The sequence below is a fragment of the Runella defluvii genome, assembly GCF_014195535.1.
Taxonomy (GTDB): domain Bacteria; phylum Bacteroidota; class Bacteroidia; order Cytophagales; family Spirosomataceae; genus Runella; species Runella defluvii.
The window spans coordinates 574,235-631,905 of sequence record NZ_JACIBY010000002.1 but is presented as its reverse complement, the minus strand read 5'-3'; the positions used below and the strand labels follow the sequence as shown (position 1 = coordinate 631,905).

54 protein-coding genes (2 of these 54 running past the window's edge) are annotated in these 57,671 nt (G+C 44.6%); 20 read left to right on the top strand and 34 right to left on the bottom strand.

All coding sequences use genetic code 11. The annotated features are described in order from the left end of the window. On the top strand, positions 1-106 hold the 3' portion of the coding sequence (locus FHS57_RS07475; protein WP_183972231.1) for a YraN family protein. Its footprint begins 248 nt before the window's first position; 106 of the gene's 354 nt are visible here — the last part of the coding sequence; its start codon lies beyond the left edge, outside the window; it ends in the stop codon at positions 104-106. Here FHS57_RS07475 and FHS57_RS07470 read toward each other — a convergent pair. The 4 genes from FHS57_RS07470 to FHS57_RS07455 are packed head-to-tail and all read right to left on the bottom strand — an operon-like array spanning position 100 to position 4,160. Beyond that, the gene (locus tag FHS57_RS07470) at positions 100-522 is read right to left on the bottom strand and encodes a barstar family protein (protein WP_183972230.1); all 423 of its coding nucleotides are present in this window, start codon (positions 520-522) and stop codon (positions 100-102) included. The two genes, FHS57_RS07475 and FHS57_RS07470, sit on opposite strands and share 7 nt — an antisense overlap. A gap of 2 nt (positions 523-524) precedes the next feature. Further along, a complete protein-coding gene (locus FHS57_RS07465; protein WP_183972229.1) occupies positions 525-1,436 on the bottom strand; it encodes a hypothetical protein in 912 nt (303 codons plus the stop codon). Between the two features lie 55 nt (positions 1,437-1,491). Continuing rightward, positions 1,492-2,709: an NADP-dependent isocitrate dehydrogenase gene (locus FHS57_RS07460; RefSeq protein ID WP_183972228.1), complete on the bottom strand. Its 1,218-nt coding sequence runs from the start codon at positions 2,707-2,709 to the stop codon at positions 1,492-1,494. Positions 2,710-2,765: 56 nt separating this feature from the next. Beyond that, entirely contained in the window at positions 2,766-4,160 is a 1,395-nt protein-coding gene (locus tag FHS57_RS07455) for a hypothetical protein (protein ID WP_183972227.1), read from the bottom strand. A 109-nt stretch (positions 4,161-4,269) separates the two neighbouring features. On the opposite strand from FHS57_RS07455, the gene FHS57_RS07450 reads away from it, so the two are divergent. Together FHS57_RS07450 and FHS57_RS07445 are read left to right on the top strand one after the other, a co-directional pair. Continuing rightward, positions 4,270-4,479, top strand: a complete 210-nt coding sequence (locus tag FHS57_RS07450) for a hypothetical protein (protein ID WP_183972226.1) — start codon at positions 4,270-4,272, stop codon at positions 4,477-4,479. A gap of 41 nt (positions 4,480-4,520) precedes the next feature. After that, positions 4,521-5,300, top strand: coding sequence for a TIGR00266 family protein (locus FHS57_RS07445; RefSeq protein ID WP_183972225.1), 780 nt, complete (start codon positions 4,521-4,523; stop codon positions 5,298-5,300). A gap of 76 nt (positions 5,301-5,376) precedes the next feature. Here FHS57_RS07445 and FHS57_RS07440 read toward each other — a convergent pair whose 3' ends face one another. Next, complete coding sequence (locus FHS57_RS07440) at positions 5,377-7,554, bottom strand: M28 family peptidase (protein ID WP_183972224.1); 2,178 nt, start codon at positions 7,552-7,554, stop codon at positions 5,377-5,379. Between the two features lie 166 nt (positions 7,555-7,720). On the opposite strand from FHS57_RS07440, the gene FHS57_RS07435 reads away from it, so the two are divergent. The 3 genes from FHS57_RS07435 to FHS57_RS07425 all read left to right on the top strand — a co-directional run bounded on the left by FHS57_RS07435 (position 7,721) and on the right by FHS57_RS07425 (position 12,055). Further along, positions 7,721-8,170: a hypothetical protein gene (locus FHS57_RS07435; protein WP_183972223.1), complete on the top strand. Its 450-nt coding sequence runs from the start codon at positions 7,721-7,723 to the stop codon at positions 8,168-8,170. A gap of 227 nt (positions 8,171-8,397) precedes the next feature. Beyond that, positions 8,398-11,262 (top strand): outer membrane beta-barrel protein, encoded by a 2,865-nt coding sequence (locus FHS57_RS07430; protein ID WP_183972222.1) that lies wholly within the window; start codon positions 8,398-8,400, stop codon positions 11,260-11,262. 40 nt (positions 11,263-11,302) lie between these two features. Further along, the gene (locus tag FHS57_RS07425; protein WP_122932428.1) at positions 11,303-12,055 is read left to right on the top strand and encodes a GLPGLI family protein; all 753 of its coding nucleotides are present in this window, start codon (positions 11,303-11,305) and stop codon (positions 12,053-12,055) included. A gap of 231 nt (positions 12,056-12,286) precedes the next feature. On the opposite strand, the gene FHS57_RS07420 is transcribed toward FHS57_RS07425, so the two are convergent. The 6 genes from FHS57_RS07420 to FHS57_RS07395 form a co-directional block, all read right to left on the bottom strand. Further along, a complete protein-coding gene (locus FHS57_RS07420; RefSeq protein WP_183972221.1) occupies positions 12,287-12,970 on the bottom strand; it encodes an OmpH/Skp family outer membrane protein in 684 nt (227 codons plus the stop codon). A 6-nt stretch (positions 12,971-12,976) separates the two neighbouring features. After that, a complete protein-coding gene (locus tag FHS57_RS07415) occupies positions 12,977-13,603 on the bottom strand; it encodes an OmpH/Skp family outer membrane protein (protein WP_122932426.1) in 627 nt (208 codons plus the stop codon). A 68-nt stretch (positions 13,604-13,671) separates the two neighbouring features. Beyond that, entirely contained in the window at positions 13,672-16,314 is a 2,643-nt protein-coding gene (gene bamA, locus FHS57_RS07410; protein ID WP_183972220.1) for an outer membrane protein assembly factor BamA, read from the bottom strand. A gap of 47 nt (positions 16,315-16,361) precedes the next feature. After that, positions 16,362-17,111 (bottom strand): undecaprenyl pyrophosphate synthase, encoded by a 750-nt coding sequence (uppS, locus tag FHS57_RS07405; RefSeq protein WP_183972219.1) that lies wholly within the window; start codon positions 17,109-17,111, stop codon positions 16,362-16,364. Positions 17,112-17,178: 67 nt separating this feature from the next. Continuing rightward, complete coding sequence (locus FHS57_RS07400; protein WP_183972218.1) at positions 17,179-18,564, bottom strand: MATE family efflux transporter; 1,386 nt, start codon at positions 18,562-18,564, stop codon at positions 17,179-17,181. A gap of 6 nt (positions 18,565-18,570) precedes the next feature. Beyond that, on the bottom strand, positions 18,571-19,530 hold the full coding sequence (locus FHS57_RS07395; protein WP_229601276.1) for a WD40 repeat domain-containing protein: 960 nt from the start codon (positions 19,528-19,530) through the stop codon (positions 18,571-18,573). A gap of 2 nt (positions 19,531-19,532) precedes the next feature. Here FHS57_RS07395 and FHS57_RS07390 point away from each other — a divergent pair, with 2 nt between their 5' ends. Continuing rightward, the gene (locus tag FHS57_RS07390; RefSeq protein WP_183972217.1) at positions 19,533-20,174 is read left to right on the top strand and encodes a 4'-phosphopantetheinyl transferase family protein; all 642 of its coding nucleotides are present in this window, start codon (positions 19,533-19,535) and stop codon (positions 20,172-20,174) included. Between the two features lie 12 nt (positions 20,175-20,186). Here the strand turns inward: FHS57_RS07390 and FHS57_RS07385 are convergent, their stop codons facing one another. After that, the gene (locus tag FHS57_RS07385) at positions 20,187-21,035 is read right to left on the bottom strand and encodes a transglutaminase-like domain-containing protein (RefSeq protein ID WP_183972216.1); all 849 of its coding nucleotides are present in this window, start codon (positions 21,033-21,035) and stop codon (positions 20,187-20,189) included. Between the two features lie 93 nt (positions 21,036-21,128). Between FHS57_RS07385 and galE the strand changes: the two genes are divergently transcribed. Together galE and rfbB are read left to right on the top strand one after the other, a co-directional pair. Beyond that, positions 21,129-22,157 (top strand): UDP-glucose 4-epimerase GalE, encoded by a 1,029-nt coding sequence (gene galE / locus FHS57_RS07380; protein WP_183972215.1) that lies wholly within the window; start codon positions 21,129-21,131, stop codon positions 22,155-22,157. Positions 22,158-22,171: 14 nt separating this feature from the next. Continuing rightward, entirely contained in the window at positions 22,172-23,227 is a 1,056-nt protein-coding gene (rfbB, locus tag FHS57_RS07375; protein WP_183972214.1) for a dTDP-glucose 4,6-dehydratase, read from the top strand. A 41-nt stretch (positions 23,228-23,268) separates the two neighbouring features. On the opposite strand, the gene FHS57_RS07370 is transcribed toward rfbB, so the two are convergent. Beyond that, positions 23,269-24,138 (bottom strand): YitT family protein, encoded by an 870-nt coding sequence (locus FHS57_RS07370; protein WP_183972270.1) that lies wholly within the window; start codon positions 24,136-24,138, stop codon positions 23,269-23,271. A 145-nt stretch (positions 24,139-24,283) separates the two neighbouring features. Between FHS57_RS07370 and FHS57_RS07365 the strand changes: the two genes are divergently transcribed. Next, positions 24,284-24,868: a 1-acyl-sn-glycerol-3-phosphate acyltransferase gene (locus FHS57_RS07365; RefSeq protein ID WP_183972213.1), complete on the top strand. Its 585-nt coding sequence runs from the start codon at positions 24,284-24,286 to the stop codon at positions 24,866-24,868. 31 nt (positions 24,869-24,899) lie between these two features. On the opposite strand, the gene wecB is transcribed toward FHS57_RS07365, so the two are convergent. The 4 genes from wecB to FHS57_RS07345 all read right to left on the bottom strand — a co-directional run bounded on the left by wecB (position 24,900) and on the right by FHS57_RS07345 (position 28,439). Beyond that, positions 24,900-26,018 carry a non-hydrolyzing UDP-N-acetylglucosamine 2-epimerase gene (gene wecB / locus FHS57_RS07360; RefSeq protein ID WP_221225563.1) on the bottom strand — a complete coding sequence of 373 codons (1,119 nt, stop codon included), beginning with the start codon at positions 26,016-26,018 and terminating at the stop codon, positions 24,900-24,902. Then, complete coding sequence (locus FHS57_RS07355; protein WP_183972212.1) at positions 26,015-26,350, bottom strand: arsenate reductase; 336 nt, start codon at positions 26,348-26,350, stop codon at positions 26,015-26,017. The genes wecB and FHS57_RS07355 overlap by 4 nt, the downstream gene beginning before the upstream one ends. 66 nt (positions 26,351-26,416) lie before the next feature. Beyond that, positions 26,417-27,433: a BsuBI/PstI family type II restriction endonuclease gene (locus tag FHS57_RS07350; RefSeq protein WP_183972211.1), complete on the bottom strand. Its 1,017-nt coding sequence runs from the start codon at positions 27,431-27,433 to the stop codon at positions 26,417-26,419. Next, on the bottom strand, positions 27,417-28,439 hold the full coding sequence (locus FHS57_RS07345; RefSeq protein ID WP_183972210.1) for a DNA cytosine methyltransferase: 1,023 nt from the start codon (positions 28,437-28,439) through the stop codon (positions 27,417-27,419). The genes FHS57_RS07350 and FHS57_RS07345 overlap by 17 nt, the downstream gene beginning before the upstream one ends. A gap of 102 nt (positions 28,440-28,541) precedes the next feature. Here FHS57_RS07345 and FHS57_RS07340 point away from each other — a divergent pair, with 102 nt between their 5' ends. Beyond that, on the top strand, positions 28,542-28,997 hold the full coding sequence (locus FHS57_RS07340) for an SRPBCC family protein (RefSeq protein WP_183972209.1): 456 nt from the start codon (positions 28,542-28,544) through the stop codon (positions 28,995-28,997). Here the strand turns inward: FHS57_RS07340 and FHS57_RS07335 are convergent. Both FHS57_RS07335 and tatC read right to left on the bottom strand, forming a co-directional pair. Further along, on the bottom strand, positions 28,977-29,723 hold the full coding sequence (locus FHS57_RS07335) for an ABC transporter ATP-binding protein (protein ID WP_028524031.1): 747 nt from the start codon (positions 29,721-29,723) through the stop codon (positions 28,977-28,979). The two genes, FHS57_RS07340 and FHS57_RS07335, sit on opposite strands and share 21 nt — an antisense overlap. A gap of 17 nt (positions 29,724-29,740) precedes the next feature. After that, positions 29,741-30,643: a twin-arginine translocase subunit TatC gene (gene tatC / locus FHS57_RS07330; protein WP_183972208.1), complete on the bottom strand. Its 903-nt coding sequence runs from the start codon at positions 30,641-30,643 to the stop codon at positions 29,741-29,743. 191 nt (positions 30,644-30,834) lie between these two features. On the opposite strand from tatC, the gene FHS57_RS07325 reads away from it, so the two are divergent. Both FHS57_RS07325 and FHS57_RS07320 read left to right on the top strand, forming a co-directional pair. After that, a complete protein-coding gene (locus tag FHS57_RS07325; protein WP_183972207.1) occupies positions 30,835-31,260 on the top strand; it encodes a hypothetical protein in 426 nt (141 codons plus the stop codon). Next, positions 31,226-31,987 carry a phosphoglycerol geranylgeranyltransferase gene (locus FHS57_RS07320; RefSeq protein WP_183972206.1) on the top strand — a complete coding sequence of 254 codons (762 nt, stop codon included), beginning with the start codon at positions 31,226-31,228 and terminating at the stop codon, positions 31,985-31,987. Before FHS57_RS07325 ends, FHS57_RS07320 begins: the two co-directional genes overlap by 35 nt. A 150-nt stretch (positions 31,988-32,137) precedes the next feature. Here FHS57_RS07320 and FHS57_RS07315 read toward each other — a convergent pair whose 3' ends face one another. The 9 genes from FHS57_RS07315 to FHS57_RS07275 all read right to left on the bottom strand — a co-directional run bounded on the left by FHS57_RS07315 (position 32,138) and on the right by FHS57_RS07275 (position 42,204). Then, positions 32,138-33,301 (bottom strand): aldose epimerase family protein, encoded by a 1,164-nt coding sequence (locus FHS57_RS07315; RefSeq protein ID WP_183972205.1) that lies wholly within the window; start codon positions 33,299-33,301, stop codon positions 32,138-32,140. Positions 33,302-33,407: 106 nt separating this feature from the next. Further along, complete coding sequence (locus FHS57_RS07310; protein WP_183972204.1) at positions 33,408-34,697, bottom strand: hypothetical protein; 1,290 nt, start codon at positions 34,695-34,697, stop codon at positions 33,408-33,410. 136 nt (positions 34,698-34,833) lie between these two features. Next, a complete protein-coding gene (locus FHS57_RS07305; protein WP_183972203.1) occupies positions 34,834-35,538 on the bottom strand; it encodes an L-ribulose-5-phosphate 4-epimerase in 705 nt (234 codons plus the stop codon). Positions 35,539-35,570: 32 nt separating this feature from the next. After that, positions 35,571-37,055, bottom strand: coding sequence for an L-arabinose isomerase (gene araA / locus FHS57_RS07300; protein WP_183972202.1), 1,485 nt, complete (start codon positions 37,053-37,055; stop codon positions 35,571-35,573). A gap of 106 nt (positions 37,056-37,161) precedes the next feature. Then, positions 37,162-38,808 (bottom strand): ribulokinase, encoded by a 1,647-nt coding sequence (locus FHS57_RS07295; RefSeq protein WP_183972201.1) that lies wholly within the window; start codon positions 38,806-38,808, stop codon positions 37,162-37,164. A gap of 36 nt (positions 38,809-38,844) precedes the next feature. Beyond that, positions 38,845-39,543 carry an NUDIX hydrolase gene (locus FHS57_RS07290; RefSeq protein ID WP_183972200.1) on the bottom strand — a complete coding sequence of 233 codons (699 nt, stop codon included), beginning with the start codon at positions 39,541-39,543 and terminating at the stop codon, positions 38,845-38,847. 155 nt (positions 39,544-39,698) lie between these two features. Further along, positions 39,699-40,604 (bottom strand): patatin-like phospholipase family protein, encoded by a 906-nt coding sequence (locus tag FHS57_RS07285; RefSeq protein WP_183972199.1) that lies wholly within the window; start codon positions 40,602-40,604, stop codon positions 39,699-39,701. Positions 40,605-40,613: 9 nt separating this feature from the next. Beyond that, positions 40,614-41,381, bottom strand: a complete 768-nt coding sequence (locus FHS57_RS07280) for a hypothetical protein (protein WP_183972198.1) — start codon at positions 41,379-41,381, stop codon at positions 40,614-40,616. 127 nt (positions 41,382-41,508) lie between these two features. After that, complete coding sequence (locus tag FHS57_RS07275) at positions 41,509-42,204, bottom strand: hypothetical protein (RefSeq protein ID WP_183972197.1); 696 nt, start codon at positions 42,202-42,204, stop codon at positions 41,509-41,511. 167 nt (positions 42,205-42,371) lie between these two features. Here FHS57_RS07275 and gcvT point away from each other — a divergent pair, with 167 nt between their 5' ends. Continuing rightward, on the top strand, positions 42,372-43,472 hold the full coding sequence (gene gcvT, locus FHS57_RS07270) for a glycine cleavage system aminomethyltransferase GcvT (protein ID WP_183972196.1): 1,101 nt from the start codon (positions 42,372-42,374) through the stop codon (positions 43,470-43,472). Positions 43,473-43,482: 10 nt separating this feature from the next. Then, entirely contained in the window at positions 43,483-44,190 is a 708-nt protein-coding gene (locus FHS57_RS07265; RefSeq protein WP_183972195.1) for a 2-phosphosulfolactate phosphatase, read from the top strand. A gap of 110 nt (positions 44,191-44,300) precedes the next feature. Here the strand turns inward: FHS57_RS07265 and thiL are convergent, their stop codons facing one another. Continuing rightward, positions 44,301-45,332, bottom strand: a complete 1,032-nt coding sequence (gene thiL, locus FHS57_RS07260) for a thiamine-phosphate kinase (protein ID WP_183972194.1) — start codon at positions 45,330-45,332, stop codon at positions 44,301-44,303. A 165-nt stretch (positions 45,333-45,497) separates the two neighbouring features. On the opposite strand from thiL, the gene msrA reads away from it, so the two are divergent. After that, positions 45,498-46,151: a peptide-methionine (S)-S-oxide reductase MsrA gene (gene msrA, locus FHS57_RS07255; protein ID WP_183972193.1), complete on the top strand. Its 654-nt coding sequence runs from the start codon at positions 45,498-45,500 to the stop codon at positions 46,149-46,151. A gap of 88 nt (positions 46,152-46,239) precedes the next feature. On the opposite strand, the gene FHS57_RS07250 is transcribed toward msrA, so the two are convergent. Then, the gene (locus FHS57_RS07250) at positions 46,240-48,645 is read right to left on the bottom strand and encodes an ABC transporter permease (protein WP_229601275.1); all 2,406 of its coding nucleotides are present in this window, start codon (positions 48,643-48,645) and stop codon (positions 46,240-46,242) included. Positions 48,646-48,721: 76 nt separating this feature from the next. Beyond that, on the bottom strand, positions 48,722-50,146 hold the full coding sequence (locus tag FHS57_RS07245; protein ID WP_183972192.1) for a serine hydrolase domain-containing protein: 1,425 nt from the start codon (positions 50,144-50,146) through the stop codon (positions 48,722-48,724). A 415-nt stretch (positions 50,147-50,561) separates the two neighbouring features. Between FHS57_RS07245 and FHS57_RS07240 the strand changes: the two genes are divergently transcribed. Next, entirely contained in the window at positions 50,562-51,398 is an 837-nt protein-coding gene (locus tag FHS57_RS07240) for a TlpA disulfide reductase family protein (RefSeq protein ID WP_183972191.1), read from the top strand. Beyond that, positions 51,355-51,597, top strand: a complete 243-nt coding sequence (locus tag FHS57_RS32140) for a TlpA family protein disulfide reductase (RefSeq protein WP_183972190.1) — start codon at positions 51,355-51,357, stop codon at positions 51,595-51,597. Before FHS57_RS07240 ends, FHS57_RS32140 begins: the two co-directional genes overlap by 44 nt. 52 nt (positions 51,598-51,649) lie before the next feature. Here FHS57_RS32140 and FHS57_RS07230 read toward each other — a convergent pair whose 3' ends face one another. The 3 genes from FHS57_RS07230 to FHS57_RS07220 form a co-directional block, all read right to left on the bottom strand. Continuing rightward, positions 51,650-52,384: a transglutaminase-like domain-containing protein gene (locus tag FHS57_RS07230; protein WP_229601274.1), complete on the bottom strand. Its 735-nt coding sequence runs from the start codon at positions 52,382-52,384 to the stop codon at positions 51,650-51,652. A gap of 210 nt (positions 52,385-52,594) precedes the next feature. Continuing rightward, positions 52,595-53,356, bottom strand: coding sequence for a ThuA domain-containing protein (locus FHS57_RS07225; protein WP_183972188.1), 762 nt, complete (start codon positions 53,354-53,356; stop codon positions 52,595-52,597). Positions 53,357-53,435: 79 nt separating this feature from the next. Then, positions 53,436-53,894: a sterol desaturase family protein gene (locus FHS57_RS07220; protein ID WP_183972187.1), complete on the bottom strand. Its 459-nt coding sequence runs from the start codon at positions 53,892-53,894 to the stop codon at positions 53,436-53,438. 88 nt (positions 53,895-53,982) lie between these two features. Here FHS57_RS07220 and FHS57_RS07215 point away from each other — a divergent pair, with 88 nt between their 5' ends. Next, positions 53,983-55,704, top strand: a complete 1,722-nt coding sequence (locus FHS57_RS07215) for a M3 family oligoendopeptidase (RefSeq protein WP_183972186.1) — start codon at positions 53,983-53,985, stop codon at positions 55,702-55,704. 189 nt (positions 55,705-55,893) lie between these two features. Next, on the top strand, positions 55,894-57,671 hold the 5' portion of the coding sequence (locus FHS57_RS07210) for an ABC transporter permease (RefSeq protein WP_183972185.1). It continues 643 nt past the right edge of the window; the window shows 1,778 of its 2,421 coding nt (coding positions 1-1,778); it begins with the start codon at positions 55,894-55,896; its stop codon lies beyond the right edge, outside the window.

The following is a 57,671-nucleotide window of genomic DNA, read 5'->3' as shown; positions in this document are numbered from 1 at the left end:
CATTTTTGACCGCGATTGGCACGGCGACATTCGTTTTGATGTCGTTTCGGTCATTATTAATTCAGGTACTGTGAAGGTTCACCACATCGAAGATGCGTTTTATTGAACCACGTACGCAATGCCTTCTTCGTCGAGAAGAGAGATGATGCGTTCGCTGGTTTGGAAAACGATTTTGACGTTTTTAGGAGCCATGTCATCGTCCACCCATTTCCAGTCTTCGGCAGTGGCATCGAGTAGGTTGAGAAGTTCAAATAGTTTTTTGGGTTTTTCCTGCGCTAAAAAGCCGTCTGAGTTTTTGACAAAAATGGCTACGTCCGACGCCGAAATCCATTCCAAATCGTTCAAAAAATCGTCGAGCGATTCCAAATCATGTTCAAAGTCTTCGGGAAAGCCAAGTCCCTTTTCGATGGCTTGGTAAAAAGCAGTGAGGGTCGGGGTTTTTGCCCCGTCAATAATAGCTACGCGATAAGCAGAAAAACTACTGCCGAGCATAGGCGTGGATAGAAGAATAAAATTGGCCATGATTAAGATTGTTTGGCTTTTGTTCGTCCTTTTTGAAGGAGTTCAATGCGTTTGTTACGGTAGGTTTGGTCGGCAATATCCCGCAAAGTGTTGAGCGAATCCGCCGTGTTTCTCGACGATACCCCACCATAAATCACCCCGTCAATCGACCGTAAGGCTTCGGCCAATTGTTCATCGGGTAAGTTATCCATAATCTCCTTGGTGGTGTAAGTCACGTAAGGTTTACGTTCGAGGCGTTGCAAGTAAATTTTCCAGAGGACCACCACTTTTTCGGCATTTTCGATGCCTTTGGGGCCGTTGATGTCGCGGGTAAGGCGCGTAAAGCTTCGTTTAAATTCCCGATTTCTCAAAAACATTTGATACAACTCCCATTGGCGGGTCAGGGCTTCGCCAAAGAGCAAATAAACGCCCGTGCCAATCAAACTAATGAGTAATCCTATGAGTACCAAATACGGGTAGTTGGTTTGGCTTTTTAACGCCACCACCAATGTATCAGCCTGTAAGTGAAGCGAATCGGGGATGTTTCCTTTGATGAGTTCACGCAATTTAATAGCATCGACTTCGGAATAAATGGCCGTACAGTCGCGGCCTTCTTTTACCCAAACTGGCACCGAAAGCGATTGGTTTTCGACGAGTTCAAACGAAAGAAGGGTATAGACGGCGCTGTCCAAACTTCCTTTGGCGTTGGTTTCGGTCGGGAAATAGTCGAGCTTGATGACCTCAAAGGGGCGAAAAGCAGTGCTGGTATCGGGGAAAAAAACCTCAACCCGAGGCGAATGTCGAAAACTTAGTGCGTACTTAAAAGGCTTTCCTACCTCAATGCTATCGGTCAAAAAGTGGCCGTTGGGGCGTTGTTGAGGATAAACGGTAGAAAGCGAGCAGAAGAAGAAAAGAAGTAAACCTAAGCGACGCACTGGTAGAAAAAGAAATTCCCCTCTCCCAGTATTGAGAGAGGGGAAGAAGAACAATTTATTTCGCTATTTTAGCCTGTAAGTTGGCATCAATAGCATCCAAAAACTCTTCAGTATAGAGGTAGTGCTCTCCGTGGTTTACTTTGTTACCATAGATACACACTGCCAAATCTTTTGTCATTTTTCCGCTTTCAACCGTCTCGATACACACGGCTTCGAGTGCGTTACAGAAATCAACGAGTGGTTGGTTGCCGTCCAATTTACCGCGGAAAGCCAAACCACGCGTCCATGCAAAGATAGAAGCGATTGGGTTGGTCGAAGTACGGTTTCCTTTTTGGTGCTCGCGGTAGTGGCGAGTTACTGTTCCGTGGGCAGCTTCAGCTTCCATCACTTGACCGTCTGGCGTCAAAAGAACAGAAGTCATCAAGCCCAATGAACCAAAGCCTTGTGCTACAGTATCCGATTGAACGTCTCCGTCGTAGTTTTTACATGCCCACACGAAGTTACCGTTCCATTTCAAAGCCGACGCCACCATGTCATCAATCAGACGGTGCTCGTAGTGAACGCCTTTGTCTTTGAATTCGGTTTCGTAGATTTCTTGGAAAATATCTTTGAAGCGGCCGTCGTATTTCTTCAAAATGGTGTTTTTTGTCGAAAGATACACAGGCCATCCTTTTTGCAAACCTACTTGGAGACAAGCACGGGCAAATCCACGGATTGATTCGTCGGTGTTGTACATTGCCATGGCTACACCATCGCTTTTGAAGTTGTAAACTTCGTGTTCGATAACCGTTCCGTCTTCACCTTCAAACTTGATAGTCAACTTTCCTTTACCTTTCGTAACGAAGTCAGTAGCGCGGTATTGGTCACCAAACGCGTGACGTCCAACGATGATTGGCGCATCCCAGTTAGTTACTAAACGAGGTACGTTTTGGCAAACGATTGGCTCACGGAATACAGTACCATCCAAGATGTTACGGATAGTTCCGTTAGGTGATTTCCACATTTGCTTCAAACCAAACTCTTCTACACGTTGCTCGTCAGGAGTGATAGTAGCACATTTGATACCCACGCCGTATTGACGAATGGCATTTGCGGCGTCAACCGTTACTTGGTCATTTGTTTCGTCACGGTATTCGATGCCAAGGTCGTAGTATTTAATATCAACGTCTAAGTATGGCAGGATAAGTTTATCTTTGATAAAACGCCAGATGATTCGGGTCATTTCATCGCCGTCAAGTTCGACGACAGGGTTAGCCACTTTTATTTTTTCCATGTGCGCAACTTAAAATTGGGGGATGATGAGTTAAACAAAGATGCAAATATAACCAACTATGTTGAGTAACCCTTACGCATTTGCCACCAATTTATGGTGATTATCAATAATGCAGGCGCGGCGTTGAACAAAACAAACTGTGACAGTACCGTCAGACTGAGTAGCAAGGTGGCCGCAAAAAGCGTAGAAAGGTAGAAATAAGCCGCCGCAAGGGGAGGGTTAGTGAAACGGTACTTTTGAAAAAGGCGGTCGAGCCAGCGATAAATAATGCCAATTAGAAAATGCCCGATGGCGACAAGTAGTATCCCACCGTTGAGGTACAGCTCGCCTGCAACGGGAATGACCTTGTCTTGTGCTTGAAGGTTGTTTATGACGGAATTGTACAAAAAAGGGCCACTTTCTTCGCGAAATGCTTTGCCCACTATGGGAACGGGTTCGAGCAGTGAAGCAACAAGCGTGAAAGGCGGATTCTCGACCGATAGCAAAGGTGATAACTGGTAAGGACTGCCAAGGTAAAGCTGTGAAGCGTATTCGAGGTAGTTGTTGTTGGCGTCGGTGTAATGGTCAAATAACAGCACGACTTGTTCGGTGTCGAGCGACGGTTGTACCCGTAAATGCCCGTAAAACAGCACCAAAAAGATAAGACCAATGCCCAAAGCCTTAAATAACCATTTGCGTTTGGGTTGAAAATAGACAAGAATAACGCCCAGAAAGGCGAGAACAGGAAAGGCCATATTGGCCCGATTACTACTAAAGGTGAGGGTAAAAGCCAGCAATAGAAAAACGAGGTGCTCAAACCATTTTAAACGCCGTGACTGGCGAATGCTGTAGCTGTACCAAAGCAATACAATTCCCCAAAAACCAAATCGCTGACCAATATTAGCCAGTACGCCAATAAAATTTCCTTTGAGGTTTTCGATGGCCTCATGGGTGGTGTAGGTAAACAATGCCCCCGTCCAGTAGCTAGAAAACGAACCATAAAACAAGAGAATAGAAATAAGACCAATGGCGAGGTAAAAACAACCATAACGCGCTGGGTACGAAAACGGACGCCATAAGACTTGGGAAGGCAAAAGCGGACTGTAGTGCCAACCTAAGGCAAAAAATAGGAAAGAGGCCAGGATAATGCAGCATTCGAGGGCGATGGATGAAACAGTTTCGCTGAAAGAAATGTGGTTGCCGACCCACAGAATTTCAGTGGGAATGATCACCAATTTGCACAGCCAAATAAAAAGAACGCCATTTTTTGGGGTCATCAATGGGGCATCATCATCGAGGCTGGGAAATGTCACAAGCGTACATTTCCAACCCAAAATTAACAGAAAGAGAAGAGCAGAGGTGCAAGGATGAAAGATAGGGTTGTGTAAACACGCAATACCTATCAAAACTACCACAAACAGTGCCCACCAGCCTGCTGCGAGTAACGGACGACGCACAAATAGCATAAGCAAACCATTGAGCCTGCGTTTTTGACCATAAATCGGAAAAAAGTCACCGTTTAGTCAAAGCCTATTGCGAATAGGGGAATCGGTTTCTAACTTCGTGAAAAATTCAACCACAATGAGCAAGAAAAAAGCAACCCCGCCCGAAGGGACCGAGAAACCTCGGGTTCATAAAGACCTCGATGGCTTCGACATTCGTATCAATTCATTTGGGGAAATTACGTCAACAATTGACATTGATAAAATCAATCAGTTTTTGAATAAACACGTGGACGATAAAAAATTACGTCACCGCGACGACCTCAATGAAGGCGCCGACACCGAGTAATGTACGTAGAAATTCCAAATAACCTTAACAAACAGTAAACCATGTATTCTCACGAAATTGACTACAAAATCATTGGCGAAGACATCCAAATCGTCGAAATTGAGTTAGACCCGAACGAAACGGTGATTGCAGAAGCAGGCTCGATGCTTTTTATGGAAGACGGCATTCAGTTTGAAACCAAGATGGGCGACGGCACAAATCCCAACCAAAGCATCATGGGCAAAATCTTCCAAGCAGGTTCGCGCTTACTTACTGGAGAGTCGTTGTTTATGACGCACTTCACCAACCGTGGTTATGGCAAGCGGAAAGTAGCTTTTGCGGCACCCTATCCTGGCACTGTCATGCCTATCGACTTGAGAAATACCTACGGCAATACGTTGATTGTTCAAAAAGATGGCTTCTTGTGTGCTGCCATGGGTACAAAGTTGAGCATTCACTTCAACCAGCGTTTGGGAAGTGGTTTGTTTGGGGGAGAAGGTTTCATTCTTCAAAAATTACAGGGCGACGGCTTGGCGTTTGTACACGCAGGTGGGGTTGTGATTGAGCGCCAACTCAACAATGAGACCCTTCGTGTGGATACGGGTTGCGTTGTGGCATTTGAGCCTTCTGTGAATTTCAGCGTTCAGCGCTCGGGTAGTCTCAAATCAATGGTATTTGGGGGAGAAGGTATTTTCTTGGCAACCCTTCAAGGAACAGGAAAATGCTGGATTCAGTCAATGCCAATCTCAAAATTAGTCGATCGCCTTTCTATCTATGGCCCACAAGCCCGCAAAGAAAGTGGCTCGGTTTTGGGAGGATTGGGGAATTTGTTTGAGGATTAATAATGAATGTGGAGGTTGTGAGCGTGTGTGGAGGTTGCTCACAACCTCCACATTCATGTTCTTTTGTATTCTAGTCCTAATTCTTCCCTCCGCCCAAAGAGCCGCTTGCACCACCTAATTGTTGGTTGATGGCCACAATTTTGGTGTTGAGCGTATCAATCGCTTTCGCGTGGCGGGCTTCCAAATCAGGCAAATTGGCCGTTGACTTCAACGATGCTTCGTACTGGAAAGCGGGCAACATCCAAGACGCATACCCACTGTAAGGATCAGACGAGGCATATAACGAACGGTACCACGAGCCATACGCCATGCCTTTAGGATCAATAAAGGCTTTTTCCAAATCCCGTAATTCTTTGTTGATAGCCGTCACTTTGGCTTTGTCGATTTGGTCGGCGGCCAAAAGCGTTTTGATGCGGCTTTCGTAGTTTTGAGCGTTTTGCTTGAGCGTTTCTACTTGCGCCAACAACTTATCCAGTGAATAAGTAGGAGCGTAAGCTTTGATGGCTTTCTCGGCGGTTTTGAGGTGCGTCGCCAAGTCGGTAGCATAACGCGAAACGTCGTAAGGCAAAATGTCGGCATTAGCCAAACGCAACGACATCGTTCCTACTACTTGTTCTACCATTGGCCCCATTTTATAGGTAGAGTCCACAAATTTATTGTAGAAAAATAAGTCATCATACTGAGAATGGTACAAAGTTGGCCCGCCTACGCCCGCGCTCAACGACGGGATACCTGCGTGCATATAAAACGCAATGTGGTCGGAACCGCCGCCTAGGTTGCCAATGCTGGGTTCGCTATCGGCCAATACAGGAGCCGAGCCACCCACATTGGTCGTGCTACCACGGCGTCCGCCTTTTTGGGCCATCCAATGTTCGTAAACAGTTTTGTTAGAATCGGGGTATTCTACGGCCTGAGAAGCCTCAATAAGTAGTTTTTTGAGCGAAGGGGAAGCACTTCCTCCGAAAATTTTTCCCGATACCGCTGCGTCGTAGTTCATATAGGCAACTGCTTTGGCACTCAGTTCGTCGCGCATTTGCTCTACCCATTCTGCTGAGCCAATGACGCCGTGTTCTTCGGCATCCCAGTGACAAATCTTAATGGTACGTTTTGGCTTTTGGGGCATTTTACCCAACGACTCGGCCAGGGTCAAAAGCATGGCAGTACCGCTGTTGGGGTCGGTGGAGCCAAAAGACCAAGCATCGTAGTGACAACCCGCAATGATCCACTCGTCGGGAAACTCGCTACCTGTAAGAGTCCCAACTACTTCATAAATTCGGACAAACTCTTTGTCTTGTTTTACCTTGAGCCGCACTTTGAGTTCTGGGCCACCCTCTAAGCGATACGCCAGCGGCAAACCACCCTGCCAGCCCGTAGGGACACCTTTGCCCGTCATTCTTTTGAGAATTTCAACGGCCGAACCCCAAGGCAATGGCGTCACGGGGATTTTATGGAAAGCCGCGTCTTTGGGGTCAAGGCGCTTTACTTTCTTAGGGCCATCGAGTGGGAGGGCGGGTTCAAAAGGAGTAAGTGGGTCGCCTGTGTAATCGACGGTCAACAACGACCCCCGTTGGATGGTGTTATCGTTCGATTGTGAACCTTCGGGAAACGTAATGCCTTTGGTATAGCCATTATCAGCAGGATCGGTATAAATAATGACGCCCGCTGCACCCGCTGCTTCGGCGTGCTTGGCTTTGTAGCCGCGGAAGTTGCCACCGTAACGCGCCAGTACAATTTTTCCTTTGACCGAAACGCCCATGGTTTTCAACTGTTCAAAATCTTCTTTGCGGCCATAGTTGGCATACACAACTTCGGTTGTTACGTCGCCAGAGCCCGAATACGAGTTCCAGCCAGGTGTAAGGCGAGGGTCGCTCGAATACTTGTCTTCTTTTACAATATACTCGCGATTGTTGAGTGGAAGGCGGACGGGCTCTACCACTTCTACCAGACTTTCACCTGGGCTTTTTGATAAATAAATATCGTGCGGAAAAATTTCCACTTGCAAGCCAGCCTTGCGCATAATGTCGGCGATGTAGTCGCGGACTTTTTCATTTTCAGGAGTACCTGCCAAGTGTGGTACACTGGTCAGTTTTTGTAAGTGGGTTTTAAAACGTTCTGCCGATTGCTTAGTACGGTACTCTTGTTCGATTTTTTCTTGTTTCGACTGATTAGATGCCGAAAAACCCGAGATGTTTTTTTGCGCAAAGGAGAGTGTGGAGGCACAGAGTAGCCCGCCAATGAGGAAAGTTTTTTGCATGGAAATGTTTGGTTGATGATGGTAAAAAAAGCCCGTAGCAAGTTACTAAAATCTTTTAAAAATGCTGTTAACAATCATTAACCAAGGCATTATAAACCTTTGCCCTTTTTAGCGTTCTAAGAGTAAAATAACGAAAAATAACCGTTCACATAAACCAATAAAAGCCATGAAAAAGTTAGTGTTTGCCGCAGCCATGATTTTAGTTTCTATCGGTGCCAATGCACAATGGGGAAACAACAACAACCGCGACCGCCGTTATGACGACCGCTATGACAACCGCCGCGATGACCGTGGATATGACAATCGGGGAGGAAGGGGAAATTTGGGCGACCGTATTGATGATTTTCAACGCGAAGCTCGCCAACGAATTGCGGATGGTATAGCGAAAGGGCTAATTACTTCACGCGAAGCGAAAGGATTATTAAGAGACGTAGAACGTATCGAACGTAAAGAACAAATTTTCTGGCGCGACCGTGTGCTTGACCCACGCGAACGCCGAGAATTAGTGGACGACTTATACGCACTTAATCGTGAGATTACCCACGAAAAGCGAGACAATGAACGCTCAACCTACGACGACTACGGTCGAAACGGGCAGCGTAACAGAGGATGGTGATTACATAACAGCGGGTCGAAATTTCGACCCGCTGTTTTTTTTTGCGCTAAGCGTAACCTTTTCACTAAGGCCGAGTACACGTTAGCTGAGGCTCCTCCATTAGATTTAACAAACTTTAATATAAAATTTTCTTTGTATTGTTAGGTAATAAACTAATCGGATAGTACGTTTGTAGTGTAATAGCCATTTTCTAACCATTTTTAAACACATTTATAACCTAAACAGCCATGAAGAAACTTCTCCTCGGGGCACTTATGTGCCTTAGTGCGTTGTTTGCGTGCGCCCAAACTCCCACACGTTTCCAAATCCAAGGTATCACTGCTGATACGTCCTCAGGACCGCTAGGTTCGGCAACAGTCATGTTGTTGCAGCGAAAAGACTCGTCTTTGGTCAATTTTACACGCTCCAATGACAAAGGTGCGTTCGTGCTTCGTAACGTCAAAAAAGGTGATTATTTGCTCAAAATTTCATTTGTAGGGTATATCCCATTTCAAAAAGACATTGTGTTTAGTGATAAAGAGCTCATTGACCTTGGTACTTTAGAAATGAAAGCCATCACCAAAGAATTGTTTGAAGTCGTAGTCAAAACCGCCCGCGCGCCACTCAGTATCAAAGGAGATACGATTGAGTACAACGCCGCTTCGTTTAAAGTCCCGCCTGGGTCAACGGTAGAAGATTTACTTCGAAAATTACCAGGGGTTCAGATTGACCAAGACGGAAACATCGTAGCCCAAGGCCAGCAAGTACGGAAAGTGACCGTCGATGGCAAGCGTTTCTTCGGAGATGATCCTAAAATGGCTACTAAGAACCTTCCTGCGGAAGCGATTACAAAAGTTCAGATTTTTAACGATAAGTCGGAACAAGCAAAGGTGACAGGTGTAGATGACGGTAAAAAAGAGAAAACGGTTAACCTTGAATTAAAAGATGGATTCAAAAAAGGTGGTTTTGGAAAGGTCACCGCTGGCTTAGGTGCCGACGGCAACAATTCGAGAGGAGCGCGCGGGGAAATCAAAGGAAACTACAATAAGTTTGATGATAAAAACCAGTTTTCGCTTATTGGCCTCACCAACAATACGAACCAAACGGGGATGTCGTGGGACGACTACCAAGATTTTAGAGGAAGTGGTTCGTTTAATAGCTGGAACGATAACGGCGACTTTGGCTTTGGTGGCGGCGGTGGACGCTTCTTCGTGATTGGTGGAGATGACGACGGCGGACTCAACATTCCCGTTGGTGGAGGAAGAGGACAAGGTTATTCCAACAACGTTGCCGCGGGTATTAACTACAATTACAACGGCAAAAAAACCAAAGTAAATTCGAGTTATTACTACAACTCAACCCGCCAAGTATTGGATGCGCTTCGTAGCCGTGAAAATTTCTTGACCAACGGTTCGTTCAAATCACAAGAAGAAAGCAGTCAAATTAACTTCATCGGAAACCACCGTTTGTCTTTCCGTTATGAACAAATGATTGACTCGACCAACACCATTATTTTTACCAACAACAGCCGCCTCAATGGTGGCAACACCAGCCTCAATAGTCTTCAGCAGTATTTCCAAGCAGGTAACTTTAAGTCGAACGAAACGACCATTAAAAACGCTACGGACGTTGACAAAATGGAAACCGCTAATACACTTATTTATCGGTGGAAGGCTAAAAATAAAAAAGGACGGAACTTCGCAGCCAGTGGTTCGTACGGGTATGTTCAAAACGACGGAATTGCGGATCAAAATTCATTGAACTTGTTTTATTCGGCCAACTCAGCCAATGATGTAATTCGGAGAGCGCTTGATTTGACCAACAATACCAATAGCCAAGTAAATGAGCTAAAATCAAGCTTGTTGTTTGTGGAGCCTGTATCGAAACGCGTATTTTGGGAGAGCTTCATAAACTTGAGCCGCCGTGGCAACTTTGTTGATCGCGATGCCTTTGATTTGGCCCAAGAAAGTGGTAGAAGAATCCCCGTTGATACCTTGAGTAGCTATTTCAAAAATGACATTACTTACGCGAGGATTGGTTCGGCAGTACGCTATTCGTACAAAGGATTTAACATTTCGGGTGGAATGGCCGTGCAGCGATTTGGATTGGATGGTAAATTTGCGTTGGGTCAAAATCCAACCTCTTTTATCAACGTTAATCGCACATTTGTGGCGTGGATACCTAACGTCTCGGTGAATTATGACCTCAAAAACAACCGTTACCTCTGGTCAGGCTACGATGTAAGTGTGAATCAGCCAAATGTTCGTGACTTACAGCCAGTTATCGACAATAGCAATCCGTTGTACATCCGTCAAGGAAACCCCGATTTGCTTCCTTCAGTTAACCACAGCGTTAATTTTGGGTACAATATGTTTAACCCAGCAAGCTTTACCAACTTGGGCCTAAACTTGTTTTATTCGTACAATGTCAATCAAATTATTTACAATCAGCAAGTTGACCCAAGAACGTTGGTGACGGTTACTACACCTACCAACATTTCGGGTGGACAAAGCATTGGGGCGTGGATGAACTTTGGCTTCCCGTTGAAGAAAACGAAAAGTAACTTGAGCGTAAATGCGAATCCTAATTTTAGCCGTAACCTGACTTATATCAATGGGGTTCTTAACGAAACCAACAACGACAGCTACCGTTTTGGAATGCGTTTGGACTTAACGCCTAGCGACAACTTTACGTTTTTTGCCAATGCTAACTGGGGCGTTACCAACTCTCGTTTCTCGGTAAATACGGCGCAAAACATGAAAATCATCAACCATACCTATGGTGGTACGATGAACATCAAATTACCAAAAGATTTCTTCATTAACTCAAATCTTGATTATCGTATTTATGTCAACAACCGTTTCAACCTTGACCAACGTTTGCCGATTATGAATGCGTCGATTTATAAGATTTTGGGCAAAGCAAAGAAAGCAGAACTTCGCTTGTCGGTGTATGATGTGTTTAACAAAAACTTGGGTATCAGTCAGTTTGCCAACCAAAACTTTGTATCACAAGAAAAAGTGCAGACCTTGGCTCGCTACGGAATGCTTACCTTTACGTACAACATGCGCGGTATGAACACGACCCTCAAACGCCGTGGAGGTTTCTTCTAGTCAATCGTTAATCCAACCAAACAAGATAATCGCTATAAACATGAAAAATAGATTGAACTTTTTGATAGTGGGTCTGTTGTGGATAGCCAACAGTGTGTATGCCCAATCGACCGAAGGGATGGTCACGTACGAACACAAAAGCTACTGGACAAAAATCAACGCTCGGTTGACCTTTTTGAGCAAAGAAGAAAAAGACCGTATGAAATTGACGTGGGGAAATGAGGATGGGTACGGCGTAAAAATGAAATTGTATTTTGACGAAAAGCAAAGTCTTTATACGTATTTCAGTGACCAAGGCCAAAGCGAAGATGGCCAATGGTCGTGGCGGCAAGACGATTACCTGATTCACCGTAACTTTGATGCTAATAAGCTCATTGAACACCACGAAATGTTGGGAAAAACGTACCTGATGGAAGATTCTTTGGTAACTTACAATTGGCGGGTACAAAACCAAATCAAAGACGTTGCGGGTTACATTTGTATGAAAGCAGAGACGTTTGACCCTGTTAAAAATCAAAAAATTACGGCATGGTTTGCGCAGGACATTCCTGTGGCAGCGGGGCCTGAACGTTATTTTGGTTTGCCAGGCTTGATTTTGGAACTAGATATCAACGACGGAGACGTAGTGGTGTCGGCCCAGAAAGTGGAGCTTAAAAACGTGCAAAAAGAGCTTGCTTTGCCCAAAATGAAAGGCAAGAAAATCAAAGTGGCCGACTACAATCAAATGATTCAAAAGCACATTGCGGAAAGCATGAAAGCGCAACGAAACCCTTTCTGGTCGATGCGATATTGATTGAGGAGGGCTGCTTAGAAACCCAACTGGGTGAATGTACAAGCCAATACAAACAAAAAAAAACGGGGTATGAACTACTCCGTTTTTTTGTTTTTTAATAGTAGTTGAGCATGAATTTTAGTGCATTAGTAATTTATATCGCTTCGGCGAAGCGCAACCTTTGTAGAGTAGCCCAAATAAAAAAGGGAACCGCATCGTGCGGTTCCCTTTTTTGTACCAGACAGAAATGTCTTAGTTTTTCTTTGCTGGATTTGCAGGCGTTTGAGTCGCTGGCTTGGTTGCAGGCTGCGTAGCAGGGGTAGTTGCACCACCTGTTTTTTGCTGCAATTGCTGAACAGCTGCTTCTGCTGCGGCTTTTTGTTGTTTTTCAACTTCCGCTGGGTCAACACCCAATTTTTTCAAAATCAAGTTGCTAACGTTCAATTCTTCCGAACCTGCAAACAAGATGATAGGAGTTGTGTTAGCACCTGCATCCATGTTGAAGATATACGTGTAGCCGTTTTCTTTACCAACAGCGTCGATCGCTCCTTGGATTTTCACCATCACAGGCTGAAGCAATTGTTGTTGCTTTTTCTGCAATGACTCTTGTGAAGAGCGTTGGAAATCTTGGAAGTCCGTTTGAAGGCGGTTCAATTCTTTTTCTTTATCTGCACGAATGATTTCAGACCACTTTGCAGCGTTTTGTTGATAAGCCTTGTATTTGTCTTCGAACTCTTTCGATTTCTCCTGCATCGCTTTTTCAATTTGCTGTTGCTGAATCGTAAGCTCGTTCTCAATTTTCTTATAGTCAGGTAACAACGTCATCACGTAGTCCACGTTGGTCCAACCGATTTTGTTCGTAGCCTGTTGTGCTTTGCTTTCAAAACTCACTAAAGCAATAATCGCAAGGAAGGCTACAGTCAATGTACGTTTCATTTTTATCTACTGTTTTGGTTTGGTTACTTTATTAGCTGGGGTATTTGTTGCTGGTGTTTTTGTTGTTGGCGTATTAACGCTATTAGTCGCTGGTTTAGTATTTTTTTCTTTTTCTTCGGTACCTAAACCAAGCTCTTCGATAACATAATCAGTATAGTCATGTACTGGATTGGAATAAATAATGACAAAATCGCTTGATTTGTCAAGTAGTATATCCAACCTCCGCTGACGACACACGCGTTCTACTGCTTTATAAACCTGATCGGTGATGGGTTTGATGATTTCTTTTTTCTTTTGAAACAACATCCCTTCAAATCCAAAAATTTTGTTGTTATAATCTTTGGCTTCGCGCTCTTTATCAGCGATTTCTTGCTGACGTTTGCGTTTCATTTCGTCGGTCAAAAGTACTTCTTCTGCCTGATAAAGCCGCTGTAGGCGGTCTATTTCGGTATATTTATCTTGAATTTCTTTTGCCCAACGTTCCGAAAACTTATCAAGCTCAGTTTGTGCTTTTTGGTATTCAGGCATTTTGCTCGTCACATACTCCATATCCATATACCCCCATTTTTGGGCTGATAATGAGTAGGTTACCAAGACGAATTGCAAAATTAGTAAAAGCCCACGGGTTTTCATTGTAGATGCTTGGATTTTGTTGATGGAGTAGGCTATAATTTACCTACTCCATTCGGTCTATGTCTTTTCTAACGAATTTGTTGTCCAATCGTGAAGTGGAATTGTGGTCCACTGCGTTTTGTTTGCCCAGGTAGTGGGTCAAATCCATACGCCCAATCAATACCAATCAAACCGAAGGCTGGCATGAAAATACGCGCCCCAACCCCCGCCGAACGTTTCAAATCAAACGGGTTGTAGTCTTTGTATTTCTTTTGAGGTTGATCGGTACCCCAGTTGTTTCCTGCTTCTGCAAACACCAAACCAAAGATGGTCGCTGATGGGTTAAGCGAAAGAGGATAACGTAATTCCATCACGTACTTGCTATAGGCAACCCCTCCAAGACTACTTACACTGCTTGTGGTTGTACTGGTACTTTGCGAAGCATCAACGGTACTAAGTCGGTTGTAGATAGGTACAAGCGAGCGGTCGGTGTAGCCTCTCAAACCGATGATGTCTTGGGCCAAAGCAAACATACCATAACCCGCCAATCCCGAGCCTCCGAGTACAAAGCGTTCAAATGGACTGATGGATAAGTTTTGGTTGTATCTACCCAAGAAACCAAGGTGAGCGCGGGTACTTAATACCAGCTTGCCTGCCACGGTTTGGTACCATGTCGCATCAAACATCCACTTGTGGTACTCTACCCATTTGTACTGTGCTTCTTTTGTCGAGAAAGACGTGTTTCCAGTGATGGCAGAATAAGGTGGCGTAAAAGTGCCACTCAATGAGAACGACGACCCTCCACGCGGGAATTGAGGGTTATCAATCGTATTCCGCGACAATGTTAAGTTCAAAGTTACGTTGTTGGAAACCCCATTTGGATAGCCAATGCCAAACAAGTCAAGGCTGTCCATTCTATATCTTTGGTATGAAAGTGCGGTACTTAATACGAAATAACGATCAGGTATTTTGAGGCGTTTACCAAGCGAGACAGTAACCCCTGTGTTTTTGTAAGAGCCCAAAAACTTTAAGCCGCTTGTTGAACGAGTATAAAGGTTAGAATAGTCAACCGTACGATATACCGTGTGACTCAAGTTAATTCCAAAGTTGACAGGTTTTTTACCTCCCAACCAAGGTTCTGAGAAACTAAGCGTATATGTCTGAAACTGACGACCACTTGCCTGGAAACGTACCGAAAGCTTTTGCCCGTCGCCCGATGGAAGTGGTTTCCATGCTTTGAGGTTTGTGATGTTTTTGGTAGAGAAGTTGTTGAATACAAGTCCTAACGTACCCACAAATCCGATGTATCCACCCCAACCACCAGAAAGCTCAATTTGGTCACTTGGCTTTTCTTCTACGGTATATTCAATATCCACTGTCCCGTCTTCTGGGTGAGGAATGGGGTTAATTCCAATTTTTTCAGCATCAAAATACCCTAACTGAGACAACTGACGTTGGGTGTTGATGATTTCCGTTTTGCTAAATTTCTGGCCTGGCAACGTAAACAATTCGCGCAATACCACGTGGTCGCTGGTCTTGGTGTTACCATTCAAAATAATCTTGTTGATGGTCGCTTGTTTTCCTTCAAAAATGCGCATTTCAAGGTCGATAGAATCCCCTTCAACGGCTTTTTCGATGGCGCGGCAGTTGTAGTACAAATAACCGTCGTCCATGTACAGCGAGCTTACGTCTTGGCCTGGGTTGGCTTCAAGGCGTTTCTGGATTTCTTCAGGGTTATAAATATCTCCTTTTTTAAGGCCAAATACCTTGCTGAGTTGTTCGGTCGTACGAAGGTAGTTCCCTTGCCAAGTAATATCACGGATGTAGTAGCGCGGCCCTTCTTCGATGTTCAACACTACATCAATGGTTTTTTCTCCTGGATTGTGAATAATGGAATCGGAGATAATGGTCGCATCACGGAACCCATTTTTGTTATAGAGTTCGATGATTTTTTCTTTGTCTTCTTCGTATTTCTTAGGAATGAATTTTGAAGGCGTAAAAAGGCGACCAAAACGCATTTGTTTTGTTCCCTTCAACTTATTGCGGAGTTTTCCCTCCAATATCTCTTGACGGCCATTAAACACAATTTGACGAATCTTCACCTTTGCGCCTTTGGTGACGAGGATTTTGAGGGTTGCATTTCCGCGAGTAGAGTCTGAAATTTGATTGATTCTGACTTTCACGTTCATGAAGCCTTTGTCAATAAAATAGCGTTTTACGGCCAATTGGGTGTTCTTAATCATCGTGTTAGAGATGATACGCCCTTTAGGAAGCTTGATTTTATCATTAAGAGACTCTTTTTCTCCCTTCCGAATGCCGTCAAATTCGACTTTGAAAAGACGCGATTGCTCCTTAATGCGAATCTCTAACCAGATTTGTTCGCCTTCGATTTTACGAGCTAAAATTTCGACATCTTCCAAAATCTTTTGATCCATCAATTTTTTAATGGCTCCATTGATGGCATCGCCAGGAACTTTGATTTTGTCGCCTACTCTCAATCCCGACATTGAAATCATGGAGTTAGGATCCAAAAATTGGTTGCCAGTTACAATAATTTCGGCAACGACATAGTCTTTAGGTTCCGCATAGTTGATAGCTTCGTCTTTCGGAGCAGACGTAGTCGCAGGGGTGTTTCGTCCAAGGCCCAGCTGCTGCGCATGAAGGCATACGGTGGTCATGACGAAAACACCAAAAAAGCTAACGAGACGGATAAGTTGGTTGAATTTTTTCATAGATACACTGTTCTTTCCCATTTTCTACTAACGGCAAAAGAAGGGGTTTATTTCGCTTCGGTCACAATCTGTTCACTGGTTTTACCAAAACGTCTTTCTCGTTGTTGAAACGACAAAATGGCCTCATGTAAATGCTCTCGGCGGAAGTCTGGCCAAAAGACCTCGTCGTAGAAGTAAAGCTCGGCATAAGCCAACTGCCACAGCAAGAAATTACTGATGCGGTGGTCGCCTCCTGTGCGTAGCATCAGGTCAACATCGGGGCGGGGATAGGTCGAGAGCGTTTGGTTAAGTAAGTCTTCGGTAATGTCTTCTGACTTCAACGAACCGTCTTTCACTTGCTGCGCTAAACGTTGGGTGGCTTGGATAATATCCCATTTGCCACTATATCCTAAGGCCAATATTAGATTAAGACCTGTGTTATGCTTCGTTTTTTCTATAGCTTGCGATAGCTCTTTTTGGCAAGATTTAGGCAAACTTGCCGTGTCGCCAATGGTGTCAAGCCTGACGTTATTTTTTTGCAATGTGGGAAGCTCATCGCCGATTGTATGTACCAATAGTTCCATCAAGGCCCTTACTTCGGCTTCAGGTCGCCCCCAGTTTTCGGTCGAAAACGCATACAATGTCAGGTACTTAATGCCCAGCTCAGCGCAGCCTTCGGTGGCTTCGCGTACGGCTTTAATAGCGTTTCTGTGCCCAAACACCCGCATGGCACCGCGCTGCTTGGCCCAGCGGCCGTTGCCATCCATCACGATGGCGATATGTTGAGGAAGTCTAGTACGGTCTATCTGTTCTTTCATTCGCACTTAAAAATGGCCTGCAAAGTTAGAGGAAATTATCAGGTAATCAAAAGGATAAACCTTGAGGCTATACCTTCTTGGTTTTCCACTTTCCGCGTCTAAAAAGGAGAATCCCCACCACAGCAAGCATTGACTCGCTGAATGCAACGGAAATATACACGCCGTTGGGGCCTAAATCGAGGTATTTTGCTAAGAAATAAGCAAGGGGGATTTCGATAGCCCAAAAGCAAACCAAGTTCATGAGAGTTGGGGTCAGGGTATCGCCTGCGCCGTTGAACGACTGGCTGATAACCATCCCATAAGCAAAAAATAAATACCCAAAACAAATGATTCGTAGGCAGTTGACGCCCGTGGATACCGTGGTGGGGTCGTCGTTGAACCAGCTAATAATGTTGGCCGAAAAGACAAAAAATATGACAGCAACGACGGCCAAAAACACAAAGTTGAAGAAGGCTGCTCGCCAAACTGAGGTTTCGGCGCGTTCGGGCTTGTTTGCGCCAAGGTTTTGTCCTACCAAAGTGGCAGCGGCATTGGCCATGCCCCACGAAGGTAAAATGGTAAACACAATAACGCGAATGGCGATGGTATAACCTGCCACAATTTGAGGGCCAAAGTCTGACAAAATACGGGTCAGGAATACCCAACTGGCAGAAGCAATAAGGAATTGGCCCGTACCACCCGCCGAAACACTGATAAGGTTACGAATAATGGTGAAATCGGCTTTGAGTTGTGATGAAAGTACTTTGACAACCCCATTGCCCTTGGTCAAAGCATATAACTGGTACAGAACCCCAAGACTGCGGCCTATGGTGGTGGCCATGGCTGAGCCCGCTACTCCAAATGCAGGAACAGGCCCCCAACCAAAGATAAAAAGTGGGCAAAGAAGCATATTGACGCCGTTGGCAATCCAAAGCGAGCGCATTGCTACGGCGGCATCTCCGCCTCCCCGTAAAACGCCGCTAAGGGTGTAAAGCAAAATAATAGCGGGGCTACTGGCAAAGATAATTCGGGTGAAATTGGCCCCTGAGGCGATGAGGTTTTCGCTGCCACCCATGGCACGTAGGATGGTCTCTGCCCCAAAAAAACCACCAAGCCCAATCGTGATACCTAACACAACTGACACCAAAATAACCTGCGCTGCGGCATGGCCTGCTTCGGCGTGTTGTTTCTCTCCGATACGTCGCGACACGATGGCGGTTGCAGCCGTACTAAGGCCAATGGCCACGGAGTAAACAAGCGTTAAGACAGATTCGGTAAGTCCTACCGTCGCAACGGCGTCGGTGTTGACTTTAGATACAAAGAAAATATCGACAACCGCAAAGAGCGATTCCATGACCATTTCTAAAATCATGGGTACGGATAGTAGAAAAATGGCGCGATTGATACTGCCCGAAGTATATTCGTGCTCTTCGCCTTTGAGGGCTTGTAAAAATAAATCAAAAAATTTACGCATGGCTGTTTAGTTGGTCTTTATGTCCCAGACCGAAATTCGACGGTCGTCGCTGGCTGAAATGAGTTGATTGTGAAAGGACGTCCAAAGGAGTTTATTGATGGAAGTACCGTGACCTGCATGTCGAGCACGGTCAATCACCTTGAGAAGTCGGAAAGTGGTCGCGTCCCATAGCTTGATTGATTTGTCCATGCTACACGAGGCAAACAACCGTTGGTCGGGGCTGTAAGTAAGGTGATTGATGGCGAAAAGGTGAGCGACAATGTCTTGATGAAGTGCGTATCCATTGGCTACGTCCCAGATTTTCAAGTGCGCATCGCGGCTTCCCGATAACAAATAGCGGCCGTCGGGCGAGAAGCAAACTGAGAAAACAGAATTGCTATGGGCTTCCCACGTGTGTCGTAAGTCTAGCTCGTCGATACCAAACACGCGGATGTAGTTATCGCTATAACCGATGGCTATTTCGCGGGTAAGGGCATTAATGGAGATACACCGCGCTGACTGCTGACTGGCTTTGATATGTTTACGAACGGCAAATGCTTGACGGTCCATTACGATAACAACGCCGTCTGAAAGAGCCAAAAACGCTTGGTTTTCAAAAAAAACAATGTCAAAAATGGCGGCTGTGGTCAGTTGTGCCGAAGCGACAACGCGTTTTTCGAGCGGGTCAATGACCTGAATTCCTTCGTAGTTTTGTCCTACCCACAGTTGGTTTTGGGTAGTGTCAAATGCCAAAGCATAGACAGATGCAGGCACTTGAGCGACAACATCGCCCCAATCAGGACGGGTTAGGTCCCACTTGACAATCATGCCATCGCCACCGGCTGAATAAAAGTACTTATCTTCTGCCGAAGGTTGAAGCGCATATACGCAGTCGCGGTGACCAGAAAATGTGTCTATTTTAGTTACTTGAAGCATAAAATTCCAAACGCCCGTATTTTTGTGCAAAGTTACACCAAAAGATTGCATCTATGCCTATCGTTCGCCAGTGGACTGTTTTTGAGGAATGTTTGCTCCTGATTTGGGAGATTTTTGAGCCTATCGAAGAATTGCAAGAAGGACTTGTGGCCACGGCCGAAGAATGGGCCGAATATGAGACCATCTCGCATCCACAAAAACGATTGGAATGGATAACTGGCAGACGAGCGATGCAGTCGATTGTAGAAGCCAGTGGGCGTATTTATACAGGGATGCAGAAAGACAATTTTGGAAAACCGTTTTTGAACAATGCCGTAGCGGAAATTTCGCTTACGCACACGGCGCGGTTTGTGGTGGTGGCCTTGCACCCGTCGGTATCCCTTGGCGTGGACTTAGAACGAGTTGCGCCTAAGCTCGCCCGCGTGGCGCCCAAATTCCTTTCGGATTCAGAAACAACCCACGCGGGCGAGCAGCTAGAGCGCCTTTGCACGTACTGGTGTGCCAAAGAAGCGTTGTACAAATTGCACGGTACTCGAAATTTGAGTTTTAAGGAGGAAATTTTCGTTCACCCTTTTACCGACGAAAACGACTTTTTTACGGGCGAAATTTTTCCCATTCATACCCCACTACCACGCCAACAACACCGCCTGTACCGTTTTCGGGTGGACGATTTTTTGGGGGTGTTGGCAGTGTAATAAGCCGTTCCTTTATTCCTCAATCGGTTCCTGTAACACTGCGGACATTCGCTCAATTTCTTTTACTTTATCGCTATCGCCCGTTTTTTCAAATGCAAGCGTAAGGTTCCGAAGAACCCGACGCAAGATGTCGAGGTTAGAACAAGGCTGATAAAACGAATCGTTGGACTTGAGGTTGAGCTGCGCAATGTAATGGTCGATGTCGGAGCGCATAAACACCAAGCCCTTGTTAAAGACATTGATGTAAAACTGCACTGCGTCCTTTTTGTAAGTAAGTACAAAAAGGTTAGGTAAATTGACCCCGTAAACGGGCATATTGAGGCGTTGGGCCACAATCATGTAAATACAACACAGGGTAATAGGATTCCCCTTGCGGGATTCCAACACGATGTTGATCATCGAGTTGCTTGCCGCGTGGAAATTTTTGGTGTTTGAACCAAACTTTAGCTTTGAAAAAAAGACGTGATTCAAAGCTCGAATTTGATCAATCGGGTGCATGTCTTCTTTAAACTCAAGCCATGTTTCGTAATAAAACTGTTCGAAGTCGCTTCGGAGGCTTTCCAGCGACAAATCAGGATATTGGTAGGTAGCAATTACCCAGAGCCCTTCCAGTAAGTCAATTGCTCCGCCGTGGTGCCAAGTGGACAGGCGTTCAAGCAAGACTTCAAACTGAAGCTCGTGCACTAATTCTTCGATGCGGCGCTGAATTTTTGGATTAAAGCCCGCACCTTCCCACTCATTCTCTAAATAGGGAATGATAATCTCTCTTTGCTGTCTAATTTCTTTTTCAACCAACTGCAACACCTCTTTGTCGTCGTCGTCGAGAAGCGAAACCAGCGCTTTGATTTCTTGTTCTGTCATGGAGCAATGTCAGTGAAGTTTGCGTTAAAGAAAAACATTTTTTTTTCAGTGCCCAAATTTTATAGTTTTGTCATTCAATTTTCTACACTTTACATGAAAATATTGGTCACAGGAGGAGCTGGTTTTATTGGCTCTCATACGGTTGTTGAACTGCATCAGTCAGGTTTTGAGCCAGTTATCATTGATGACTTCAGTAACTCAGAAGAAAAAGTACTTAGCAGGCTAGAATCTATTATTGGGAAGGCTGTTGTGTCATACAGCGCCGATTGCAATGATGAGACAGCGTTGCGGCAAATATTTGCAAAAGAAAAATTCGATGGCGTGATTCATTTTGCGGCAAGTAAAGCCGTAGGAGAGTCGGTGGAAAAGCCATTGATGTATTACCAAAACAACCTAGGCTCTACGCTTGCGATGTTGAAAGTAATGCAGGAGTTTGGCGTAAAAAGCTTTGTATTTTCTTCGTCGTGTACGGTGTATGGACAACCTGACGTGCTACCTGTGACGGAAGAAACACCTCGCCAAGAAGCGGCTTCACCGTACGGAAATACCAAGCGTATTTGTGAAGACATTATTCGTGACGTGGTCATCTCAAAAACGGGTCTTAAAGCGATTTCGTTGCGCTATTTTAATCCAGTGGGTGCGCACGAATCGGCGCAAATTGGGGAGTTGCCGCGCGGTGTACCAAGCAATTTGGTTCCTTATTTGACGCAAGCTGCGGCGGGTTTACGCGAAAAATTAACGGTATTTGGGGACGACTACAACACCCCCGACGGTACTTGTATTCGTGACTTTATCCACGTGGTGGACTTGGCTAAAGCACACGTAAAAGCACTTGAGCTATTGGCCAAAACCGAAGAAGATAACTTTTATGACGTGTTCAACGTAGGAACGGGCGAAGGCGTAACGGTGCTTCGTTTGATTCAGACGTTTGAGCAAGTAAATAACATCAAGCTAAATTACGCAATCGGGCCTCGTCGTGCGGGTGACATTGAGCAAATTTACGCTCAGGTAGATAAGTCGCACAATGTGATGGGCTGGAAAGCTGAAAAAACGCTCGAAGAATCACTTCGGGATGCTTGGCGCTGGCAACAAGCATTGGCAGCAGATAACGCAACTGTTTAACAGAAACACATTTTATGCAAACTATACTTATTACAGGCGGAGCAGGTTTTATTGGCTCACACGTAGTGCGCCGTTTTGTGACCGAATACCCAGCGTATCAGATTGTGAATCTCGATGCACTGACGTACGCAGGGAATCTTGCCAATCTTACAGACATTGAAAATGCCCCTAATTACCGTTTTGTTAAAGGCGACATAACCGATGCGGCATTTATTGATAAATTATTTAAAGACAATGATTTCACAGGAGTCATTCACTTGGCGGCCGAATCGCACGTGGACAGGTCAATTTCTGATCCAATGGCTTTTGTGGTGACCAACGTCATCGGAACGGTCAACTTACTCAACGCGGCCCGTCAGTGCTGGAAAGGAAAAGAGGAAGGACGCCGTTTTTATCATGTTTCGACTGATGAGGTTTATGGAGAACTTCATGACCCCAACGAGTTTTTTGTGGAAACGACCAAGTACGACCCACGTTCGCCTTATTCGGCTTCAAAAGCCTCGTCTGACCACTTTGTAAGAGCGTATCAGAATACGTACAAACTTCCAGTAGTAATTTCAAACTGCTCAAACAACTACGGCCCTAATCACTTTCCAGAGAAATTGATTCCGTTGATGATCAACAATATTCGCCACCACAAACCGCTTCCAGTGTATGGAAAAGGCGAAAATGTGCGTGATTGGTTGTACGTAGAAGACCATGCACGGGCGATTGATGCTATTTTTCATCAGGGTGTCAACGGCGAAACGTATAACATTGGCGGTTGCAACGAGTGGAAAAATATTGATTTGGTGCATTTGCTGTGTACTATCATGGACCAAAAACTAGGCCGTGAAGAAGGCACGTCGGCACAATTGATTACGTACGTGACCGATCGCGCTGGTCACGATTTGAGATACGCCATTGATCCCGCAAAGTTAATGAACGAGCTAGGCTGGAAGCCGTCGGTGACGTTTGAGCAAGGGCTTGAAAAAACGGTGCAGTGGTACTTAGATAACCAAGAATGGCTCGACAATGTAACGTCGGGTAATTATCAAAAATACTACGAAGGGATGTACGAAGATCGCTAACTAAGACTGATTTAGCGAATAATTTTAAAGGGCGTTGCACATTAGTGCAATGCCCTTTCTTTTACAATCCCTCCACGGGCATCGTCAATTCCGTGTTGGACTACAAAAGCCTGCGGGTCTATTTCTGAAATGGCATCCCGTAAACGGCTGACTTCTAGTCGAGTCACGACTGAGTAGAGCACTTTAGTTTCTTGGTTTTGAAGTCCACGTTTTCCAAAACCTTTTTCACTGTTTAAGACTGTGACCCCTTTGTGGAGTTTGTCCGTAATCATTTCGCGGATGGCTTCGTGATGGTCAGAAACAATCCAGACGGCTGTATATTCTTCGATACCATGAATCAAATAATCGACGGTTTTGGAGGCGGTGAAGTAGGTTAGCATCGAATAAAGGGCAATGTCAACGCCCAAAAAGTAGGCCGCCGTGGCAAAAATGAGAATGTTCATGCCCAAAATCACATCACCAACGCGAATCGTAGAATTTCGACGGCTAACAAGCAATGCCGCTACTTCTGTACCGTCCAAAACAGCACCTCCTCGCATGGCTAACCCAATACCAGCCCCAATAAAAAAACCACCAAATACGGATGTTAATAACAAGTCGGGAGTCACATCGGGGAAGTGAACAAAAGCTAGGCAGATGGATAAACCCGTAATGGCAAAGGTACTTTTGATGGCAAACGCTAAACCGATTTGACGGTAGCCCATCAAAATAAATGGTAGGTTAATGATAGGAATAAGTACAGCCAGAGGTACTTTTAAGATGGACGAAAGAAGCATAGAAATGCCCGTGACACCGCCATCAATAAAGTGGCTCGAAAGTAAAAAACCTTTCAGGCCAAGTCCCGCGCTAAAAATACCTGCTGTAATTAAAATAGCATCTTTTAGTAAAGAACGTTTGGTAATTCCTTGCATATTCATCGAAATAGAAAAGAGTGGTTCATTACTTATTGTAACGCATAAAATACAATATCGTTTCCTTTTTTCAAAAAAGTGAAGAAATGTTGCTGAAAACGCAAGTGGTCGTTACATTTGAGAAAAACCTAACCTTTTACACTTCATGAATTGGCTTTTTGGACTACTTTATCGGCTAGTTGGCTGGCGTACAATAGGACATGCACCCACCGAACTAAAAAAAGGGATATGGCTTGTAAGCCCGCATTGGTACAATTCTGATTTTTTTGTAGGTGTAGGCGTGAGGGCGTACATAAATCTTAAAATTGGCTACCTCGGAAAAAGTGCGTTGTTTAAGTGGTATTCTGGCTGGCTATTTCGCGGGCTTGGCGGGTACCCTGTAGATCGGACAAAAAACAATAACTTGGTGGAGGCGGTAGCGGCTACGTTTCAAGAAAACGAAACAATTCACATTGCCATTGCTCCCGAAGGAACACGCAGCAATGTGTCAAAACTAAAAACGGGCTTTTATTACATGGCCCTAAAAGCCAAAGTACCCATTATTTTGGTAGGCTTTGATTATCCACGAAAAGCAGTGGTTTTTGGCGATGTTATTTATCCCACGGGCGATTTTGTGAAGGACATGAAGCCCATCTACGATTTTTTTCTCACAATTCAAGGTCCTAAAAAAGAATGGTTGGTCAACTACGCCCAAACAGGAGAAATCCCTTTGCCCAAAGAAGGGCGTTAGCTGTGCCGTAGGTTTGTGGCGTCGGTTACTCCTAACCGACAATGCTCGCTAGAAAATCAATAATTCGTTGACTCGCAAAACCATCACCGTAGGGGTTGTTGGCTTCTGACATTGCTTGATAGACAGACGCTTGTGTCCAAAGCTCAGTAACGGCTTGGGTGATGGTAGCGCGATTGGCTCCCACGAGCCGAACGGTTCCCGCTTCGACTGCCTCGGGGCGCTCGGTGGTGTCGCGCATGACCAGCACGGGTTTGCCCAAACTCGGAGCTTCTTCTTGTACACCACCTGAATCGGTCAGGATGACCCAACTTTTTTTCATCGCATACACAAAATCGGCGTAATCCATCGGGGCAGGTAAGTGTACATTGGGCAAGTCCCCTAAGCGTTCATAGACAGGCCGTTGAACATTAGGGTTGAGATGAACAGGATAGACAATTTCTAAGCTCGGATGCTGCTGGGCAAGTTCACGTAAAGCGTCACAAATTTGAATAAAACCTTCGCCAAAGTTTTCGCGACGATGCCCTGTAACCAATAAAATCTTGCGATTGGTAGAAAAAAGCTGCTTCAAGTCCTCTGATACCCGTTCCGAAAACCCTTCCACTTGTTTGCTTACGTGCAGGAGTGCGTCTATGACGGTATTTCCTGTTTTGATAATCACGTTTGGGGCAACACCTTCACGTACCAAAGCTTCTACATTGCGGTTGGTAGGGGCAAAATAATAGTTGGCGAGGCGGTCGGTGATGAGTCGATTGGCTTCTTCAGGAAAAGGCGATTGCAAGTTTCCTGTGCGTAGTCCTGCCTCAACGTGACCTATTTTAATGCCAGCGTAAAAAGCCGCCAACGACGTAGCCATGCAAGTAGTGGTATCGCCGTGTACGAGCACGAGGTCGGGGCGATACGACTGGAAAAGGGTACGTAATCCCGTGAGGATTCGACACGTGATGTCGGTCAAATCCTGCCCCGCTTGCATGATGTTGAGGTCAAAGTCAGGCGTTAGCTCAAACAATTCGAGCACTTGGTCGAGCATGTGGCGATGCTGACCCGTTACGCATAATTTATGCTCAAAATGCGGGTGGTGGCGGAGCTGACGAACCAGCATGGCCATTTTGATGGCCTCGGGGCGGGTGCCAAAAACAGTAAGGATTCTCATAATCCTTCGGGTTTCCAACCAATTTTTACGATTTTTCCGCTGTTTTCAATCACGGGACGTTTAATCAACGAAGGTTTTTCGAGCATCAATTCAAGGGCACTTTGCGAATCGACAATAGCTGCTTTTTGCTCGTCAGAAAGTGCTTTAAAGGTAGTCCCTGCTTTATTTACCAACGTTGTCCAATCGGTTTGAGAGAGCCAATTTTCAATTGTTTCGCGCGAAACTCCTTGCTTTTTATAATCATGGAATAAGAATTCCATTTGGTTGGATTTGAGCCAATTGAGTGTTTTTTTGATGGTGTCGCAGTTAGAAATACCGTAAACAGTAAGCATAGTGTAAGTAATGGTCGAAAACTTTTGTTATGTATCTAATTCAATAGGAGCTACAACGCTGTTGAATTACTCTTTATGATAAGGGCCGAGAAATTTGTCCCCGTTAAAATGGACTAAATGGTCTGGGTTATCAGCAATCCAAACTTCTGTTTCCCACGCGATTTCGGTCATAAACTGCCTAAATTTTTGTCGAGAATTGAAAGCAGTGATATAAACGATGCTTGCGGTACAATTTTGGGTTAGTTTTTGAAGTTGTAGAAGTCGAATTTCAGAAATAGGTCCAGAAGAATGGACAGCTTCAATCAGGTAAAGCCAATTCTTCTTCTTTGAGTAAGCAATGATATCGGGAAGTTCTTCGTGAGAAATTTCAAAGAAACTTAGCGCTGCTAACTTCTCTTTGTCAAGAAAAAGGTATTTGTCACTGGTATCACCAACATACAGAACTCCTGCCCCAAAACCATATCTTGGAAGGAATTCTTCGATAATTGCTTTTTGTAATGTATTGTGTTCGCCTGTAGAAAACACAAGCTGCTTTCCAGAAGGAAGCAAAACTTCGACTTTTGAAATATTTCTTTCTCGCTTTAACTTTTGGGATAAAGTATCATTATTTTTTAATTGATTGGTTACAATTTCTCCCCATGTTTCTTTTCCAAAATCTCGTAGGAGCTGGGCGTAAATCGGGTTCAGTGCGTACCCCCGAGTTGAATCATTTGTCGCTGAATTTGGGCTTGACTGAACGACAATTCCAGCAATTGTAAGCAATTTTAAGTCATTTCTTCGGATATTATCATACGAGCCAGGGCTAATTGTTTCGTTAAAATGCTGGTTGAGATACTGAATGATGTCTCTCGTTTTAAGCGAAAATCCAATTGTTAAATCTTTGGCTTTAGGTATATCTCCTTGCGTTTTGATGTCGCCAGTGGCTAAAAAAGCAAGAGCCATTCGTTCAAGCCTTCTAGCTGAGCCTTCAATAGGAATTCCAAAAGTTTCGAGAATATATAATGCTACATTGATGAGTTCTTGAATTGCTTTTGGCTTTTCGTTGAATGTTTTTGAAGTAGAAGAATTAATATACTGCTTCATTCTCAAATAATTTTAGTTGCCCAAACTCAATAATAGGAGCTTCGTTCGCTGATTTTATTGTGAGGTGCTTTTTAATATGTTTGGCTAAATGGAAGGCGAAGTTAGGAGCTACTGCATTACCTATTTGATTAAATTGATGCGTTTCTGTTCCTTGAAATTCAAACCAATCAGGAAAACTTTGTAATCGCGAAGCTTCCTTGACGGTCAATCTTCTTCTTCGACCATCTTTTAATCTAACCCTGTGCATGTCTCCTGTGGCCCCAGCAAGGTTTCTACAAGTGAGTGTACGGGCAGGTTTATCTAAATACAGGTCTCTAGGATTGATACATTTGGAAGCTTTCTCATAATTTGCAACGTACTTATCCATTGATTCGGTGAAAAATTTGGATTTTTCGTCAAACTCAAATGCAAGTGTTCCCAATGCCTCACCTGCTGTAATGGTTCTCCGAATGGGTGGAGGAAGTTTGATGTTGGTTTTAGCGCCAATGACAATCACTCGTTCTCTATTTTGAGGGACTTCGTAATTTACCGCGTTCAAAAGGGCGTAGTCGATGTAATAGCCAAGCCGCTCAAGTTCATTAATGACTTCCTTTAAATACCATTGGTTTTTATACAACATCCCACGGACATTTTCAAACATAAGAACTTCAGGCGCTAGTTGGCGAATGGCAGAGAGGAAAATGGGAAAACCGTCTCTGGCATCTTTTAAACCAAGTTGTTTTCCTCCAACACTGAAAGGCTGACAAGGAGGGCCGCCAATAACAATATCTGCCTTTGGATAAATTGATTCAGGGGTAAGTTTTTCAGTGAAACATTCTCCTAGAAGATTTTTATTGTAAGTACTTGATGCGTTTGCGTCCATTTCGAAGCCAATGGTTTTAAAACCATTCGCTTCAAACCCAAGAGACAAGCCGCCACAACCTGCAAAAAGGTCAACTACCGTTTTGTTTAAATCTGTATCAATCCAAGGTTGAAGCTTGTTATCTATCTCTTTCCAGTATTCCATTGGGTAAAATTACAAAATTTTTCCTAGCCGCAAGGGTTGGTGATACTTTGGTAAAACTACTAAAACTCGAAAACTTTTTGCAGAGCAGGAAGTTTATACTGCATGAAATTACGTATTCAAACGCATGTAAGTCAGCCGTATCAAGTGGTTTGGCAAGGGTTTAATGAGGAACTGTTTCGCAAGCTTAGTCCGCCGTTTCCTCCCGTGCGGGTCGTGCGGTTTGATGGTTGCCTAGCGGGCGATATGGTGGTATTGGAACTGAATTTTCTCCTTTTTAAACAGCAATGGATTAGTCGGATTACGGAACAACAGTCGTCCGAATCAGAGATTTATTTTGTTGATGAGGGAACAAAACTGCCTTTTTTCTTGCGCTTTTGGCGGCATCGCCACCGAATCATCCGTGAAAAAGCAGGCGGTACAATCATTGCGGACGAAATTGAATTTAGAACACCTCTTTGGGTAATCGACTATTTGATGTACCCGTTGTTGTGGGCGCAGTTTGCCTACCGAAAACCCATTTATAAGAAAGCGTTTGCGTTATCTCCCCATCTCTCGTAGGCGCTTGCTGGCAAAGACAAACTCGTTGAGCTCTTTAACATCGGCTTGGAGAATGGTGTTGTTGTCGCCTTCCCAAAGTTTATAGCCTTTGTAAAGAAACATTACTTTCTCCCCAATTTCGAGCACCGAGTTCATATCGTGCGTAATGACGACGGTGGTGATGTTGTATTCGTCCGTAATTTCCTTGATTAACTCGTCGATTTTAATCGAAGTAAGTGGGTCGAGGCCGGAGTTGGGTTCGTCGCAAAACAAATACTTGGGGTTCATTACAATCGCCCGAGCAATACCGACGCGTTTTTTCATCCCCCCACTAATTTCAGAAGGCATCCGATTGACAGCATGGTCAAGCCCTACGCGCGTGAGACAAACCATGACACGGTCGTTTTTTTCGCTCTCGCTCATGTCGGTGAGCATATCGAGTGGAAATCGTACGTTTTGTGCTACTGTTTTAGAATCAAACAATGCCCCGCCCTGAAACAAAACCCCCATTTCGCGGCGAACTTGTTTTCGTACTTCTTCGTCGCTGTTCCAAAAATCGCGGTCATTGTAGAGTACTTGGCCGTTGTCAGGGCGAATAAGGCCAATCAAGCATTTGAGCAAAACGCTTTTTCCCGTCCCACTACCGCCAATGATAAGGCTGGTGTCGCCAGGCTTAAATGTGCCTGAGACACCTCCCAATACCATTCGTCCTTCAAACGATTTTTGTATATCAATAAACTGAATCATTTATGCTATGATTTTCATTAGACATCGGCGTCGGGTGTCCAAGGGTTGTTAAAAGCATCGTCTTCCTCTTGTTTGGCTTCGAGTTCCGCGTCGGCTTTCTTGTTACGCTCTACCCAAGCCGATACAAAAATACTGATTTCGTAAAGCAACGAAAGCGGTAAGGCCACCAATACTTGGCTAAGAACATCAGGTGAAGGCGTGATGATTGCGGCTAAAATAAGAATGACGACGAACGCATGGCGGCGATATTCACGCATGAAGCGTGGATTGAGAAAACCAATTTTAGAAAGTACAAAAGCGACAACAGGCAATTGGAACGTAAGACCGCAGGCAAGGGTCAAAATAGAAATTAAGCCTACGTATGATGTAATATCGAATTGGTTTTTGATGCGCGGGTCAAGCTTAAAATTGGCAAGGAAGTTGATGGCCAATGGAGCAACAATGTAATAACCAAAAAGTACCCCTGACATAAACAAAAACGTAACGTAAAATACCGCCCCGCGCGACATTTTGCGCTCAGAGGATTTTAGACCTGGTTTAATGAATCGCCAAACTTCCCAAAACGCATACGGAAACGCAAAGAGAAGGCCAATGATAAGCGCCGACATCAAGGCCATCGTAAATTGCCCTGCCATTTCGCGGCTTTGAAGCTCAAAATCAAGTTGGTTGATGCAAAGCCCTTGGGCTCCTGTGAAATCTGCGATTTTACACAACATTCGGTAAGTCCAGAAATCCGAACGAGAGGGGGCCAAAATAATTTTATCGTATATCTCTTCAATAAAGATGAATGCCCCAATGGTAAAAACAATAATTGCACCTACGGCTCGGATAACGTGCCAGCGTAGTTCTTCGAGGTGCTCAATGAACGTCATTTCTGATTCTTCGTGGGTGGGGTTGTCAAATTCTTGATCGAGTGGCATTTTGTTTCAAATAAGGAATGATTGGTAATGTATAGGAACTACAAAGGTACGCGCTTCGACGTGTTTGCATTACAATTTCTTTAAAAATAAGGTTCTGTTTTGGGCATCTAAGAGGTTTTTACGACTTTTGAGAAAGAATTAGCTGATTTTTTTAAGCAGATTTTAATGCTTAACGATAAAATAACCACCCAATGGCATCACTTCCTAAAAATATCCTTTCGTTTGAAGAGCCTTTCGGAGATACCAACAGCCGCAAAACGGAGCTGAAGGAGGTATCGGAAGGGTACCGTAAACTCTTGGAAGAAAAAATGACGGATTTGAAAGATGACGCGGCGCGTGTCGGTAAGCAGGCTTTGGTGATAGGCGGGGCAATTGCGGCGGTTTATTTAGTACTAGAACTACTGTTACCAGACGATGAGCCCGAAGTCAAAACCAAACAACAAGCATCTTTTGCATTGCCCGAACGAACCAACAACCAACCGTCGTGGTTAGTAAAAACAGCGACTTCGTTGGCGATGACGTGGGCGTTGGATATAGCACGTCAAAAATTAATGGATTTTTTGGCTACACAGCAACAAACGAATGAGGTCAAGAATACGAACGATACTCCAGGATAATCTTCAAGAAAGACGTAAGGCATTTGCCGTTTTGCTCGATCCCGATAAGGTCGAGTTTTCGTCGTTTCCTTTTTTATTGGCCGAGAGTGTACGTCACGGGGTTGATTTCTTCTTTGTCGGAGGAAGCCTCATTACACGCTATGCCGCCGACGACATCATCAAGGCCATTCACGAGCATACATCCATCCCTGCCATTTTATTTCCTGGCAATAGCCTTCACATTGAGCCTTCCGCCGACGCTATTTTGTTGTTGTCGCTGATTTCGGGACGTAATCCTGAACTTCTCATTGGCCAACACGTGGTGGCAGCTCCTCTGTTGAAACGTAGTCAATTGGAAATAGTACCTACGGGGTATATGCTGGTGGAAAGTGGCCGTGCAACGACGGTTTCTTACATCAGCAACACCACGCCTATTCCGCACGATAAACCTAGCGTAGCCGCTTGTACGGCCATGGCAGGCGAATTGTTGGGGCTTCAAGTGATGTACTTGGATGCAGGTAGTGGGGCTCAAAAACCCGTTTCGCCTGAGATGATTGCGGCTGTTCGCAAAGCAGTAGATACGCCCATCATTGTGGGTGGAGGAATCAATTCTCCGTTCAAAGCACAAGCCGCTCTGGAAGCAGGTGCTGATGTGATTGTGGTAGGAAACGGCATTGAACAAAATCCCGATTTACTTCCCGAAATTGCCCAACTTGTCAGGGCTTTTAATGATAAAGTAACCGTCTGAAAGAAGGAAGGGACAAATAGCAAATAGGCAAGTTAGCAAAGAGGCAAGTGGGCAAAGGGCAAAACTTGATTCTTGCCAATTTGCATTTTGCTCCTTGCTCATTTGCCTCTTGCCTTTTATGCCCTTTGCCCACTTGCCCTTTTCATTTCATTATTTCTTCGCAGAAAACGTATAAATCGTTGTTGTTTGGTACGTTTCACCTGGTTTTAGCACCACTGTTGGGAATGCTGATTGGTTAGGTGAATCGGGGTAATGCTCGGTTTCGAGGCAGAGGGCAAAGCGTTTTGGATAGTTTATCCCTTTCTTACCTGTGATGCTGCCGTCCAAGAAATTGCCTGTGTAAAACTGAATCGCAGGTTCGGTCGTCTGAACTTCCATGATACGGCCCGTTGTAGGCTCATATACCGTAGCAGCTAGACTAAGCTCCTTGTCTTTTTTATTCAACACCCAGCAGTGGTCGTAGCCACCACCGTACTTGATTTGTTGGTCTTTAGGGTCATTGATACGTGCACCAATGGCCGTCGCTTTGGTAAAATCAAATACATTTCCAGCCACAGGTTTTAATTCTCCCGTTGGAATCAATGTTTCGTTAACGGGTAAGAAGCGGTCGGCGTTCAAGGTCAGTTGGTGATCAAGAATATCACGTTTTGCTCCCGTTAGGTTAAAATACGTGTGGTTGGTTAAGTTAATGACCGTTGCTTTGTCGGTAGTGGCAGTGTAATCAATTTTAATCGAGTTGTTTTTTTGAAGCGTATAAGTCACCGTTACGTTCAGATTGCCTGGGTAGCCTTCTTCGCCGTCTTTGCTTACGTACGAAAGTTTAAGCGCAGGCTCTTCACCTTCAATCGGTTCGGCTTTCCAAAGAACTTTATCGAAGCCTACTGTACCACCATGAAGGTGATTGACCATGTTGTTGACAGCCAATGTGTACGTTTTACCATCAAGTGTAAACTTCCCTTTGGCAATGCGGTTTCCGTACCGACCTACCAGTGCGCCAAAATAAGGGCTCGATTTGAGGTATCCTGCTAAGGAGTCGTACCCCAAAACCACATTGTCGAACACACCGCTAGAATCAGGGGCCGTAAGATGGGTAATGATGCCGCCATAATTGGTGATTTTTGCTTCCATACCATTGGCGTTTTTAAGGGTATAAAGCTCGGCGGTTTGTCCGTCAGGAAGTTTGCCAAAATCGGTTTTTTCAATTTTGAGCGCTTGCGTTTCGGTAGTTGACTCACTGCTTTCTGAGGATTTGTTGGAGCAACTTTGGAAAATGACTAGCCCTGCCAAAAGGAGGGGCAAAAAAGTGGATTTCATGGAATAATTGGTTGGGTTGAAATAATTGAATTATTTTTTAGAAGCTATATTTAGTTGAATTTATAAAACTAATTATAAAGGAGATAATAGGTGACTTTTATTAAACTTACTCAAAATACCACCTCCAGAGTGCTAATTGACCTATGAAAATACCTGCTAATATAAAAACGTAAAACAAAATGGTCTTTTTGAATTTCATATTTCCGCAAATAATCCACAAAAAAGGTAAGATGTGAATAAGGTATCTTTCGTAAAATGGGTTGTTTCCAGAAATAAATATCTGTAATATGAGGAAGAATACAATTGTATAATAACAAAATATTATAATGTCGTTTTTTTTGAGTGATTTAAAGTTTTTATTGAAATAATATAAGCTAAAAATAGAGATAAAAATTGAAAAAAAATAAAAAATATATCCAATAGTTGGGTTTAAAAAACGAATTTTTTGATCAATATAATTTATTAGACCTGATTTTGTGAAAGTTGTATCAATGTTCCATACATATACATAAGAAAATATAAAGACAGAGATAATAAGTAAAATAATAATCGTCTTTATTTCTATCTTTATTTCTTTTTGAATGAGTTGAAGGGTTATGATAGGAGATAAATAAGCACCTAGGTACATTAATACAGAGATAAATCTTGGAAAATTAAGCGCTAGATGTAGATTTTGTGCTGAGTGAACTTTATAGTAGCTTGGCGGGATAATTCCCCCCCAAATTAAACATAAGGATAGGAAAGGAAATATAAGTATTATATTGGCTATTAAAATACTTGAATAAGTAAATGATAAAGATGTAGAGAGTTTTTTCTGAAACATTAGCATAAAAAAAGAAGGTGCTAGGCATAAAAAATATAATCGAGAAATAATTGCAATGCCCATAAATAAGGTTGAAGTTATTAATAGTATTGAGTGTTTTTTTACCTTGAATGATATAATTAATAGTAGTGTTCCCATTAAAGCACAAAATAATCCGAAGGCTTCTGTCATTAGAAGACCTGCGAGGGTAGGCGCGTATGGAGTTGAAAATAAAAGCAACGCAACTGTATTAGTATTTCTCCTTTTTTCCTTGAATAAATGTTCAAGTAAAATATAAATAAAGAGCCAACAAAACCATACGCTAAATCGAAAAGTAATAATATTATAACCAAATAGTTTTCCCCAAAAAGTAGCCCAAATGTGGCTCCCTGGGCCAGTTGGAGTAGTGTGATTTTTAAGGGATTTAATATTTATTCCATGAGAAAAATAATTGTTTATATCTATTAAGTGGAAAGATTCGTCAAACTTGTTTTCATTTGTTAAAATAATAAAAATAAAAGAAGAAGTGAAAAATAAAAAAATTATAACCCGTAAAATAATTAATTCACAGTAATCTGTTGTTATTTTTTTCATGTGCAAGCGTTAAATTAAATACGAATAATATAAAATTGGCCGTAATTTATTAAATAAAAATGTTAATCTCTAGCATTTTTTTGTAACAATACTCTCCTAGTATTATTTAGCTTAAGAAGAGTATTGTTGCAAATTTCTAACATCCTTGTCCGTAGTAGGCATTTTTGCCATGCTTACGTTCGTAGTGTTTCATACGGAGCGTATCTTTAATACGCGGAGTATTGGGGTTGATTTGTAGCGTGAGGTAAGCCATCCGTGCTACTTCTTCCAATACCGCAGCATTATACACCGATTTCTCCGCGTTTTTTCCCCACGTAAATGGGCCATGATTTTGTAATAAAACCATTTCAACTTCCTTGTGTGAAATTCCTTTGGCCGTGAAGACGTCAAAAATCTGGTTGCCCGTTTCGTGTTCATAATCGCCCTCAATCATGGCGTCGGTAAGGACGGGTGCACAAGGGATGTCTTGGTGGGTATGGTCAGCGTGGGTGGTGCCAAAAATGGGAATATCGAGACCCGCTTGGGCCCAAGCCACGGCATAGGTGCTGTGCGTATGGGTGATTCCGCCGATGTCTTCCCAGGTTTTGTACAACAACGCGTGCGTTTTTGTATCAGACGATGGGCGCATACTGCCTTCGACCACCTTGGCGTCGTAATCCATGATAACAATGTCTTCTGGACGTAGGTGCTCGTACGGAACTCCGCTTGGTTTGATGGCAAACACGCCCTTCGAGCGGTCAACGGCGCTTACATTACCAAAGGTAAAAAGCACTAGCCCGAGCTTGGGAAGCTGCATATTGGCCTCAAAACACTCTTCTTTCAGCGATTGGTAAATACTCATACTTGGTGGTGGCTAAAATTCTAACACAAAAACTATTTGTACGCTACTTCACTGAAACGTAGGTCGTTTTTGAGCCCACGAATGGTCGTATTTTTGTCAATGACAACGAGCTCTACCCCTAGCATTTCGGCAAAATCTTCGATGTATTCGGTCGTCAAGTTTTGACTGTAAACGGTGTGGTGAGCACCGCCCGCCAAAATCCACGCTTGCAGGCCGACTTCCATGCTTGGCTGGGGTTTCCACAGGGCGCGCGCCGTTGGAAGTTTTGGGAAAGTTTCGGTTACTTCTACGGCTTCTACTTCGTTGACTAACAAACGGAAACGGTTGCCTAAGTCGATCAATGAAACGTTGAGGGCAGGTCCTGCGGCAGCGTTGAATACCAAACGAACGGGGTCTTCTTTTCCACCAATTCCCAACGGATGTACTTCGCATTTGACGTTATTGGCGGCAATGCTTGGGCAAATTTCGAGCATGTGCGAGCCGAGTACCATCGGATTGGCGGGGTCGAAATGGTAGGTATAATCTTCCATAAATGAGTTGCCACCCTTTAAGCCACTCGCCATTACTTTCATGACGCGTACCATGGCTGAGGTTTTCCAGTCGCCTTCGCCACCGTAGCCGTAGCCTGCGGCCATCATGCGCTGAGAGCCAATGCCTGGAAGTTGGCGCATTCCGTGAAGGTCTTCAAAGGTATTGGTATAAGCCGAAAAACCACCTTCTTCCAAAAATGCTTTGATACCGAGTTCGATACGTGCTGCTTCAAAGACCGACTGACGCATCAAGCCGCCGTTGAGCAACGATGGCATCATCTCGTAGGTGTCTTCGTATTCTTGAAGAAGGGTAAAAATATCGGCTTCCGAAATCTGATTAATGTACTTTACCAAATCGCCTACTCCGTGGGTATTGACCGAAAATCCAAACTTCATTTCGGCCGCTACTTTGTCGCCGTCTGTTACGGCTACTTGGCGCATGTTGTCCCCAAAACGCACCACTTTCATGGTTTGCATGGTGTATTTAGCGGCGGCAACGCGGCTCCAAATGTTGATTTTTTCGAGAACATTTTCTGACTGCCAGTGCCCTACGACCACTTTGCGATTGAGACGCATCCGAGTCATGATAAACCCAAACTCACGGTCGCCGTGCGCCGATTGGTTGAGGTTCATGAAATCCATGTCAATGTCGTTGAATGGAATGTCACGGTTAAATTGGGTATGTAAATGGAGCAACGGAAGTTGAAGTGCATTGAGGCCATTTATCCACATTTTAGCGGGCGAAAATGTGTGCATCCACGTGATGATACCCACACAGTTAGGAGTGCTGTTGGCTTCTTTGCAGATAGTCAAAATCTCGTCGGGCGTTTTGACAACGGGCTTAAAAACAACTCGTACGGGGATGGTAGGGGAGTCGTTGAAAAAATCGGCAATGATTTGAGAGTGTTCGTCAACTTGACGGAGCGTTTCTTCTCCGTATAAATGCTGGCTTCCTGTGACAAACCAGACTTCAAACTGTTTGAGCATATTAGGTAATTAAATTTAATGTTGTTAAATGGTCGATGATTTCGAGGACACTACATACTCTCCATTAACCTTGCAAATCTTACATCGGGATGTAAGATTTGCAAGGTTAATTCACTGAAATGCCCTTTTCAACAAACTCGCCAAGTTGGATGTATTTTTGATAAAGTTTTTGATAAACAGGGGTTTTGTTAGTATTTGGCTCGTAAAGCGCATCAAAACCTGAGCCCATCGCTTTTTGAGCGTCCAATAATGTTGGGTGCACTCCTGCGGCGACTGCGGCATTCATAGCTGCCCCTAAGGCGCAGGCTTGGTCCGAACTAGCCACTTTGATGGGCATGTTTAAAACGTCAGAGAGCGTTTGCATTACAAAGGGTGATTTTTTTGCCACACCTCCGATTGCAATGACTTGTTTGATGGGAACACCTTCGTTGATGAAGCGGTCCACAATGGCTTTGGAACCAAATGCCGTAGCTTCGACAATGGCTTTAAACAGTTTGATGGCGTCTGTGCCGAGGTTAAGTCCAGAAATGGCAGCCTTGAGTGAGTGGTTGGCGTCGGGGGTACGTCGGCCATTGACCCAATCGAGCGCCACGGGGTCTTTGTCCGTCACGGGTAGTTTGGCGGCTTCTTCCGAAAGGTATGGAATCAGTTTTTGGGCGAGCTCTTCGGCGGCAGCTTCACCCAGCAATGTGCGCACAGGTTCGGTAATGACCCGCTGGAACCACGCGTAATAATCGCCGTAAGCCGACTGACCTGCCTCCATTCCGAGCATTCCTGGGATAATCGAACCATCGACTTGCCCACAAATACCGCGAATCAACAGGTGCCCGATTTCTTCGTTGGGAGCAATGAGCATATCGCAGGTAGAAGTACCCATGACCCGCACAAAATCGTAGGGTTGAATTTCGGCTCCAACGGCGCCCATGTGGCAGTCGAAAGCTCCAACGCCAATCACGACATTGTTGGGCAAACCAAGACGAGTGGCCCATTCTTCCGAAATCACGCCCATGGCTTGGTCGGAAGTATGGGAGTCTTGGAATAAACGCGCGCGCAATCCTTCTAAGAGTGGGTCAATAGCTACCAAGAAATCTTCGGCGGGCAAGCCGTCAAACTCGTTGTGCCACATGGCTTTATGTCCAGCGGCGCAGCGTGAGCGTTTCATTTCTAACGGATGGGTGTTACCCGTTAGCACCGCCGAAATCCAGTCGCAGTGTTCTACCCACGAAAAGGCACGGGCACGTACCTGCTCATCGACGCGGAGGGTACGTAAAATTTTTGCCCAAAACCATTCCGAAGAATAAATGCCCCCGACGTATTTGGTGTAATCAATGGGCCAGCGGTGGGCTACTTCGTTGATTTCCTCGGCTTCGGCGTTGGCGGTATGGTCTTTCCAAAGAATAAACATGCCGTTGGGGTTCTCGGCAAATTCGGGAAGGAGTGAGAGCGGAGTGCCTTGTTCATCGACGGCCACAGGGGTAGAGCCTGTCGTGTCAATCGAAATTCCTACGATATTGGCTGCTACTTCGCTTGGAAGTCCTTGTAATGCCCCTTTGATAGATGCTTCAAGCCCTTCAACGTAGTCGAGCGGGTGTTGGCGAAATTGAGATAACTCAGGTTGGCAGTAGAGCCCTTTTTTCCAACGTTCGTAGTAATGTACGGCTGTACCCACTGCTTCACCCGTTTGGGTATCTACAACCAAGGCCCGAACCGAATCAGTACCGTAGTCGAGCCCAATAGTGTATTGATGTTGCATGATATATTTTGTTCTATTTCGTTGAATATTAACTGTTTAGGCGGAAGGTTCTGGCATGAAATACCAAAAAGAGTGAAACTTGTCTTCGTATTTTTCTTTGTCTAAGCGGTACAAAACGGCTTTTTTTGTCGCCGAGTTTTCATTTTTTTCGCCCGTATCTACCAGCAAGCCCGTGGACAAAATCTTACGACTGAAGTTGCGTCTGTCCAACTGCATTCCGTAAATGGCTTCGTAAAGTTTATGTAATTGAGGAATGGTAAATGTTTCGGGCAGGAGCTCAAAACCAATGGGGTGGAGGGCGGCTTTATAGCGCAGGCGCTCAAGGGCATTCTGAACCATTTTTTCGTGGTCAAAAATGAGTTGGGGCATATTTTTTAAACTTACCCAATGAGCATTGTGTGCCCGAACAGACTCTTCGTCGTGGCTGTGGATGTTGATAAGCGCAAAGAAAACAACCGAAATGGTGCGCTCGACGGGATCACGATTGACCTTGCCAAACGTCAGTAATTGTTCGACATAAATATTATTTAGTCCTGTCAGTTCATACAAAATCCGTTCAGCTCCAACTTCCAGGTCTTCTTCTTGATTTACAAACCCGCCCATCAGCGACCACTTGCCGCGTTCTGGTTCAAAATTACGTTTGATAACTAGCAGTTTTATCTCGTCTCCGTCAAAACCGAAGATGATACAGTCGATGGCAACCAGTAAGCGGGTTGAATGAGGGTATTGGTTCATTCTTCTGAATGTGTCGTTTGGACACAATATTACCCTCTTTTCTATTATTTTTCAAATTATTTTTTTGAATTTATTGATTTAAAAATGCCTAACCTTTTTGGGAATACTTTCCAAAAAAGTTAGGACAAAAAAGAGGCGCTAAGTTAGGGGTAAAATCAGCCTCGAAAAGCTTGTAAAAATGTTTTGGTGGAGGTATATCCCGAATGGTACAAAGCTTGTACTTGCTGCGGTGTAATGCTAAAATCAGTAGCCGAAATTCCTAAATCATCAATTTGGATGGTGCGGTCGCTTTCGTATAAATTCTTCTCAATCATCCAATTCTGAGAGTTTAGCAAGGCTTCAAACAGCGACTTGATGTAGGTTTCTAATTGGTCAACGCCGTAGGTTAATTGGTTGGGCGGGGCGGCTTTTTGTAAGTCGGCCAAGAAGAAGCCCAAAGTAGCATCGGCTGGGCTGGTTGCGTTATCAAACGTATCAATTGGATAGTTATACATCACGCCGCCGTCCACATAAAGGTGGCTGCTGGGGTTGGCGTCAGGAAATTGCCATGCTTTGAAAAACATAGGAATCGACATGGAGGCTCTCACCGCCATCGCGATTTGAACATTGGGGGTTTTTGCTACTGAAAACTCCTGAATTTGTTGCGTGTTTAAGTCCGTTGAAAATACCTTTAACGTGGTTCCAAACTGGGCATACACTTCTTCAAAAGTAATGGCGGGATTGATATTTTGTTGTTGGAGAAAAACTTTGAACCAACTGTTCAAAAAATAATCGCCTTCGTAAGGGCCAAATTTGTTGGCAAGGTCTTCCACAAAATTGAAGATACCTCCTTTGTCTTTGAAGTTTTCGTAGTTGGTGGAGGCCAAAAACGTATTGAGGGTATCGGAAGAAATGCGGCAAGCTCCCAAGGCAGCCACAATAGAGCCTGCCGACGTACCCGCAAAGCCGTTGATTTGGGAACTGATGTTGGCTTCTTCGAGGGCTTTCATGGCACCTACGTAGGCAATGCCTTTGACGCCCCCGCCTTTGAACACAAGGTGTTGGAATGGAAAAATAGACATAAGGTTGAGTTATTGGTTAACAGTGTTTACAACGTAATTTTTGAAATCGAAGAGTTGGGTGTAAGGAACGAGCTTTTTGGTGTTTTTATCGTAGCTGAAAAACAATGCTTTAAAAAATACCCCCGTTTTTTTGCCTTCGACGTTGATTAAATCGTTGCAGTTGGAAGTCAACTGAAACGTGATGCCTTCAATTTTGAGGGTCTGAATCCCACTCTGGTTTGTGCTATTGTTTTTGGTTTGGAGCGATAGCGAATCGGAATAGACGACGCTCGTAATCACCATAAACAAAACATTGTCCTGGTTGAGCTTGGCAAAGGTTTCGTTTTGTTCGGTTTCGATTTTTTGGAGAAAAAAGTACGGTCGATTCAGCCGTACACGGGTGGCATTTTTGAGTTTGAGTTGGGTATTTCGCTCCAAACTTTCTTCCACTTTAGCCGAGAGTAGTTTGATTTTTGGCGTCTCCGAATCAAGCGAGGTCGATAAATTGATGTCGGCCGAAATCATCAAAGAATTGATGGAATTATCCACCAAAATATGGCTCGAATCGGGTTGTTCGTGGAATATATACCCCACAAACTTGTCTTTTTGATTGATGTAATACACGTCGCCGACGGTCGCTTGAATGGAGTTCAATAAGCCGTAGGGTGACGTATAAGTGGCGATGTCCTTGCAATTAATCGTTCCTGTTACGATGCGCCGACATGAATAGAAGGGGAGGGTAATAGAAATGCCTAAGGCATACCCTAAGAGCGTTTTGGGGGAAATAATACGATGCACGATTGAAAAGTGTTTGACTTACGTTGAGTAATAAAAAAACGGCGCAAGGGCGTATCAATGAGGGAGATGATACGCGTAACTCGCAAAAACAAATCTACAAAAATCAGGGATAGATGTCAAGAGGAAATTACCCCCATTGTTCATCGGCGTATTCACTTTCGCTTGATTTGGAAACAAACAAGGGACGAGCTTTGACGGGGCGCTCGGGCTTGACGGTTCGGAAGTTACGGTATTGCTCGTCCGAAATGATTTCGAGTAAAAGAGCACGTTTGAGAATCACCGTAAAAGGCATTTGGAAAAAATCAGCAATGTCCATTGCCAACGAAGGCGAAAGTTTGGAAATACCTCGGTGAAAAAAACTACGCACGTCTGCCTCGGGTAAGAAAGTTTCAAATACCAACTGCTCGGCGCGGGCGCTAAGTTCAGCGGCGGGGTAGTTCATATATAACCCCAACGAAGTGACCAAAAAACAGGTGTAGTAGTGGCGTTCGTAATCAGAGGCTTTGGCATTGATAAAAACCCATCCTTTGTTTTGATACAAAGCCGAAAAGCCTACAAAATCGTTTTCGACGTGGTGAAGTTGGGCAACTTTTACGTCTTCGGGATAAGCAAGTCGGCGCCCAATTTGCCGAATAATCTCCTGTCCCGACGACACGTCGGCGGCTTCGCCAGCGGGTTCGAGTAGCCATTCCTCTGTCAAAAGCGTTTGGAAAAGGCGCTCCCCTTCACGTTGTGCCGCGATTTGCCCCAAGTGCAGCACTGTGCGGTTGGGCAAATGAAAATCAATGGCTACTTGATTAATAGGTGGCTTTTTCTTTCCCATGGCTTTCTTAAAAGCTTGATTCCTAGACAAAAGTACGCGGAATTTATAAATGCCCCTAAAGCGTCTTGTTCATTTTTTTGAAATAACTCGTTTTTCAAAACCTGCACTTTTCTGATTGTCAATTTAGAAAGGTAGCTTTGCACCCAAAATTTCAACAAGCCAAGAACATGACTGAGCAACTAAAAACAGTTCCTCTTAACGACCTACACCAACAGTTGGGGGCAAAAATGGTACCATTTGCGGGCTACGTAATGCCTGTTCGCTATTCGTCTGACCTCGAAGAACACCACTGCGTTCGCAACGGCGTGGGTGTGTTTGATGTGTCGCACATGGGTGAGTTTATTGTCAAAGGCCCCAAGGCTTTGGACTTGATTCAACGTGTGTCGGCCAACGACGCTTCGGTGCTTTTCGACGGAAAAATTCAATACAGCTATCTTCCCAACGGAAAGGGTGGAGTAGTGGACGATTTGTTGGTGTATCGAGTGAGTGCGGATGAATACTTTTTGGTCGTCAATGCTTCTAATATCGAAAAAGATTGGAATTGGATTCAGAGCCAAAATACCGAAGGAGTCGAAATGCACAACATCTCGGACGACCTTTGCTTGTTTGCCGTTCAAGGCCCTAAAGCGGCTGAAGCGTTGCAATCACTCACCGAGGTGAATTTGTCAGAAATGGACTATTACACTTTTGTGAAAGGTACGTTTGCGGGTCTGCCTGACATCATTATCTCTGCCACGGGCTATACGGGTGCGGGCGGTTTTGAGTTGTATATTCCAAAAGAATCGGCGGTTGAAGTATGGAATGCTATTTTTGAAGCAGGCAAAGAGTTGGGTATCAAGCCAATTGGCCTTGGTGCACGCGATACGCTTCGTTTAGAAATGGGCTATTGCTTGTACGGAAACGATATTGACGATACCACTTCTCCGTTGGAGGCGGGACTGGGTTGGGTTACTAAGTTTACCAAAAACTTTATTGACTCAGACGTGCTTCTTGCCCAAAAACAAGCAGGTCTTGCCAACAAATTGGTAGGTTTTGAAATGATTGACCGTGGAATTCCGCGCGGGCACTACGAATTGTGTGATGCCGACGGAAACGTGATTGGGCACGTTACCTCAGGAACGCAGTCGCCAACGTTGTCAAAAGGAATTGGACTTGGCTATGTTCCATTGGCAAGCAGCAAAGTAGGAAGTGAAATTTTTGTAAAAGTACGCGAGCGTTTGCTCAAAGCCCAAGTGGTGAAATTGCCTTTTGTAAAACCAACGGTCTAATATTTTTTGTATGAAATCAATTGATGTTTGTTTAACCCCCGATTTGCTTCACCTTCATACTATTGACAATACGATTGTCGTAGTGACGGACATCTTTCGGGCTACCTCGTGCATGGTGACGGGCCTGGCGTATGGCGTAGGAAGTATCACGCCCGTAGCCACGGTGGAAGAATGTTTTGAACTTCAACAAAAAGGCTACATCGCTGCCGCCGAACGGAATGCCATGAAAGTCGAAGGGTTTGACCTCGACAATTCGCCGTTTAGCTACATGGACGAAGACTTAGTGGGGGCAAACATTGCGATGACAACCACCAACGGTACGTTATCCATCACTAAAGCCAAAACCTCGGCGGTGAAAGTATTGGTGGGCGCATTTTTGAATTTAGGAGCCATTGTTAACCACCTTAAATCGCAGCCTTACGACGTACTCGTGTTGTGTGCGGGCTGGAAAGGTCGGGTCAATTTGGAAGATACCTTGTTTGCGGGAGCATTGGTCGATGCCCTCAAAGACGAATACATTATTGGAGAAGACAGTGCCTTGATGGCCATGCGGGCGTACCAACAAGCCCAAAATGACTTATTAGGATACGTCGCCAACTCGTCGCACGTGCGTCGTTTGCAGCGTTTAGGTATTCATAAAGACATTGCGTACTGCTTGCAGCGCGACTTGTACGACGTCGTGCCCGTACTTCGCGGAAGCACATTAGTGAATATGTAATATCGTGGTGTGGGTTGCAATGTCGTGGTGTGGGTTGCTTACAACCCACACACCATAACTCGGGTTGTGAGCAACCCGAACACACAACCCCAACACACAATCCACACTTACTACCGCGTCAAATGCTGCCAACCTTGGGCTTGCACGGGAAAGCGGCCGCCTCCTTTGGTTACAATTTCTACGGCAGAGGGGTCATTGGTCATAAAGCCAATGAAACTAATGTGCGGTGAGTTTTTGATTTTTTCGTAGTCGGTTTGTTTAATCGTAAACAACAACTCGTAATCTTCGCCACCGTTCAACGCTGACGTTAAAGGACTTAATTTAAACTCATCGGCGGTGAGGAATGTCTCATCGGCGACAGGGATATGTTCTTCAAAAATTTGGGCACCCGTTCCCGATTGTTTGCACAAATGCAAGATTTCAGATGCCAATCCGTCGGATACGTCAATCATCGAAGTAGGCACCAAATCGGCATCGTTCAACTCATAAATGATGTTGGTACGCGCTTCGGGCTTGAGCTGACGGCCTATCAAATAAGCCTTATCTTCAAGTTGGGGTTGCATGTTGGGGTTTTCTAAAAACTCCCTTTTTTCGCGTTCGAGCAATTGAAGTCCTAAGTACGCCGCGCCTAAGTCGCCCGTCACACAGATGACATCGTTGGGTTGGGCGCCGTTTCGGTACGCGATTTTATCTTTTTTGACCGTTCCGATGGCCGTCACTGATAGCACTAGCCCCGACCGCGACGCGCTCGTGTCGCCTCCTACCAAGTCAACTTTGTAGGCTTCACACGCCGTTTGAATGCCCGCATACAGCTCATCAATGGCTTCCACCGAAAAACGGTTGCTTAGCCCAATGCTGACTGTAATTTGGCGAGGAGTGCCATTCATGGCAGCAATGTCAGAGACGTTGACAGCCACGGCCTTAAAGCCTAAATGTTTTAGAGGGGCGTAGCTCAAATCGAAATGAACACCCTCGATGAGCATATCGGTCGAAACTAACGTATATTCATCACTACCCGTGTCGATGACGGCAGCGTCGTCACCAATTCCTTTGATGGTTTGGGGCAAAACAGGAGTAAATTGCTGATTGATGCGCTCAATTAGCCCAAATTCGCCTAAAGTGGAAAGCTCGGTTCTCGTCATTTTGGAAAAAGTGTCAGATGGCTGACATTCGCTTTGAATTAAAAGTCAGATAATTGTATCACAAAACTTTTCGCTGCAAAGTTCGTTAAAATTACGTCTTTTCTCGTATGTATTTGCGGGAAAGACGCTAAGGCACTTTCACAACCCCTTTTTTGTTGATTAATTATGAAAACATTCCTCAAAAAATTGATTCTCGGAACGCTGACGCTGACGGCACTTTCGTCGTGTGGACAGTCGGCAAAAAAAATCGAACAAATGGAAGACAAAGCAAAAACCCAGACAGGATTGGCCACCGCAACTTTTGGTACGGGCTGTTTTTGGTGTACCGAAGCCGTCTATCACGAGATGGAAGGTGTGGAGTCGGTGGTGTCGGGGTACTCGGGTGGATTTATCGAAAATCCCACTTACGAACAAGTATGTAGCAAAGTAACGGGTCATGCCGAATGTGTGGAAATCAAATATGACCCTAAAAAGGTGAGTTACGTGGAATTGTTGGAGGTATTTTTCCGCGTCCATGACCCAACGACCAAAGACCGTCAAGGAAACGACGTGGGGCCGCAGTACCGCTCGGTCATTTTTTACCACAACGATGAGCAAAAACAGTTGGCCGAAAAAGCCATTAAAGAACTCAATGCTTCGGGTGCTTACAGTAAGCCCATCGTAACGGAAGTGGCGAAAGCGGAAAAGTTTTATGTGGCCGAAGCTTATCACCAAAATTATTTTGCCAACAACCCAAACCAAGGCTATTGTGCCTTCGTGGTAGCACCCAAAGTGGATAAATTCCGCAAGGTGTTTAAGGAGAAATTGAAGAAAAATTAGTGAAGCATCAAATTAAAAGCCCCACGTTCATCATTGAGCGTGGGGCTTTGTTTTAAGCATCGCTTAATTGCTTTCACATCGTGTTATTTTACTCTGCGCGCAAGTGCTTCACGGGATTGGTCACAACGGCTTTCATGGCGTGGCCTATGATGGTGGCGGCAGTAATGGCAACCATGAGCCCAAGCGTAGCCACCAAAAACCAGCCGCTCATTTGGATGCGATAGGCGTATTGCTGTAACCAGCCCGATGTAAGCCACCAACCTAGGGGGGCGGCAACGGCAAACCCCACCAACAATAAGCGACTAAATTCTCGCCCAAAAACCCATAGTAATTGTTCGGTTCGCGCGCCAAGCACCCGCCGAACGCCAATTTCTTTCGCCCGTTTTTCGGCCATAAACGTCACCAGGCCGTACAGCCCGAGGCAGTTCATGACGATGGCAATAAAGGCGAAAATCTGCACAAACCCAGCTAGAAGTTGCTCCATTTTTGTGAAAGAGTCGAGCAGTTCATTCAAGAAACTTCTTCTGTAAATATCTTCTGGAAAAGTGTTGTTCCAAATTGCTTCAACTGTTTTAGTAGCCGAGGACACTGCCGAGGGTGCAAAGGTGAGAACCGCCATCGAGCTGTGAGATAAGTCATGTACCAGCGCGATTGGGCGGATGGGCTCGTGCAAATTTCCCGTGCGAAAATCTTTAACAACACCCGCAATAATGTGCTCTGTACCTTTAATATGAATGGGTTTGCCGATGACTTCATTCGAGGAAGCGATGCCGAGCTGTTTTACAAAAGTTTCGTTCACCAGCACTTCGTGGCGAGAGGTATCCGTTTTGCTAAAATTCTGTCCTTTGACGAGCGCAAGCCCAAAAGCCGACAAGTAGTGTTCATCGGCGGTGCGGACGAGGATTTCAAACGATTCGGGTTCTGTAGAGGTATGATAACTGAACGGACTGGGACGGTTATAAGGAGAAACGGGTGGTTCGTTGGCAAATGTGACGGATTGTACCCCAGGCGTATCTAACCAACTTTTGCGTAACCGTTCGTAAGGAATAGGGCCTTGTTTGGGCAACCAAACCACCAATTTGTCGTTGGTTCTAAAGCCCCAATCGGCTTTTTGCATGTGTCGAAGTTGGCTGGTAATGACCAATACGACAATCAAAAAGAGCTGAGTGAGCAAAAATTGTCCCGTTATCAGTGTTCTCCGAATGGTGAGTCCGCCTTTGGCTCGGGTCAATCGCCCCGCGAGGGCTTTGATAGGATTAAAACCCGATAACACCCAAGAAGGGTAAAAACCCGCCAAAAAAACTACACCCAATACCAGTGGAACAAACCAAAGGAGGGCATTGGGGGTAAATACATCCAAAACAGAAATGTTGGGATGAAGCGTCTCATCTTGCTGAGTGAGGGTGTCATTGACCACGGGCAGCGCCAACTGGGTCAAAATTAAGGCAAGAAGCACGGCAGCGAAAGTCAGCAGGGCGGTTTCGGTCATAAACTGCTTTATCAATTGCCAGCGATTGCTACCCACTACTTTGCGAACGCCCGTTTCGTGGGCGCGTTGCAAGGCTTGGGCCGTGGCCAAGTTGATGTAATTGATACAAGCCGCCGCCACAAGCAACAATCCAACGGCCATCAAAGCAAACAATATAGGGCGAGGTGCCATGCCGCTCCGAGCGTGATTGAGCTCCGTCAGCGGAAGAACGTGGTACGAAAAGTTGCGAAGTTGAGCCGCTGGCAAATGCTTCTTCTGAACGGCTGCCAAGGCAGTGGTGAGTTGGTTGGGAGAAATGCCCTTGCGCAGTCGAACAAAACACATGCTTTGAAGCCCTAGCCAATCGTTGAGGGCAGTGGGCGGTTCTAAGTTTGTGAGGGTTGCGTAGGAGACGAGCCCGTCGTAACGAAGTTGGGTGTTTGAGGGTGGATTTTTAATGATACCCGTAACGGTCAGATTGACCCGATTGTCCAGTCGTACAGTTTTCCCAAGGGCGAGTGTGGTTTGAAAATATTTCTCGGCGTATCGCTCGCTGATGACGATGGCATTGGGCGTTGCCAAGGCTTTTTGAGGGTCGCCACTGAGCCATTCTACCCCAAACAAATCAAAATACTGAGATTCGGTGAAGCACATGTTTCGCGATTCATTGAACTTCTTTTCCCAACCTCCTTGGCCATTAGGAATGCTGATGGTACGTCCAAAAAAGGTTTCTAATTTCACAGCACTTTCTACAAACGAATAATCGCGGCGGAGTACTTCGGCCAAAGGGCGAGGAGCCGCATCGGTTTGGAGCGTTGTTTCTCTTTTTAGGTCGGTCACTACCCAATACGAGCGTTCTACCTCAGGGTGATAACGGTCGAAGGTCAACATGTAGTTGACGACAAGAAAAATGACCAAGCCACTTGCCAGTCCGATACCTAAATTAGCGATGCGGATTAAGTTAATTTTTTTCTCACGCCGAATGCGGCGCCAAGCAAAGGTGAGGTAGTGCCAGTACATAAGCATAGATTTTCTGGATGAACAAATGTTACTGTATTAAAAGTATTATTTATATGTAAATATACTTTATATAAAATAATATCTATCTCAGTTTGGCTAGAAAATACAATCGCCTCACTACCACTAGGGTGTTTAACAGCACGATAATGGTTAATACCACAGTGATGTCTGGCCCCATCAGAAAAATGCGTTTCCAGTTGAGTACGCGGCCACTGATTGCGGTCAGCAGATAAGGGCTGCATAAAAATAAAATGAGCGGGAGAGTTCGGGTAAAAAGAAAAAGTATTGTAAGCCAGGCTGGGCGACGAACGTAGTTTTTGTACCAATGGTTTTGCCGAAACAAACGTCTAGTTGCCAAACCAATAGAAAGTATGCCTATTAAAAAAGCACAAAGTGGATAAAGCCAACTCGGTACAATTGGGACATCAGCCGTTTTATTGTCCAAAATATCAGCGACTCCTTGAATGAAAGCGTGGTAATCTTCGAAAAGATTGATTCCACCGTTAAACAAAATAACAATGCCGTAGCCATTTGCAGAAATCATCTGTTCGGCGCTGTATGTCCACAGAATCCCACTGTGGCTAATCGTGCCATTGGGAGCAACAAACCAACCCATTCCATAGGGCGATGTTTTTGTTGAGGTTTGCATCATTTTTAAATGAACACTATCCAGTAGCGACGCACCGTTCCATTGACCATGGTTCAATTGCAACCTAAGCCACTTGGACATATCCTCTGCATTGGAAACCATTCCTGCTGCACCCTCGACAAACCAATCGGGTTCCTGAATAGAAATTGGCTTTCCTAGGGCAAAAATGTGGCCATTTTGAAAACGCGCCGAGCTACTGGAGAACGATTTTGTCAAGGAAACGCTCTTGGTATTATTCATCCCAAGTGGTTTAAAAATCTGCTGTTCCAAATAATGGGGAAAGGCTTGCTGACTGACCGATTCGACAGTCTGTGCAAGGATTTGATAATTTGGATTGTGATAGCGGAACTTTGTACCTGGATTAACCCCAAGTTTGACATTTTTCAGGCGGGAAATCGCTTCGTTTAGGGAAGTCGGTTGGTGATGAAAGGCCAGCTCGGGGAAGACCTTGTCATTCAAGCCACTGGTTTGGTGTAAAAGGTGGTCAACGGTTATTTTTTGACCTCGCGGGTCATCAAGTTCAAAAGATGGAATGTACCTTTTGACAGGAGAAGAAATGTCGATTTTGTGGGCAGCTGCCAGTTGCATTACCGACATCGCAGTGAAAGCTTTGCTGAGGGAAGCAATCGCAAATGGTGTTTGTGAGGTGATTGGCCGATTGTCGGAACCGATTCCGTACCCTTTTGATAAAATCACCGAATCTTTTGTTACAACTGCAATGGCAAAGCCTGGAATGTTGCTTTTGGCGGCCATAGCTTGCAAAAATTGGTCAATTTTAGTGGCTTGAGAGGGGTTTTGTCCTAGTAGAGCGGTACTTATGGAAAAAATGAGACAGGCGAGAAGGGTTGTTTTACGCATTTTTATAGGCTGTTTAGATAGTACAAAATTTGCAAAACAGATTCGGTTTGAAAAATTTATTACCGTTTGATAAGTTTTTCGTGCGATTCTATCGGTATGTTGTTGGAAATGAAGTTTTAATCTGTTGATTTACAGTGTCTTCTTCTACACGAATTTTCAACGTTTTAAAATCCTACGCCCATGAAACCTTTTTTCGATTTTCACACCCATACGTTTCTTAAAACCCATTTAAATATTTAATCAAAATTTTTGGAGGAATTCAAAGTGGCCTCGGTAGAGGCGCAACATTTGTAGTAGTTGTTGAAATAATATAATTGTAATTAACACGTTAAAATAATTAATTAGTGTAAATTAAATGATTGTTTGATTTTGTTTAGGCGAATTTTATTCTTTTCAGTTAAAAGCACGGACAGTTATGAGAAATTTTATTTTTTTGTTTTTTATAGGTGTTAATTTAGAATTATATGCCCAAAAGCAGTCATTTCGATTAGAGGGGGAAATTAGTAATGCGGATAGTATTTCTACAATTACCATCATGGTCATAGGTAATAATGAAATAAGCGAACCAGTCTCAAAGGTAAGAAATGGAAAATTTGTTTTTGAAGGCTATGTAGAACACCCCTGTCTTGCGATAATAAATTCAGATAAGGTAAAGGGAGGATTGGGTGTATGGTTGACAAATGGAATAATTAAAGTAAACTTAGCTCCATATAAATATGAAGGACAGAAGGAGTATAGATTACAAACATTATCCATTGAGGGAGAGCAAGAATCAAAGGATTTTATTTCGCAAATGAACTTGCAAAATAAAATTGTACAATCGGAGAAAAACATACTCAAGAGGAACACAATGGTTGGTGACGAAATCGAAAAGTATATTAATGCTCATAATAATTCCTATTTGTCTCTCTTTTTAGTAAATCAAGCAATGTATTATTGTGGTGTACAAAGGACTAAAAAGCAGTTTTTGTCGCTTTTGAAAGAATTACAGGATAGTGAAGAAGGACGCGACTTTCAAAAAGAAATCGAAAAAACAGAGCAAAATGACATTGGAAAAAAAGTGGAAGACTTTACTGTTCCAGACACGCAAGGGCAAATGAGGCAATTAAGTACAATGATTAAAGGAAAAACAATATTGAATTTTTGGGCTTCATGGTGTGCTCCTTGCAGGCATGAGAATAAGATACTTATAGAGCATCAACAATTGCTTGAAAAAAAAATCAATAGCGATAATAAGTATTTCCTTAGATGAAGATAAAGGGGATTGGTTGAAGGCGATTCAAAAAGATAAGCTTAACTGGTCTCAACTTTCTGAATTAAAGGGGGGCTTTAATAGTGAACTTGTGCAAAAGCTTAAAATTACAGGCATCCCATACACGTTATTAGTGGATGAGAATTTGAAAATTATCTCTACGAACTTTCAAGATATTTTGTCAATCGTAAAGAATTAGCTCCTAGTTCAATTTTATGTAGCTTTTAATTCCATAGGGTAAATTCTAACTTTCATTCCTCCAACAGCTCCGTCTCTACTTCCAGCGAGTGGAGGGTTGCATTGCCAAATTGCGTCACCATCGCTACGTCGGCGGCGTCGCGGCCATAGCCAAGCACAACGCGGTAGCCGTGGGTTTCTGACTGGACGGCGTCGAAAGTGTACCATTTGTCGCCTACGTAGGCTTCAAACCAGGCATGTAAGTCCATGAAATTGAGCTTGTCGAGGTAGCCGACTGTCATGCGGGCGGGGATAGACAGCGTGCGGCACAAGGCAATGCCCAAATGTGTAAAATCGCGACAAACACCTACTCGCTGATAAACTACGTCTAAGGCCGTGGTGGTCGAATAAGTGGTGTTGTATTCGTAGCGAACATGGTGGTAAATCCAACGCCTGATAGCTTCTACTTGTTCGTAACCCCACGAAGCATCGCCCACGATTTGGCTTGCCAAATTTTGAAGTTCGGGTAAGTCCGATTGACAATAACGGCTGGGCGAAAGATATACCAACGTTTCCGTAGGCAAATTTTCCACTAAAATATAGGGAGGAAAAGGGGCACTTGGCGCCTCTTCTTCATCGACCAGCACTTCTATTTCGGTAGTAATCGTTAGTTGTCCGACGGGAAGAACAGCGCGCACGCAATGGTTTTCGTAAGAGTCGTTGTAGTTGCTAAAAGGAACAAAAGGGTCGGTGCTAAATTCTTCTTTGAGGACAATTTGTCCTTCTTGGCGTCGGGGACTAAGAAGCATTTGAACGGTTGTAGGGGTGTGTATTTGGTACGTAAATACACTTTTACCTCTTATCTTCATGGGTAAGGAAAGGCGAAATAGAATTTTGTGTAAAGTACCAAAAAAAACGCAGTTTTAGCATCATTTTCGCTGATTTTTGGTGTATAAAAAAGGCAGGTTCCTTTCGGGCCTGCCTTCTTCGTGATTGTACTCAGGTGCCAACGTAACCCCTTACATTGGTTTCTTTACGGACTTGCGTCCCATGGCGTATTCGATGCCGCCTAAAAGGTGTTGGACAAACAATGGTTCTACAAACGATTCGTCGGTGTGGCCGCCACCTGTGTAAAACGATCGCCCTCCGTCAAATTCACGATACCATATAAACGGGTGATTGACCCCGTTTGCGCCCCCTTTGTAGGTGCTTTCATCGAGCGTGGCGAGGACTTTAATCCCCAACACAATTTTTTTATAATTATACAATTCGTCAAAACGCTTCCAGCGGTCGGGGAGCATCGAGGTAGAAGGGTGGTTTTGGCTGTGTACCACCACGTCCACGCTTTGCTGTTTGGGGTGGCTTAAAAAATACGCCCCTACCAACTGATTGTACCAAGGCCAATCGTATTCGGTATCGGCCGCCGCGTGAATCCCTACGTAACCTCCGCCTCCGCGAATGTATTGCTCAAAAGCAGTTTGTTGGGCATCGTTGAGGACGTCACCTGTGGTACTCAAAAACACCACTGCTTTGTATTTTTTTAAGTTTTCGGACGTAAATGCGCTGGCATCTTCGGTCGTATCTACGGCGAATCTGTTTTGTTCACCAAGCAACATCAACGCGGCTTTTCCTTTGGGAATGGAAGCGTGACGGAATCCCTTGGTTTTGGCAAAAACTAAGATAGCATCTTTGGTCGTTGATGCGACTTTTTTCTTTTTCTGGGCAAACGAACTTACCGTGAGCGCCAACAAGAAAGCGCAGCAGTAAAACAATCTTGTCATAATCTTAATCTGGTATTTTGGGAAAAAAGACGCACCCAAATGAAAACTACTATAAAAACTGAGAAGTAGTTGAGAGTTATTATTCGCCCTTCACGGAAGCTTTCTCGTATTTTTTTGGGGCATACAAAAAACCAAACGCCTCGGCACCGTCGCGCTCGTGGACTTTGTGGTGGATATAATGCGCCCGAATGATGCGGTTGAGGTAGCGATTGCTGGTTTTAAATTTGATTTTTACCCGACGGTGAACAATCACGTCGTGAAAAAGAAAATACCCAATGCCGTACAGGGTAATGCCAAAACCAACGTACATCAACCAACGAAGTGCTTCTACTTCTGAGCCTACTACGATGAGGCCCGTGGCCGATACGCCAAAAATGATTCCAAAGAGGTCATTGGTTTCCCACCAGCCTTTGTGGTGTACGTGGTGCGATTCGTGCCAGTTCCACATGATGCCGTGCATGATGTATTTGTGCGTGAACCAGGCAAAGCCTTCCATAAAAACAAACGTGCCGAGCACAAGGAGAAAATTGAGTAGCATGGGAAATAAATGTCCGATGTTTTCAGAAAAACCAATTTTTAGGTTCTTTTGTTAGACAACAAAATCAAAACATTGCAAATTTAGCTTTATGTCAGCACTTACCATACCGCAGCGCCCGCCCCGTCCGTTTTTGGGCGAGGAGTTTTCGTTAACGACTTGGGAGCAACTTCAACCTTTTTACGAAAACCTAAAAAACCGCGTCATTGAATCAACGGACGAACTTCGTCAGTGGTTTTTGGACAAAAGCGAATTGGAGTCGTATTTGTCAGAAAACTTCGCGTGGCGATACATCCGCATGACCTGCGATACCAGCAGCGAACAATATCAACAGGAGTTTAACGATTTTGTGGAAAACTTTCAGCCACAGCTCAGTACGTACGGAAATGAGCTAGATAAGAAAGCATTGGATAGTCCTTTTTTGAGTGAACTCAAAGACCAAGGTTTTGAGGTGGCGCTGCGCGGAATGAAGAAAGCAATTGAGATTTTTAGGGAAGAAAATATTCCGCTACAAACCCAAATCCAAACCGAACAAGCCAAATACGGCGCGATTATCGGGGCGATGACGGTGACGATAAACGGGGAAGAAATGACGCTCCAAAAAGCGTCGGATATATTACAATCAACCGACCGTGCGGTGCGTGAAGAAGCGTGGCAACAAATTCAAACGCGCCGCTTGGCCGACAAAGATACGCTGGATCAATTACTCAATTCCCTGCGTGATTTGCGTCACGAAGTAGCCACCAATGCAGGTTTTGCTAATTTTCGCGACTATATGTTTGCCGCGTTGGGGCGTTTTGATTACACGCCTCAGGACTGTTTTAACTTCCACGAATCGGTGGCAGAAGCAGTCGTGCCGATGCTCAACGATATGGCGCAGGAGCGTAAAGAAGCGTTGGCGCTGGAAGCGCTTCGTCCGTGGGATTTTAAAGTCGATCCCCAAAATCGCCCGCCGCTAAAACCGTTTAGTACGGGGGAAGAGTTGTTGGAAAAAACGATTACTTGTTTTACCAATCTTGACCCGCAACTCGGTGATTATTTACGAATTATGAAAGCCATGGGGCACCTCGACCTCGAATCGCGGAAAGGGAAAGCGCCTGGTGGGTACAATTATCCGTTGGAAGAAATCGGGGTGCCGTTCATTTTTATGAATGCTACCTCTAACCTGCGCGATTTGGTGACGTTGTTGCACGAAGGTGGCCACGCTGTACACAATTTTGTGACGCGCGATTTGATGCTCAATTCGTTTAAAAATCCTCCTGCTGAAGTGGCGGAATTGGCCTCAATGAGCATGGAGTTGTTGACGATGGACTACTGGGATGTGTTCTTCGATAATGAAGATGACCTGCGCCGCGCCAAAATCCAGCACTTGGAGTCGATTATCGAAACTCTGCCTTGGGTAGCTACCATCGACAAATTCCAGCATTGGCTTTACGAAAATCCTACGCATACCGTGGAGCAGCGGCAAGCAGCGTGGTTGACGGTTTATGAACAATTTAGCGACTCCATAACCGACTGGAACGGACTCGATGACGCGAAAAAATACATTTGGCAAAAACAGCTCCACATTTACGAAGTGCCGTTTTACTACATTGAGTACGGCATGGCGCAGTTAGGGGCCGTAGGGGTGTGGCGCAATTACAAACAAAATCCACAAAAGGGACTCGAAGGGTATTTGAACGCCCTAAAATTGGGTTACACCGTGCCGATTAGCCAGATTTACGCCGCAGCCAACATTCCTTTCGATTTCTCAAAAGGCTACATCACCGAGCTGATGAATTTTGTAAAAGAGGAACTGTCGAAGTTGAAATAAAACTGATATTTGGAGTGTCGAATGCAGAATGTCGAATGAAAGCCACTTACTCGACACTCTGCATTCGACATTGTGTCACGGAGATTCATCCCATTTTTAGCCCAATTTACCCCATTTTTGTATTTAACTTCCAATCGTTCAGTACTCTTGCAGTAAGAAATTAGTACAGAACTAACTAAACCTTGGGCCATGATTGGAAGCTACATTAAAACATCACGACGCAATTTGCTGCGCAATAAATTATTCTCTTTCATCAACATTGTTGGCCTTGCCATCAGTATGTCGGTGGGGTTGCTTTTAATCGCTTTTGTGCTGGATCTCTATTCGTACGATAAGTTTCACGATAAGGGTGACAGAATCTACCGCCTCACCAACATGGCGACGGTCAATGGAGAACAAAGTGGTAAATACGCTGCTACCTCGATAAAGGTGGGAAAGCTCATTCAGGAAAAAGTGGCAGGGGCTGAAGAGGTGGCGATTGTTGGGAATGACTTTTCGCAAGATGCCAAAGTAGGAGATAATGTACTTCCTATCAAGGGTGTTTGGGCAACCCCGTCGTTTTTCAACGTATTTAGCTTCTCGATGCGGGAAGGTAGTGTCACAACTGCTCTGAAAGAACCCTACTCGATTGTGTTGACCGAAACCGCCGCCCGAAAGCTTTTTGGCCGCGAAGATGTGCTTGGGGAAGCGGTTCAGTTTGATACCCTCAATTACCGAGTGACGGGAGTCATGAAGGATGTTCCGTTTTTTTCGCACATTCATTTTGAGGCATTGGTGTCTTTATCAACGGCTGAACAACTCAACAAGGGCAAAAATTTGGATCAATGGCTTAGCAAATGGGCTAATTACGTGTATCTTTTATTGCCCGAAAACGGCGATGTTGCGACGGTTGAATCGCAACTAGAAACGGTGGCAAGAGAAGAAAACCTCAGCAATAACAATACGAAGATAAAACTTGAACTTCTTCCCTTATACACTATTGTGGTGGGCGAAACGCTCCGTGGAACCGAGGGCGGGCCTGGTGCGGTGGGGCCTCACATGCCCCCAATGGTTTTGTGGATACTTGTGGGGCTTGCGTTGGTGGTGATTTTATCAGCCTGTTTCAACTATACCAACCTTTCGATTGCGCGTGCCATGCGCCGCTTCAAAGAGGTAGGGCTTCGCAAAGCGATTGGGGCAGGAAAAAGTGAAGTACGGCAACAGTTTTTGGTAGAAGCCATTATGATTTCACTGGCTGCACTGGTGTTGTCTTTTGTGCTGTTTCTCATTTTGCGGCCGATACTGATTAGTCTAGCTCCCGAAATGCAGCAAACGGTACAACTTGAACTCACGCCGTGGATGATACTAGCTTTTGTCGTTTTTTCGGTAACGGTCGGTGTTATGGCAGGTTTCATGCCTGCGTTGTTCTTTTCAAAAGTCAGTGCGATGAGTGCACTTCGAAACGTGTCGAACGTGAAGGTCTTCAAACACCTTACCCTAAGACGAGCCCTGGTGGTGGTTCAGTACACCCTCACATTGATATTTATTACAACGACGGCTGTTGGGTATGTGCAGTACAAAAACATCCTTTCCTTTGATTTGGGGTTCAGCACCGAAAACATTCTTAACATTGACATGCAGGGTAATAGACCCGATGCTTTTATAAAACAACTGAGCGAAATGCCCGAAGTGACGGCCTTGTCGCGGTCGGTCATCGTGACAAGCGTAGGAAATGCTTGGGGGGGCTTTGTGAAGTACCAAAATTCCCTTGACTCGGCGCTGGTGATGACCAATAACGTGGACGAAAACTACCTAACCTTGCATGAGTACCAACTTATTGCGGGGGGAAGTTTTAAAACGCATCCCACTACCTCCATGGCTGCCACCGAAATGATTGTAAACCAGCGGTTTTTAAAACGATTTAACATTAGCCAAAACAACCCCGAAAAAGCAATAGGCCAAGTCGTGACATTCAGCAATTTTCAGGG

Bases quoted from the DNA above. Each gene is read 5' to 3' on its own strand.
- wecB (WP_221225563.1), bottom strand. From the start codon at position 26,018: ATGAGAATCCTTACTGTTTTTGGCACCCGCCCCGAGGCCATCAAAATG.
- FHS57_RS07240 (WP_183972191.1), top strand. From the start codon at position 50,562: ATGAGAAATTTTATTTTTTTGTTTTTTATAGGTGTTAATTTAGAATTA.
- FHS57_RS07305 (WP_183972203.1), bottom strand. From the start codon at position 35,538: ATGAGTATTTACCAATCGCTGAAAGAAGAGTGTTTTGAGGCCAATATG.
- msrA (WP_183972193.1), top strand. From the start codon at position 45,498: ATGAAAACATTCCTCAAAAAATTGATTCTCGGAACGCTGACGCTGACG.
- FHS57_RS07245 (WP_183972192.1), bottom strand. From the start codon at position 50,146: ATGCGTAAAACAACCCTTCTCGCCTGTCTCATTTTTTCCATAAGTACC.
- FHS57_RS07285 (WP_183972199.1), bottom strand. From the start codon at position 40,604: ATGTCTATTTTTCCATTCCAACACCTTGTGTTCAAAGGCGGGGGCGTC.
- FHS57_RS07310 (WP_183972204.1), bottom strand. From the start codon at position 34,697: ATGAAAAAAATAACAACAGATTACTGTGAATTAATTATTTTACGGGTT.
- gcvT (WP_183972196.1), top strand. From the start codon at position 42,372: ATGACTGAGCAACTAAAAACAGTTCCTCTTAACGACCTACACCAACAG.
- FHS57_RS07345 (WP_183972210.1), bottom strand. From the start codon at position 28,439: ATGGAATACTGGAAAGAGATAGATAACAAGCTTCAACCTTGGATTGAT.
- FHS57_RS07370 (WP_183972270.1), bottom strand. From the start codon at position 24,138: ATGCAAGGAATTACCAAACGTTCTTTACTAAAAGATGCTATTTTAATT.
- FHS57_RS07275 (WP_183972197.1), bottom strand. From the start codon at position 42,204: ATGGGAAAGAAAAAGCCACCTATTAATCAAGTAGCCATTGATTTTCAT.
- FHS57_RS07450 (WP_183972226.1), top strand. From the start codon at position 4,270: ATGAGCAAGAAAAAAGCAACCCCGCCCGAAGGGACCGAGAAACCTCGG.
- FHS57_RS07470 (WP_183972230.1), bottom strand. From the start codon at position 522: ATGGCCAATTTTATTCTTCTATCCACGCCTATGCTCGGCAGTAGTTTT.
- FHS57_RS07325 (WP_183972207.1), top strand. From the start codon at position 30,835: ATGGCATCACTTCCTAAAAATATCCTTTCGTTTGAAGAGCCTTTCGGA.
- galE (WP_183972215.1), top strand. From the start codon at position 21,129: ATGAAAATATTGGTCACAGGAGGAGCTGGTTTTATTGGCTCTCATACG.
- FHS57_RS07295 (WP_183972201.1), bottom strand. From the start codon at position 38,808: ATGCAACATCAATACACTATTGGGCTCGACTACGGTACTGATTCGGTT.
- FHS57_RS07440 (WP_183972224.1), bottom strand. From the start codon at position 7,554: ATGCAAAAAACTTTCCTCATTGGCGGGCTACTCTGTGCCTCCACACTC.
- FHS57_RS07335 (WP_028524031.1), bottom strand. From the start codon at position 29,723: ATGATTCAGTTTATTGATATACAAAAATCGTTTGAAGGACGAATGGTA.
- FHS57_RS07355 (WP_183972212.1), bottom strand. From the start codon at position 26,350: ATGCTTACTGTTTACGGTATTTCTAACTGCGACACCATCAAAAAAACA.
- FHS57_RS07425 (WP_122932428.1), top strand. From the start codon at position 11,303: ATGAAAAATAGATTGAACTTTTTGATAGTGGGTCTGTTGTGGATAGCC.
- FHS57_RS07340 (WP_183972209.1), top strand. From the start codon at position 28,542: ATGAAATTACGTATTCAAACGCATGTAAGTCAGCCGTATCAAGTGGTT.
- FHS57_RS07290 (WP_183972200.1), bottom strand. From the start codon at position 39,543: ATGAACCAATACCCTCATTCAACCCGCTTACTGGTTGCCATCGACTGT.
- FHS57_RS07220 (WP_183972187.1), bottom strand. From the start codon at position 53,894: ATGCTACTCAATTTTCTCCTTGTGCTCGGCACGTTTGTTTTTATGGAA.
- FHS57_RS07320 (WP_183972206.1), top strand. From the start codon at position 31,226: ATGAGGTCAAGAATACGAACGATACTCCAGGATAATCTTCAAGAAAGA.
- bamA (WP_183972220.1), bottom strand. From the start codon at position 16,314: ATGAAAAAATTCAACCAACTTATCCGTCTCGTTAGCTTTTTTGGTGTT.
- uppS (WP_183972219.1), bottom strand. From the start codon at position 17,111: ATGAAAGAACAGATAGACCGTACTAGACTTCCTCAACATATCGCCATC.
- FHS57_RS07315 (WP_183972205.1), bottom strand. From the start codon at position 33,301: ATGAAATCCACTTTTTTGCCCCTCCTTTTGGCAGGGCTAGTCATTTTC.
- FHS57_RS07365 (WP_183972213.1), top strand. From the start codon at position 24,284: ATGAATTGGCTTTTTGGACTACTTTATCGGCTAGTTGGCTGGCGTACA.
- FHS57_RS07385 (WP_183972216.1), bottom strand. From the start codon at position 21,035: ATGACAGAACAAGAAATCAAAGCGCTGGTTTCGCTTCTCGACGACGAC.
- FHS57_RS07265 (WP_183972195.1), top strand. From the start codon at position 43,483: ATGAAATCAATTGATGTTTGTTTAACCCCCGATTTGCTTCACCTTCAT.
- FHS57_RS07395 (WP_229601276.1), bottom strand. From the start codon at position 19,530: ATGCAATCTTTTGGTGTAACTTTGCACAAAAATACGGGCGTTTGGAAT.
- FHS57_RS07230 (WP_229601274.1), bottom strand. From the start codon at position 52,384: ATGCTTCTTAGTCCCCGACGCCAAGAAGGACAAATTGTCCTCAAAGAA.
- FHS57_RS07420 (WP_183972221.1), bottom strand. From the start codon at position 12,970: ATGAAACGTACATTGACTGTAGCCTTCCTTGCGATTATTGCTTTAGTG.
- FHS57_RS07435 (WP_183972223.1), top strand. From the start codon at position 7,721: ATGAAAAAGTTAGTGTTTGCCGCAGCCATGATTTTAGTTTCTATCGGT.
- FHS57_RS07250 (WP_229601275.1), bottom strand. From the start codon at position 48,645: ATGCTTATGTACTGGCACTACCTCACCTTTGCTTGGCGCCGCATTCGG.
- FHS57_RS07400 (WP_183972218.1), bottom strand. From the start codon at position 18,564: ATGCGTAAATTTTTTGATTTATTTTTACAAGCCCTCAAAGGCGAAGAG.
- FHS57_RS07430 (WP_183972222.1), top strand. From the start codon at position 8,398: ATGAAGAAACTTCTCCTCGGGGCACTTATGTGCCTTAGTGCGTTGTTT.
- FHS57_RS07460 (WP_183972228.1), bottom strand. From the start codon at position 2,709: ATGGAAAAAATAAAAGTGGCTAACCCTGTCGTCGAACTTGACGGCGAT.
- rfbB (WP_183972214.1), top strand. From the start codon at position 22,172: ATGCAAACTATACTTATTACAGGCGGAGCAGGTTTTATTGGCTCACAC.
- FHS57_RS07415 (WP_122932426.1), bottom strand. From the start codon at position 13,603: ATGAAAACCCGTGGGCTTTTACTAATTTTGCAATTCGTCTTGGTAACC.
- FHS57_RS07390 (WP_183972217.1), top strand. From the start codon at position 19,533: ATGCCTATCGTTCGCCAGTGGACTGTTTTTGAGGAATGTTTGCTCCTG.
- thiL (WP_183972194.1), bottom strand. From the start codon at position 45,332: ATGACGAGAACCGAGCTTTCCACTTTAGGCGAATTTGGGCTAATTGAG.
- FHS57_RS07215 (WP_183972186.1), top strand. From the start codon at position 53,983: ATGTCAGCACTTACCATACCGCAGCGCCCGCCCCGTCCGTTTTTGGGC.
- FHS57_RS07445 (WP_183972225.1), top strand. From the start codon at position 4,521: ATGTATTCTCACGAAATTGACTACAAAATCATTGGCGAAGACATCCAA.
- araA (WP_183972202.1), bottom strand. From the start codon at position 37,055: ATGCTCAAACAGTTTGAAGTCTGGTTTGTCACAGGAAGCCAGCATTTA.
- FHS57_RS07225 (WP_183972188.1), bottom strand. From the start codon at position 53,356: ATGACAAGATTGTTTTACTGCTGCGCTTTCTTGTTGGCGCTCACGGTA.
- FHS57_RS07350 (WP_183972211.1), bottom strand. From the start codon at position 27,433: ATGAAGCAGTATATTAATTCTTCTACTTCAAAAACATTCAACGAAAAG.
- tatC (WP_183972208.1), bottom strand. From the start codon at position 30,643: ATGCCACTCGATCAAGAATTTGACAACCCCACCCACGAAGAATCAGAA.